Raw genomic sequence first — 56929 nt, 5'->3', positions numbered from 1 at the left:
CACGTTGTAGCCGCGCTCCTGCAGGTAGGGCACGCAGAAGCTGGTATCGAGGCCGCCGGAGAAGGCGAGGACGACGTCTTTGTTGCTCATGGGGAGGGTATGTCCTGGTAGCGCCGGGCCGTGCCCGGCGGAAATGATTGAATCGGAAAAGAATCAGCGCCCGGCAACTGCCGCCATGATCGCCTTCTGCACGTGCAGGCGGTTCTCGGCTTCGTTGATGGCAATGCACTGCGGCGAATCCATCACCGCATCGGTGGCCTTCACGTTGCGGCGCAGCGGCAGGCAGTGGCTGAATACACCGTTGTTGGTCAGCGCCATCTTCCGTTCGTCCACGATGAAGTGCTTGAACTGGTCGCGGATCGGCTTTTCCGGCTCCCAGTTGCCGAAGAACGGCAGCGCGCCCCAGCTCTTGGCGTAGACCACGTCGGCACCGGCGTAGGCGCTGTCGATGTCATGGCTGATCTTCAGCGAGCCGCCGCTCTCGGCCACGTTCTGCTCGGCCCAGCCCATGTAACGGTCGTCGAGGATGTAGTCGGCAGTGGGGCACAGCAGGGTCACGTCCATGCCCATGCGGGTGGCGATGGTCAGCGCCGAGTTGGCCACGGCGGTGTTCAGCGGCTTGGGGTGGTAGGTCCAGGTCAGCACGTACTTCTTGCCGCGCAGGTCCTGGGTGCCGAAGTGCTCCTGCAGGGCCATCACGTGCGCCAGTTCCTGGCACGGGTGGGTGATGGTTTCCATGTTGATCACCGGCACCGGCGAGTACTTGGCGAAGCTGTTGAGGACGATGTCCTGGCGGTCGTACGCCCAGTCCTGGAACTTCGGGAACGCACGCACGGCGATGATGTCGCAGTAACGGCCCAGCACCTTGGCCACTTCAGCGATGTGTTCTTCGGTATCGCCGTCCATCACCGTGCCGAGGTTGAACTCGATCGGCCACGCATCCTTGCCCGGCTGCAGCACCACCGCGTGGGCGCCGAGCTGGAATGCACCCAGTTCGAAGCTGGTGCGGGTGCGCATGGACGGATTGAAGAACACCAGTGCGATCGACTTGCCCTTGAGCTGGTCGCCGAGCTTGTTGCGCTTGAACAACGCGGCCTGGGTCAGCAGCGCGTCAAGATCGCTGCGGCTCCAGTCCTGGGTGTTCAGGAAGTGCTTGGGGGACATCATCTTTCCTTGCGTGGCAGCGCCGGGTCCGGCGCGGTGGAAGGGAAAACAGGAAACAAAGGTGGAACGAAAAGGTTGCAGTTGCAGCTTTCAGAACGCGGAAACGAAAAAACCCAGCCGGCGGGCTGGGTTTTTTTCGGACGAACAGCAAAAAGCTCCGGTTACCCAGCGAGAATGTGGGGTTCCGGTCGACGGGCACGCGAGGTCATACCCGACGCCTGTCGGGCTGCGCTGCTGTCGTGCTGGAAGTCGGTGAGCTTCATGGCCAACCATCTTTGCATGCGGCCGGGGCCGGCGCAAGAGGCGCGGGTCGCAGAATCAGGGGGTGCCGGTGGCGCCCTGCTCGGGGCCGACCCAGGGCGTGATCGAGACCCGGATCTTCAACCGGTTGCCGGGGTCTTCCGGCAGCCGCGAGCGGTACTTGGTGCCCTTGTAGACGTAATCCACGTCGTAGGCGATGGGGCGGCGGAATTCACGCCCGACCGGCACGATGCGGCAGTCACGGGTCAGCATCGGGCCATTGCTGGCCGGGGCCGGGGCCGGCGTCTCAGCCGCGGCCTCCTCGGCGACGTCCTCGTCGCTGCGCTTGAACATCGAGCGTACCGAGTCCCAGAAGCGGCTGATCCGGCCCTTGTCCTCGACCGGCTCTTCACCGGTGACGTTGACCGGGGCCAGGGTACGGGTCGAGATCGGCTCGCAATGCTCCTCCGTGCGGGTCGCGCGCAGGGTCTGGAACACCGGTTCGACGTTCAGCACCTGCGCGTAGTCGAACTTCACGTTCTCCACGATCACCACCCGGTTACGCGGCTCGGCTTCCTGCGCCTGGGCCACGGCGGCCGTCGCCGACAGGCAGGCCAGGGTCAGCAACGCGGTGGACTTCATTGGCGACGGGAGCAAGGGCACGGCAATAGTGTAGGCAGTGGCGAGCGCAAGGGGCTGAACATTACCCGTCCACGCCGCTCCTGCCCACCCCACCTTGGGCGGGTACCGCGTCCACCGGTGGCAAACGGCGCCCCCAAAGGGGGCCGACACGTTCTAAAATCACAGGCTTGTCCCCCAGCCACAGCCCCATGACCCTGCGCCTGCACAACAACCTGACTCGCCAGCTCGAACCGTTCACTCCGCTCGATCCGGCCTGTCCGACCCTGTATGTGTGCGGCCCCACGGTCTACAACTACGTGCACATCGGCAACGCCCGTGGGCCGGTGGTGTTCGGGGTGCTGGCCGACCTGCTGCGGCGGCGTTTCGGCGCACTGCGCTACGCCCGCAACATCACCGACGTGGACGACAAGATCAACATCGCCGCGCGCGAGCAGGGCGTGCCGATCAGCACCATCACCGACAAGTTCGCCGCCGCCTACCGTGAAGACATGGCCGCGCTGGGCGTGGTGCCGCCGGACATCGAGCCGGAAGTGACCGCGCACATGCCGCAGATCATCACCATGATCGAGCAGCTGATCGCCAATGGTCATGCCTACGCCGCCGAAGGCCACGTGCTGTTCGCGGTGGCCAGCTTCGACGGCTACGGCAAGCTCTCGCGCCGTGATCCGGACGAAATGCTGGCGGGCGCCCGCGTCGATGTCGCCCCCTACAAGCGCGACCCGGGTGATTTCGTGCTGTGGAAGCCGTCCAGCGACGACCTGCCCGGCTGGGAGTCGCCGTGGGGCCGTGGTCGCCCGGGCTGGCATATCGAGTGCTCGGCGATGGCCGCCGCCCATCTGGGCGAGACCATCGACATCCACGCCGGCGGCGTCGACCTGCAGTTCCCGCACCACGAGAACGAGATCGCGCAGAGCGAATGCGCCCACGGCGGCAAGATCTTCGCCCGTTTCTGGCTGCACAACGGCATGCTCAACTTCGGCGGCGCCAAGATGAGCAAGTCGCTGGGCAATATCGAACGCGTGCACGACCTGGTGCGCCAGCATCCCCCGGAAGCGCTGCGCCTGGCACTGCTGTCAGCCCATTACCGGCAGCCGCTGGACTGGTCCGATGGCCTGATCGAGCAGTCGGTGCGCACCCTGGACCGTCTGTACGGCACCCTGCGCGAGCTGGCGCCGATCGAGGCCAGCGCGGTGATCCCGGCCTCCGTCGAGGCGACCCTGGACGACGACCTGAACACCCCGCAGGCGCTGGCCGAAGTGGCCCGCATCGCCGCCGACGCGCGTCGTGCCACCGATCCGGCCGAGCAGGCGCGCCTGAAGGGCGAACTGCTTGGCGCCGGCCTGGCCCTGGGCCTGCTGCAGGCCGATCCCGCGCAGTGGTTCGGTACCGCCGCCGGCGCTGACGGTGACGATGCGCGCATCCAGGCCCTGATCGACGAGCGCGCCGCGGCCAAGAAGGCGCGCGATTTCGCCCGTTCCGATGCCATCCGCGACCAGCTGGCCACCGAAGGCATCACGCTGGATGACACCCCGCAGGGCGTGCGCTGGTCGCGCAAGCGCGGCTGACCTGCCCTGCCCCGTGGCCGGTCCGCCGGCCACGCCTCCACTGTAGAGACTGCTGTGACCGACTCCCCGTTCCCGCTTGAACCCACCGCCGCCGAGGCCCAGGCCGCCATCGCCGAGGAATTCGGCTTCTTCGGCGACTGGTCCGAACGCTACCAGTACCTGATCGACCTCGGCCGCAAGCTGCCGGCCTTCCCCGAGGAGTGGAAGACCGAGGAGCATCGCCTGCTCGGCTGCCAGTCGATGGTCTGGATCGTGCCGGAAGGCAACGCGCAGTCGCTGCGCTTCCACGCCATCAGTGACTCGGCCATCGTCTCCGGCCTGATCTTCCTGGCCCTGCGCGTGTACTCCGGGCGCTCGGCGCAGGAGATCCTGGACACCGAACCGAGCTACATCCAAGACATCGGCCTGGCCCGCCACCTCTCGCCCACCCGCAGCAACGGCGTGGCGGCGATGCTGGCCTTCATCCGCGAAACCGCGCAGGCCCAGCTGCAGCGCGAACAACCGTGAGCGAGCCTGCCACGGCCGAAGACACCGCGCTCGGCCTGCTGTCGCGGCCCGGTTTCGCCAAGCTGCTGGCGTACCGCATCTTCGCGATGCTGTCCTACCAGGTGGTCGCGGTCACGGTCGGCTGGCATATCTACGAAGTCACCCGCAATCCGTTCTCGCTGGGCCTGATCGGCCTCGCCGAGGTATTGCCGTTCTTCTGCGTTGCACCGTTCGCCGGCTATCTGGTCGACCACCTGCCGCGACGCCGGCTGGGCATGGTCGCCTGCGCCGGGCTGATCACCACGGCGCTGGTACTGACCGGCGTCGCCACGGGCTGGCTGCCGTTTGAGGGCGTGTGGCCAATCTATGCGGCCATCGCACTGACCGGCATGGTGCGCGCCTTCCTGTCGCCGATCTACAACGCGCTGTTCGCGCGCGTGCTGGCCCGTGACCAGTTCGCGCGTGGCGCCGGCCTGGGCGCAGTCGTGTTCCAGGCCGGCATGGTGGCCGGTCCGGCACTGGGTGGCGTGCTGGTCGGCTTCGGTGGCAAGGGCCTGTCCTATGCGGTGGCCACGGCCTTCGCGCTGGTGGCGATGGCCTGCCTGGCCATGCTGAAGGTCGAGGAACCGGTGCATACCGGCCCGGCCGCACCGATCTTCAAGAGCATCGCCGAGGGTGCGCGCTTCGTGGTCGGCAACCGGATCATGGTCGGCGCGATGGCGCTGGACATGTTCTCGGTGCTGCTGGGCGGCGTGGTGGCGATGCTGCCCGCGTTCCTGCACGAAATCCTGCACCACGGCCCGGAGGGCCTGGGCATCCTGCGTGCGATGCCGGCACTGGGCTCGGTCTGCGTGGGCCTGTGGCTGGCCCGCCATCCGCTGCACCGCAATGCCGGCCGCGTACTGCTGTTTGCGGTGGCCGGTTTCGGCCTGTGCGTAATCAGCTTCGGGTTGTCGCAGCACTTCTGGCTGTCGGCGCTGATCCTGCTGTTCTACGGGGCGTTCGACGGCGTGTCGGTGGTGATCCGCTCGACCATCCTGCAGCTGGCCACGCCAGAGGAAATGCGCGGGCGGGTGTCATCGATCAACGGCATCTTCATCAGTTCGTCGAACGAGCTGGGCGCGTTCTATGCCGGCACGATGGCCCGGTTGCTGGGCCTGGTGCCGGCGGTGGTGCTCGGTGGGTTCGCGGTGCTGAGCGTGGCCGGGATCACGGCGTGGAATAACCCGACGCTGCGGAAGTTGAATCTTCGCGACCTGCAGTGAACCTGTAGCCAAGCCGATGCTCGGCTGCGCATTTCCGTGCGCCCACGCACCGGTAGCGCCGGGCCGCGCCCGGCGGACTCTTTCCGCGACCGCGGAGGGGTGTAACTTTCTTTGCTCGTGCAAAGAAAGTCACCAAAGAAACACGCCGCCATCCGCGAGCCGGCGCTGCGCGCCGGTGCCCTGTGCTCCTCGGTGAATCAGGGGACGGCGCCGAACTCGCTGCGCTCAAACAGCGGCGCCTCTTCGCCCCTGATTCCCCTGCGGTGCTCGGCTCGCTACAAGGCGGACCCAAGTCAACGGCCACAGCCGCCCGTCCCTGCCACAGTCGCGTACCAACAATCACCAAAGAAAAAACCCGGCCGAGGCCGGGTTTTCTGCATGACCAGACAACGATCAGGAATCAGTCGCCCTGCTGCTTCTGCAGGTGCTCCCAACGCTCCTGGGCGTCGATGGTGCGCTCGGCGGTCAGGCGCGCCTCCAGGCGCTCCAGGCCGATCTCTTCACCGGTGTCGACGCAGTAGCCGTAGTCGCCGGCTTCCAGGCGCTTCAGGGTGCTGTCGATCTTGCCGATCAGCTTGCGATAACGGTCGCGGGTACGCAGTTCCAGCGAGTTCTCGGTTTCGCGGGTCGCACGCTCGGCTTCGTCGCCGATGTCACGCACTTCCTCGCGCAGGTTCTCGATGGTCTGCTTGGACTCTTCCACCAGGTCCGCACGCCAGTTCTGCAGGCGCTGGCGGAAATACTCCTGCTGCAGCGAGCTCATGTATTCCTCTTCCGAGGACGGCTTGTAGCCAGCCGGCAGGATCGGGCGGCCAGTGGCCTCGTCGGTCTTGTATTCGACCACCTTGTACTTGCTGCGCGGGGCCGGTGCCGCCGAGCGGGCGGCGACGGCGACGGCGACCTTGCCGACAGGGCGCGACACGGTCTTCGGGGCGGAATCGGATTTCACGGCGGTTTTGGCAGGCGATTTCGAAACGGGCACGGGATTCTTGGATTGCGGGGCCTTCGATGCAACAGGAGCGGCGGCACGGGCCGGCTGGGAGGCCGGTTGGGCTGCTGCCACTGCCGCGGTCTTGGCCGGGACAGGCTTGGCCGGAACCGGCTTGGCAGCAGGCTTCGGTGCGGACTTCACTACGGGGGCCGGTGTCGGCTTGGCGGCCGGCACGGCGACATTCTTGGCGACGTTCTTTACAGCGGCAGGTTTGGCGGCAGGTTTAGCCGCGGCCACCTTCTTGGCCGCCGGCTTGGCGACCGGCTTGGCTGCAGCCTTCTTGACCACCGCCTTCGGCGCCGGCTTGGCTGCGGCCTTGTTCACCACCGGCTTGGCGGCGGTCTTCTTCACCGGCGCGGCCTTGCTGGTGGCCTTTTTCACCACCGGCGCCTTCTTGCCGGCAGCGGCTGGCTTGGCCTTGGCAGGCGCAGCGGCCTTTTTCGCCACCGGCTTGGTTGCCTTCACCGGCGCTTTCTTTGCGGTGGCCGTCCTGGCCGCCGGTTGCGAGGACGCTGCCTTGGTTGCCGGCTTGCTGGCCGGCTTCTTGGCAACGGGCTTTGCCGCCAACTTCTTCACAACAGGCTTGGCGGTTTTCTTGGCGGCCGTTACGGCCTTTTTTGCAGTTTTTTTAGCAGCCACGAAACGCTCTTCCTTGGATTCCCCGGGGCCCGGGAAAGCGGGCCTTTATAGCCTACCCGATCCGCAGCAGCAACCTCGGCAGCCCCGCTCCATTCAGTCCTGGAGTCAAGGCACCCAAGCGGCAGTCCGACGAACACGGACCGCCTTGCGCGGTACGGAACCTGGCCAGCACCCGAGAGTGCTGGTACCGGCCGCAGGCCATCGGCGACATGCGACCAACGGCCCATCCTGCACAAATGCGGCCTTCATGCCAACTGGCATAAGATGACTGGGTGATCTCGCGCCTGCTCATTGCCCTGCTGCGCTTCTACAAGCGCTTCATCAGCCCCCTGCTGGGGCCGCGCTGCCGTTTCGTGCCGAGCTGTTCTGAATACGCGATGGACGCCATCTCCCGGCACGGCCCGCTGCGCGGCAGCTGGCTGGCCGCGCGCCGGCTGGGCCGCTGCCATCCGTTCCACCCCGGCGGCTTCGACCCGGTGCCCGAATCCACCCACGCCCCCTCTTGCCGTTGCACAGGAAAACACTGACATGCCCTCCACCCTCATCACCAACGCCCGGATGGTCAACGAAGGCCGCACCTTCGACGGCGACCTGCGCATCGAGAACGGCCGCATCGCGCAGATCGGCAGCGGGTTGACGCCGCGCGACGGCGAGCAGGTGGTGGACGCGGCCGGGCGCTGGCTGCTGCCCGGCATGATCGACGACCAGGTGCACTTCCGCGAGCCGGGCCTGACCCACAAGGGCGACATCGCCAGTGAATCAGCTGCCGCCGTGGCCGGTGGCCTGACCAGCTTCATGGACATGCCCAACACCAACCCGCCGACCCTGGATTCGACCATCCTGGAAGCCAAGTACGAACTGGCGCGCGGCCGCGCCTGGGCCAACTACGGCTTCTACCACGGCGCCAGCAATGACAACCTGGAAGCGATCCGTGCGCTGGACCCGAAGAAGGCACCCGGCGTGAAGGTGTTCATGGGTGCTTCGACCGGCAACATGCTGGTGGACAACCCGGAAACGCTGGATGCGATCTTCCGTGAATGCCCGACCCCGATCATCACGCACTGCGAAGACACGCCGATGATCGATGCCAACCTCAAGGCCTTCCAGGAAAAGTACGGCGACGCACTGACCCCGGACATGCACCCGGATATCCGCTCGCGCGAAGCCTGCATCAAGTCGACCCGGCTGGCGATGTCGCTGGCTCGCAAGCACGGCACCCGCCTGCACGTGCTGCACATCTCCACCGCCGATGAGCTGGCGCTGTTCGAGAAGGGCCCGCTGATCCGCGCCGATGGCAGCCGCAAGCAGATCACCGCCGAAACCTGCGTGCATTTCCTGCACTTCGCACGTCCGGATTACGCGACCAAGGGCAACCTGATCAAGTGCAACCCGGCCATCAAGGAAGTGTCCGACCGCGAGGCGATCACCGCCGCGCTGGCCGATGACGTGCTGGACGTGCTGGCCACCGACCACGCCCCGCATACCTGGGAAGAGAAGCAGAAGCCCTATGCGCAGGCGCCGTCGGGCCTTCCGCTGGTGCAGTACGCGCTGGTGGCCGCGCTGGAGCGCGTGCACGAAGGCAAGCTGACCCGCGAGCAGGTGGTGCAGAAGTTCGCCCACGCCCCGGCGCAGCTGTTCGACGTGGAAGAACGCGGCTTCCTGCGCGAAGGCTACTTCGCCGACCTGGTGCTGGTGGAGGACGTGCCGTTCACCGTCAAGCGCGAGGACGTGCTGTCCAAGTGCGGCTGGTCGCCGTTTGAAGGCACCACCTTCCGTTCGCGCATCGCCTCGACCTGGGTCAACGGCCAGCAGGTGTGGGACGGCAGCAAGCTGGTGGGCGAGCCCGCCGGCCAGCGCATGACCTACGACCGCTGATGCGTCCGGCACTGATGATCGGGGCGCTGCTGCTGGCCGCGCCCCTGTTTTCCGCACCCTCGGCGCAGGCACAGGATGCCATCGGCAGCCTGATCGACAGCCGCGTGGTGTTTCCGGCCAGCGCGTCGCAGGGCGCGCTGGTGATCGGCAAGGTGCCCACTGGCAGCCGCGTGCAGTACGCCGGCCGCCAGCTGCGGGTGAGCGGCTATGGCAGCGTGGTGTTCGGCATCGGCCGCGACGAGAAGGGCCCGTTGCGGGTGCAGGTGCAGCGCCCCGATGGCGGCAGCGAGACCGCGACCATCGCGGTGACACCCCGCGACTGGCCGACCGAACGGGTCAACGGCGTGCCACCGAAGACGGTCAACCCACCGCCGGCGATTGCCGAGCGGATCAAGCGCGAACAGGCGCAGGTCACTGCCGCGCGTGCCCGCGATGACGACCGCACCGATTTCACCCAGACCTTCATCTGGCCGGTGCAGGGCCGCATCAGTGGGCGCTTCGGCAATGCGCGCGTGTACAACGGGCAGCCCGGCGCGGGCCATTCCGGCATGGACATCGCGGTACCGACCGGCACGCCGGTGAAAGCACCGGCCGCCGGCATCGTCACCTTCGCCGGTCCGGACCTGTACCTGACCGGTGGCACGCTGCTGCTCGACCACGGCTTCGGGGTCAGCTCCAACTTCCTGCACCTGTCGCGCATCGACGTGAAGGTCGGTGACCGTGTCGAACAGGGCCAGGTGATCGCCGCGGTTGGTGCCACCGGCCGTGCCACCGGCCCGCACCTGCACTGGGGCATGAACTGGTTCGATACCCGCATCGACCCGCTGCTGGTGCTGGAACGGAAATAACGCGCGCAATGCGCCTTGGTGGGTGCCGACCTTGGTCGGCACAATCTCGCAGAAAGTGCGGGCCAAGGTCCGCACCCACCCGAATCAATCAACCGCGCGCGGCCCACCACACACGCAGCAGCGTGCGCACCGGGGTGGCCTCGATCGGCTTGCCCGCAGCCTGTGCGGCCACGCGGGCGCGCGCCAGGCTCGACCAGACGCGGCGCGGGCGAGGGCCCGGCACGCGGCCGCCCCAGCCCTTCAGCAGATACTGGGCCCAACGCTGCGCGGCGGTGCTGGCATCTTCGTCGAGCAGGCTGCGGGGTACACCGGCCACACCGGCATCCTGCAGCCGCTGGGCCAGGGTCTGCAGCTGCACCGCACGTCCGGCACCGGTACGCAGCTTGTCGTTGAACAGCGCCGCTTCGACCGCCGCCACCGCGTTGGAATAGTTGGACAGTGCGCGTTCGGCGCCGGCCGCATCCAGCGCGACCGTGCGCGCTTCAACCAGGTCCGGCAGCGCCTCGGCCAGCTGCGCCCACGGCGCACGTGCCGGCTCCAGCAGGCGGCCCAGCGGATGGCGTGAACGATGCGCAGCCCAGCTGCGAAGTTCCTCGCCCCACCACGCCAGCTTGGCATCGGCCGGCAACGGATCGCCGCTGGTGTTGAGCATGTCGTCGAATTCCTGCAGCAGCGCGAACCACGCCACGGCAAGCTCGCGTTGCGATTCGGCCACGAACGGGGCGGCCACCGACCATTCCGGCCAGCGGCTGCGCCACTTGTCGAGGAAACTGTCCAGCGCGGTACTGCTCACTACGTCATTCCTTACGGCTGGGCCGGGGCTGCCGGCCGGATCGGCCAGAGGCTGGCCAGTTGCAGAAGTTCGGCGTTCTCGACCAGCACGTCGGCCTGCCAGGCCAATGGATCGTCACTATGCAGGCGGTAGCCCCACAGCGCCGCCACCGACGGCATCGCCGCGGCACGTGCAGCAAGGATGTCGCGCTCATCGTCGCCCACGTACACGCAGTCTTCGGCGGCAACGCCGATGGCCTGTGCGGCGTGCAGCAGTGGCAGCGGATGCGGTTTGCGTTCGGCCAGCGTGTCACCGCCGACCAGCACCGCGCAACGCTGCTGCCAGCCGTGCTGCGGCAGGATCAGGCGCGCCAGGTATTCGGGCTTGTTGGTGACGATGCCCCATACGGTCCCTGCTCCGTCCAATGCCGCCAGCATGCCGGCCACGCCATCGAACAGCACCGCATGCTGCCCGATCAGCGCTTCGTAGCGCTGCAGGAATTCCGGGACCAGCGCATCGCGCGCCGCCGCGTCCAGTTCCGGGAAAGCCGCCGACACCATCGCCCGCGAACCCTTGGACACCACCGGGCGCAACAACGCCGGATCGATCGGCGCACGGCCCCGCTCGGCCAGCATCGCGTCGCAGGTGGCAACGAAGTCCGGCGCACTGTCCAGCAGGGTGCCGTCCAGGTCGAACAGCACCGCGCGCGGGAAGCGCTGCAGGGTCATGCCGGCTTGGCCGCGTAGGCCAGGTAGTTGATATCGGTACGGCTGCTCAGGCGGGCGCGGTTGCGCCACGGCTCGTAGGCCATGCCGCTGACATCCACCAGCTGCATGTCGGCCTCGCGCAGCCAGCGCGCCAGCTCGGCCGGCTTGATGAATTCCTGGTAGTGGTGGGTGCCCTTGGGCAGCAGCCGCGCCACGTATTCGGCGCCGACGATCGCCACCGCGAAGGCCGCAGCGGTGCGGTTGATGGTGGACAGGAACAGATGGCCACCCGGCTTCAGCAGGCGCTTGCAGGCCTCGATGATCGCGCCCGGATCGGGCACGTGCTCGAGCATTTCCATGCAGGTGACCACATCGAAACTGCCCGGCTGCTCGGCAGCCAGGTCCTCGGCAGCCTGCACGCGGTAATCGACCTTGGCGCCGCTTTCCAGCGCATGCAGGCGCGCGACCTTGACCAGTTCCGGGGCCAGGTCGATGGCGGTGACGTCGGCACCGGCCTGGGCCAGTGCCTCGCTCAGCAGGCCACCACCGCAACCGATGTCGAGCACGCGCGCACCGCGCAGCGGCACGCGATCGGCCACGTACTGCAGGCGCACCGGGTTCAGCGCATGCAACGGCTTCTGCGGGCCATCAGCATCCCACCAGCGGTTGGCCAGCGCGGCGAACTTGTCCAGCTCGGCCTGATCGAAATTGGAGGAAGCATGGGGGGCAGTCATGGGAGAGTCCTTGCGGCGCCAGGGTTCAGGCGCGGATGTGACGGATGCGCTCGCGCCACTGGCGCGCGTTGGCGATGATGCCCGGCAGGTCCATGCCAACCAGCTCGCGCTGCACCAGCTTGGGCTTGCCGGCGATCCAGACATCGCTGACCTGCTGGCGGCCGGTGGCGTACACCAGCTGCGACAGCACGTTGTGCAGCGGCTGGGTTTCCAGCGCGGACAGATCCACGCAGGCCAGATCGGCCTGCTTGCCGACTTCGATCGAGCCGATGCGGTCACCGAAGCCCAGCGCGCGCGCGCCGCCCAGGGTGGACGCACGCAGCGTGGTCGCCGCGTCCAGCGCAGTCGCATCGTCGGCGACCGCCTTGGCCAGGATCGCCGCGGTGCGGTTCTCGCTGAACATGTCCAGGTCGTTGTTGCTGGCGCAGCCATCGGTGCCGATCGCCAGGTTCACGCCGGCGCGCTGCAGGGCACAGGCCGGGCAGAAACCGGAGGCCAGCTTCAGGTTCGATTCCGGGCAGTGCACCACGCTGACGCCACGCTCGGCGCACAGGTGGATTTCCGCGTCGGTCAGCTGGGTCATGTGCACCGCGATCAAGCGGTCGTTGACCAGGCCGAGCCGGTCCAGCCGCGCCAGCGGGCGCTGGCCGTGCAGCTTGATCGAATCGGTGATCTCCTGCGCGGTCTCGTGGGTATGCAGGTGCACCTGCATGTCGAGCTGGTCGGACAGCATCCGCACCCGCTCGAAATTGGCGTCGTTGACGGTGTACGGCGCATGCGGCGCGAACGCGGTGCCGATCAGCGGATCGGTGCGCCACTGGTCGTGCAGCTCACCGGCCTTGGCGAAGTACTCGTCGTCGGTCTTGGCCCAGGCGGTGGGGAAATCGATGATCACCGCACCGACCAGCGCGCGGAAACCGTGCTTCTTGTAGACCGCAGCCTGCACGTCGCCGAAGAAGTAGTTCTCGTTGGCGCAGGTGGTGCCGCCACGCAGCATCTCGGCGATGGCCAGGGTGGTGCCATCGGCAACGAATTCGGGGCCGATCACCGCTGCTTCAACCGGCCAGATGTGCTGCTGCAGCCAGGTCATCAGCGGCAGGTCGTCGGCGACGCCGCGCAGCAGGGTCATCGGGTTGTGGGTGTGCGCGTTGACCAGGCCCGGCATCAGCGCCGCTTCGGGACGGCTGACCACCTGGGCGGCACGGAATCGCGCGCGCGCCTCGGCACGCGGCAGGATGGCGACGATCTCGCTGCCACGCACGGCAACGGCATGGTCTTCCAGCACCACCGCATGCGGCTCGATCGGAACGACATAACCGGCTTCGATGAGCAGGTCGCAGGCTTCGGGGAGGTGCGGGCTATCGCTCATGCGAACTCACTTGCTGGGGGCTGCGAGATACTTCTGGGGGACACGCCCCTGAGTCAGGGGCTGCCGCGAAGCGGCGGGGTCTGGAGACCCGATGAAGCGGGGCCCATGATCTGCCGAAGCAGATCATGGGAGCGCCAGCGCGAATGCGATGGCGCGTACCCGGTCAGCGGCCGGCACTACCGTAATCCGGCTGCGCCGGATTACTTCACGCGTGCGGAGTATTCGCCCGAACGGGTGTCGACCTTGACGATCTCATCCTGGTTGACGAACAGCGGCACGCGGACCACGGCACCGGTTTCCAGTGTCGCCGGCTTGCCGCCGCCGCCCGAGGTATCGCCACGGACGCCCGGGTCGGTCTCGGTGATCTTCAGTTCAACGAAGTTCGGCGGCTGCACGAAGATCGGCGAACCGTTGAACAGGGTGACGATGCAGGACTCTTCGCCCTTCAGCCACTTCTCGGCACCGCCCATGCCAGCCTTGTCGGCCTGCACCTGCTCGAAGGTTTCCGGGTCCATGAAATGCCAGTACTCGCCATCGCTGTACATGTAGTTCATGTTGGTGTCGACCACGTCGGCCACTTCCACGTCATCGGTCGCCTTCATGGTCATTTCCACGGTGCGGCCGGACTTGATGAAGCGATAGCGCACGCGCGTGAACGCCTGGCCCTTGCCCGGCTTGATGAACTCGGTCTCGGAGATGACGGCCGGTTCATTGTTGACCAGGATCTTCATCCCGTTCTTGACATCGTTCATGCCCGCAGTGGCCATGCTCAAGCTCCTCAAATGGCGAATCCGCCGCGCGTGCGGCGAGCCGGATAGAATGGAAAGCCCACCGAAGGCCGGTGGGCGACAGTTTTTCTGCCCCCATGATAACCGCAGGCCCCCTCTCCATGCAGCTTTCCGCCTTCCCCCGGCCCCAGTCGCCAGGCGCGCCCGCGCGCTGGCAGCAGCTCTGGCGCCAGGCACTGCGCGACCCGCACGCCCTGCTGGCCCGGCTGCAGCTGGACCCGGCCGCGCTGGGGGTCTCGGAGGCGGCCATGGCCCAGTTCGCGCTGCGCGTGCCGGAGGGCTTCGTCGCCCGCATGCGCACGGGCGACGCCGCCGACCCGCTGCTGCGCCAGGTGCTGCCGATCGACGAGGAAATGCGCCCGGCACCCGGATTCAGCTTCGATGCGGTGGGGGATGGCGCGGCCAAAAAGGCCACCGGGGTCATCCAGAAATACCGCGGCCGCGCCCTGCTGGTCGCCACCGGCAGCTGCGCGATCAATTGCCGCTACTGCTTCCGGCGCCATTTCGACTATGGCGCGGAGAATGCGGCCAAGGGCGGCTGGCAGGAGGCCGTGGCGGCGATTGCGGCCGATCCGGACATCGACGAGGTGATCCTGTCCGGCGGCGACCCGTTGTCGCTGGCCACGCACAAGCTGGTCGAACTGACCGACGCACTGCGCGCGATCCCGCACATCCGCCGGCTGCGCATCCACAGCCGCCTGCCGATCGTGCTGCCCGAACGCGTGGACGAGGAACTGCTGGCCTGGCTGGGCGGCCTGCCGTGGCCGCTGGCGATCGTGGTGCACGCCAACCATGCCAATGAATTCGATGCCAGCGTGGACGCGGCGATGGCACGCCTGCGCGGTACCGGCGCGCAGCTGCTGAACCAGGCGGTGCTGCTGCGCGGGGTCAACGACAGCGTGCAGGCCCTGCAGGACCTGAGCGAGCGCAGCTTCGCCGCCGGCGTGCTGCCCTACTACCTGCACCAGCTGGACCGGGTCGAGGGCGTGGCCCACTTCGAGGTGGACGACACCCAGGCCAAGGCGCTGATTGCCGGCCTGACTGCACGCTTGTCCGGCTATCTGATCCCGAAGCTGGTGCGCGAACTGCCGGGCGACCCGAGCAAGCGCCCGGTGTAGCCGTAGATCCACGCCATGCGTGGATGCCTTGGCCAGGAAAGCTCATCCACGCATGGCGTGGATCTACTGGGACGGCCCATCCACGCATGGCGTGGATCTACTGCAGGCAGCCGCGGGTCAGAGACCTGATTCGATCATCCGCACCACTTCGGTGGCGGTTACCGGGTGGCTCAGCCAGTAGCCTTGGCCGAGGTCGCAGCCACGCTGGGCCAGCAGCTCGAACTGCGCCTGCTGCTCGATGCCCTCGGCCACCACGGTGATGCCCAGCGCGTGGGCCATCGCGATGATCGCCGTGGTCAGTGCCAGGTCGTCGGGATCACGCTGCATGTCGGCCACGAAACTCTTGTCGATCTTCACCCCGTCCACCGGCACCTGGCGCAGGTGGCTCAGCCCGGAGAAGCCGGTGCCGAAATCATCCAGCCACACCTTCACGCCGGTGCGGTGCAGCTTGTCCAGCAGCTGCGCGGCGACCATCTCATCGCCGATCACCGCGGTCTCGGTCAGCTCCAGGTGCAGGCGCGAGGCCGGCAGCCCGGATTCGTGCAGGCACTGCGCGACCAGCGCCGGCAACTCACCACCGCGCAACTGCCGCGGCGACACATTGACCGACACGAACAGGTCATCGACGGCCGTTCCGCGCGGCCACTGCGCGGCTTCCATGCAGGCGGCGCGCAACACCTTCGGGCCGATGATCTCGATCAGCCCGCTCTGCTCGGCCACCTCGATGAACACCGACGGCGGAATCGTGCCCAGGGTCGGATGCTGCCAGCGCAGCAGCACTTCGACGCCGACCATGCGGCGGTCGCGCATGCGGAAGATCGGCTGGTAAGCCAGGCGCAGCTCACCGCGCTCCCAGGCCCCGCGCAACTCCTGCTCCATGTGCACGCGACGCTCAACGGCATGGTCCATCGCCCGGCTGTAGTAGCGATAGCAGTTCTTGCCGGCCATCTTCGCCTGGTACATGGCGATATCGCCGTTCTTCAACAGTGTGGTCGCATCAGCCGCATCGTCCGGGAACAGGGTCACGCCGATCGAGGTCCCCAGGAACAACTCCCGGCCCTGCACCACCAGCGGCTTGCCCAGTTCACGCACCAGCACCTCGGCCAGCAGCCGCGCGTTGGCGGCGACGTCACCGTCGCCGACCAGGATCACGAATTCGTCGCCGCCGAAGCGCGCCAGCAACGCCTCATCGCCACCGGCCTCGGTCACCGCGCGGCCGATACGCTGTGCGAACTGCAGGAATGCTTCGTCGCCGGCTTCATGACCGAGCGTGTCGTTGACCCGCTTGAAATCATCGATATCTGCAAACAGCAGGCCCAGCCGGTGATTGGAGGCGCGCGCGGCCATCAGCCGATGGTCCAGCGCCTCGCGGAACGCGAGGCGGTTGGTCAGCCCGGTCAACGCATCGGTATAGGCCATGTGGCGCACTTCGCGGTCGTGACGGGCAATCGCATCGCGCATGCGGGCGAAGCCACGCACCAGTTCGCCCACTTCGTCATCGCGGGTGTTCTCCGCCAACGGCGTCTGGTAGTCACCGGCCTCGATGCGGCGAGCGGCCACGGCCAGGTCGCGGATAGGCGCGACCAGGGTCCGCTGCACGTACAGGATCACCACCACGCCGATCACCACCAGCAGGCCCAGCATCAGCAGCAGCCAGCCCAGGTGGCGGCTGCCGGCCTGCTGCAGGCGTTCGCCCAGGGTGGCATTGGCAGCCTGTTCGCGCTGCTGCACTTCGTCCAGCGCCATGCCGACGCGGACCCCGCCGATGCGCTGGTTGCCGATCATGATCGGCATCGTGTTGTCGAGCACCCTGGGCGATTCCTGCACCACCAGTGCCTGCGCGGCAGCGGCCTTGGGCGCCAGCGGGTCGGCCATCTGCTGGCCGAAGGCGGCCACTTCGATCGAGCCGTCATGCACCAACCGCCCGCGTTCGTCGAACACCAGGACATAGCGCACCACCGGCTGCCGCGCGGTACCGCGCACCAGTGCGCCGACCTGGTCGAGGTCGCGGTAGTACAGCGGGTTGGCCAGCGAGTCGGACAACTCGCGCGCCATCGCCTCGCCGCGACTGCGCACGCTGCGGTCGAACAGTTCGTGGATGACGCCGCCGCTGAGGCTGCGCACCTCGCTCTGCATCGCGGTCTGGCGCCCCAGCAGCACCGCCAGGATCGCGATCACCACGAGCATCGCGCCGCCCATCGCCAGCAGGAAGCGGGCCTGCATTCCCGAACCGAGCCACTTCATTCCACTTCCATCCGCACGCGCGTCAATCCTTGTTTCAATTCATCCAACCGCTGCTGCGCATGCGCATCGACACGGTGGAAACCGGAAGTGCCAAAAAACCGATGCAATGCCCCCTGTGCCCGCGGGTCGCTGGCCGCCTGCAGCAGCACCTCCTGCAGGCGATCGCGCACGCGCGGATCGAGGTCAGCGCGGACCATTTCCACCGCACGCGGGTACGGTTCGGTACGCAGCAACTCGCGGAAGTCGCGCCGGAACGCGGCCGGCACCCGCCGCTCATCGTTCCAGTCCACGCTGCTCACCGCACCTGCGTCGACCACCCCCTTGTGCACGAACGTGGCGATGTTCAACTCGCTGCGCGCGAACACATAGCCCACGCTGTCCGGCCCCGGCAAGTCCGGCACCCCGGCCAGGATCTGCGGTGACAGGCCGTGATCCAGCAGGGTCATCACCGGCACCAGGTAGGCACTGGTGGAGGCGGTATTCTGCAGGGCCAGGCGATGGCCGCGCAGATCCTGCAGGCGCATGATCGGGCTGTCACGACGCACGAAGAACACCGTCTGGTATTCCCGCACGCCGTTGCGTTCGGTCATCAGCAGCGGCCGCGCGCCGCTGCGCTGGCCCAACGCCACCGCGGTACCGGTTGTTTCTGTGACCCAGTCGACCCGACCCCGCCGCAGATAGCTGGCCATCTGCTGCGGATCGCGTGCCATCAGGATCTTCCCTTCATGGATGCCGACGTCGTGCATGCGCGCGACGACGTAGTCCAGCAATGGCTGCAGTTGTTCGTAGTGGGCCTGGGGATCATCGCTGATCCGGCCCAGCACCAGCACCGGATCCGGTGCTGCACGCACTGTTCCGGCCAGCAGGACCATGGCCAGGCTCAGCAGCCCCCCCTGCATTGCCTTTCGCAGACCCGACACAGACGTCATTCCCCCTGGGTATCCAGACAGACTACCCGAAAAAATGAGAACGTCGTCAGCTGCCCTTGCCGCCCGCCTGGGCCAGCCGCGCCATGCGCTGGGTGTCGGCGAGGATGCCACGCAGCAGGCGCACTTCCTGCTCGCTCGGCTCGCTGCGCAGGAACAGGCGGCGCAGCTTGCGCATCGCCGATTCCGGGGCGCGCCCCTTGTGGAAATCGATCTCGTCCAACGTGTCGCCGAGCTGGGCGAAGAAGCTCTCCATCTGCTCGTGGCTGGCCGCCTGCTCGCGAAGCCCCGCTTCGGCGTCGGTGGCCGGCTGCGCGCCCAGCAACTGCATCCGCGTTTCATAGGCCAGCACCTGTACGGCCGCGGCGAGGTTGAGCGAGCTGAACTCCGGATCGGACGGGATGTGCACGGCGGCGTGGCACAGCTGCAGCTCTTCGTTGGTCAGGCCGGTGCGCTCGCGGCCAAACACCAGGGCCACCTCGGCGCCTTCGCCCGCCTTGGCCACTGCACGGGCAGCGGCATCGGCCGGCAGGTACTCCTCCAGCTGGACGCGGCGGGCCCGGGCGGTGCAGCCCAGCACCAGGCGGCAGTCCGCCACGGCCTCGGCCAGGGTGGCCACCACCGGGGCGTCGCCCAGCACGTCTTCGGCGCCGGCCGAGCGGCGGAAGGCCTCTTCGTCCAGCGGTTTTTCGGGGGCGACCAGCACCAGGCGGGCCAGGCCCATGGTCTTCAGGGCGCGGGCGGCGGCCCCCATGTTGCCGGGGTGCTGGGTACCGACCAGGACGAATCGGAGGCGGGTGGCGGCAGGAAACTGGGACATGAACAGGGAAAAGGTCGAGCTGGACGATGACCAATGGTAAACTGTGCGGCCGGCCAACGCGCCGGACCCGCTCTTTTCCCCCGCCAGTCCATCTCTTCTGCCTTTCCGGGAGCCCACGCCATGCAGAAACCCGCCGTCACCGTCATGGTCAAGGCCGCCCGCCTCGCCGGCAACGTCCTGTTGCGCAACATCAACAAGCTCGAGGCACTGAACGTCGTGCAGAAGGGCCGGATGGACTACGCCAGCGAAGTCGATGCGGACGCGGAAAAGGTCATCGTCAAGGAACTCAAGCGCGCCTATCCCGAATACGGTGTATTCGGCGAGGAAGGTGGCGTGCAGGGCGAGCGGCGCCACATGTGGGTCATCGACCCGCTGGACGGCACCAGCAACTACCTGCGCGGCGTGCCGCACTACTGCGTGTCGATCGCCCTGGTCGAGAACGGCGAGCCGACCGACGCGGTCATCTTCGACCCGCTGCGCAATGAACTGTTCACCGCCAGCCGTGGCGCCGGCGCCGTGCTCAACGACCGCCGCATCCGCGTGGCCGAGCGCAAGGACCTGGAAGGCACCATGATCCACACCGGTTTCGCGCCGCGTGAGCGCAACCGCGCCAGCGCCCAGCTGAAGGCGGTCGACGCCCTGCTGGTGCACGGCGAGGACATCCGCCGTACCGGTTCGGCCGCGCTCGACCTGGCCTACGTGGCCTGTGGCCGTGCCGACGCCTACTTCGAGGCCGGCGTGAAGGCATGGGACATCGCCGCCGGCCTGCTGCTGGTCCGCGAGGCCGGTGGCAAGGTCTGCGACTTCAAGGGCGCGACCCTCGGCCGCATGGACAACCGTGGCCCGGAGACCCACCAGATCGTGGCCGGCAACCTGAAGGTGGCCGAGTCGCTGCAGAAGGTGCTGGTGAACACCGGCTACGCCGCCGAGTTCGACGCGAAGTTCTGATCTGCGCATAGTCGCGGTTCATGGAGACGGCACCTGCGAAGGTGCCGTTTTCGTTTGTGCGCACGGAGATTCGTTTCCGCGCCCGCGGAGGGGTGTCACCTTCTTTGCGCGCAAAGAAAGTAACCAAAGAAACGCTCCGCCGGCCGCGAGCCGTCGCTACGCGCCGGTACCCTGCGCTTCTCGGTGAATCAGGGGACGGCGCCGAACTCGCTGCGCTCAAACACCGGCGCCTCTTCGCCCCTGATTCCCCTGCGATGCTCGGCTCGCTCAAGGCGGACCCAAGGTCAAATGCCACAGCTGCACCCAGTAGGTCCACGCCATGCGTGGATGCCGTTGCCGTTGCCGTTGCCGTTGCCGTTGCCGTTGCCGTTGATCTTGACCTTCCAGTCCGCCTTCAAGCGAGCCGAGCACCGCAGGTCCGGCGAGGGCGAAGAGGTGCGGGTGTCTGAGCGCAGCGAGTTCCCGCACCGTCCCTCGACGGACCGAGGAGCGGAGGGTACCGATGCGCAGCATCGGCTCGCGCCCCGGCGGCGTGTTTCTTTGGTTACTTTCTTTGCACGAGCAAAGAAAGTGACACCCCTCCGCGGTCGCGGAAATGACTCTCACCGGGTCGTGCCCAGCGCCACCCATGCGTCGACGCGCAAACAAAAACGCCCGGCGCGAGGCCAGGCGTTCCTGCACTACCGTGGAAGCGGAGGCTTACGCCACCGTCGACGCCCGCAGCGCGGCGATGCGCTCTTCCAGCGGCGGATGGCTCATGAACAGCTTCTTCGCGGTCGAGCCGGCAATACCGAACGCGGCAATCTGGGTCGGCAGTGTGCTCTGGCCATGGTTGAGCTGCAGGCGCTCCAGCGCAGCGATCATCTTCTGGCGTCCGGCCAGCGAGGCACCGCCCGCGTCGGCACGGAACTCGCGGTGGCGCGAGAACCACATCGAGATCATCGTGGCGAACAGGCCGAACACCATCTCCAGCACGAACACGATGATGAAGTAGGCGAAGCCGCGGCCACCACCTTCGCGGTTGCCCGACAGCGCGCTGTCGATGATGCCGCCGACCACGCGGGCCAGCACGATCACGAAGGTGTTCAGCACACCCTGCAACAGGGCCATGGTGATCATGTCACCGTTGGCCACGTGGGCGATCTCGTGGCCCAGCACCGCCTCGGCCTCGTCTTCGCTCATGTTGTGCAGCAGGCCGGTGGACACCGCCACCAGCGCGTTGTTGCGGTTGGCGCCGGTGGCGAAGGCGTTGATCTCCGGGCCCTCATACACCGCCACTTCCGGCATGCCGATGCCGGCCGCCTTGGCCTGGCGCTCGACAGTGGCCAGCAGCCAGCGCTCGGTCGGGTTGCGCGGCTCGGTGATCACCACCGCACCAGTGGAACGCTTGGCCATCCACTTGGACAGCAGCAGCGAAATGAAGGAACCACCAAAGCCGAAGATACCGGCCATGACCAGCAGGCCGCTCATCGAGCGGGAGTCCACGCCCAGGATGGACATCACGATGCCGGCGAGGATCAGCACCGCAAGGTTGGTGGCCAGGAACAGGGCAATGCGGGTAAACATGGGAGAATCCGGCTCTAAAAGGGTCGATATCGCTCAATTTGCGGTGCAGTCAGCTTGAATTCAAGCGCCAACCTGACCGACGATTCAGCCAGCATGACCTCACCCACTCCCTGCGGCCGCTTCGCACCCTCGCCGACCGGCCTGCTCCACCCCGGTTCCCTGCTCGCCGCGTTCGGCAGCTGGCTGCTTGCCCGCCATCACGGCGGACTGTGGCGGCTGCGTATCGAGGACGTCGACCCACCCCGTACCGTGCCCGGCGCCGCGCAGTCACAGTTGCAGGCGCTGGCCGCGTTCGGGCTGGTCCACGATGGCCCGATTCTCTGGCAGAGCGCGCGTGGCGAGGCCTACCAGGCGGCGCTGGACGTGCTGCTGGCCGGCGGCCTCGCCTTCGTCTGCCATTGCAGCCGTAGCGAACTGGCCGCCAGTGGCGGCATCCACCATCGTTGCGTCGCGCGCCAGCCGCGACCGGACCCGGCCGTCCGCTTCCGTGTGCCGGCCGGCAGCGTGGTCCAGTTCGACGACGGACTGCGTGGCCCGCAGCGGCAGGATGTGCATGCCGAGGTCGGTGACTTCGTGCTGCGCCGTGCCGATGGCTGCTGGGCCTATCAGCTTGCGGTGGTGGTCGATGATGCCGCGCAGGGCGTGACCGAAGTGGTGCGCGGCGCCGACCTGCTCGATTCCACCGCGCGGCAGATCCTGCTGCAGCAGGCCTTGGGGCTGGCGGTGCCGCGCTACTGGCATCTGCCGCTGCTGCTGGATGCGCCGGGCCACAAGCTGTCCAAGTCGCTGGCGGCACTGCCCGTGGACAGCACCCGGCCGCTGCCGGTGCTGCGCGAGCTCTGGCGCCTGCTCGGCCAGGCATCCGGGGCGCTGGATCAGGCACACGATCTGGATGCCCTGCTGGCCTCCGCACAACGGGCCTTCGACCCGGCGCGGCTGCCGCGTGCCGACATCCTGATTGGAGCGGGCCTGCTGCCACCCGGCGCACTTTCCGCGCCGATGTTGCAGAATCCCTGTTCCCCCACCTGATACCCGGACAGCACTCCATGACATCTCGCGTCGCACTGGTCACCGGCGGAACCGGCGGCATCGGTACCGCCATCTGCCAACGCCTGGCCGACCAGGGCCACCGGGTCGCCACCAATTACCGCGACGAAGCCAAGGCCCGCGCCTGGCAGCAGGCAATGACCGAGCGCGGCTACAGCATGTCGATCTTTCCCGGGGATGTCTCCGACCCGGACAGCGCCGAAGCCCTGGTGCGGGCGGTGGAAGCAGAGCTGGGGCCGGTCGAGATCCTGGTCAACAACGCCGGTATTACCCGTGACACCACCTTCCACCGCATGCGCGTGGACCAGTGGCACGATGTGATCAACACCAATCTCAATTCGGTGTTCAACGTCACCCGCCCCGTCATCGAGGGCATGCGCCGCCGCGGCTGGGGCCGGGTCATCCAGATCAGCTCGATCAATGGCCTGAAAGGCCAGTATGGCCAGGCCAACTACGCGGCGGCCAAGGCCGGCATGCACGGCTTCACCATCTCGCTCGCCCGCGAGAACGCTGGCTTCGGCATCACCGTCAATACCATTTCGCCCGGCTACGTCGCCACCGACATGGTGATGGCGGTGCCGGAAGACGTGCGCGCCAAGATCGTCGCCGACATCCCCACCGGCCGCCTCGGCAAGCCGGAGGAAATCGCCTACGGCGTGTCGTTCCTGGTCGCCGAGGAAGCCTCATGGATCACCGGCAGCAACCTGGACATCAACGGCGGCCACCACATGGGCTGGTAAGCGGCGCGGGCCAAAGCCCCCTGCCGATGGTCATGCTGCGCAACACGCAAACCCTTGCTGCGCAACATGATCGGCCGTGAAACCCAAGCCTGGCGGGGGCTGGGGCGGTTGCCAAGGCTTGTGCACTGCGCCATGCTGCACACCTACTGTGACGAGTGACCGCTTCAATGGCTGCGACCCGCATCATCAAGAAGTATCCGAACCGCCGTCTCTACGACACCGAGATCTCCAGCTACATCACCATCGAGGACGTGCGCCAGCTGATCCTGGACGGTGAAGACTTCGAAGTCCGCGATGCCAAGAGCGGCGACGACCTCACCCGTTCGGTCCTGCTGCAGATCATCGCCGACCAGGAACAGGACGGCGAACCGATGCTGTCCACCCAGCTGCTGAGCCAGCTGATCCGCTTCTACGGCGATTCCCTGCAGGGCTTCATGGGCAATTACCTGGAGCGCAGCATGCAGGTCTTCCTCGACCAGCAGCAGCAGTTCCGCCAGCAGATGGGCAACCTGCTGGGCCAGACCCCGTGGGCGATGATGAACCAGCTGACCGAGCGCAACCTGGAGCTGTGGCAGGAATTCCAGCGCAGCATGGGCACTGGCTTCGGTGGCCCGCGCCCGGGCGGAACCGGAACGGGCACCGGCACCAAGCCGAACGAACCCGGCACAGGTACCGGCAGCGGCGGCAAGACCCGCCGCTGAACCACTATACCGGCTGACACGAAAACGGCGCGCCCCTGGCGCGCCGTTTTGTCATGCCTCGCACCCGCGATGCGTCAACGCTTCGCCTTGCACCCCGTGCACACGCGCTCGACCTTGTAGCCCTTGGCCTTCAGCTTCTCGACCACGCCATCGTTGCCGAGCAGATGCAGGGTGCCGACCACGACCAGCGTACCTCCCTGTCCGGCCTGCAGGTACGGCAGCAGCTTCGGCACCCAGGCATCATTGCGGCCGGTATTGATGCGCTGGTACAGCTGCGGATACTGCTGGCGCATTTCCGCCGCCATCTTGGTCCACAACAGGCGCTCGTCACCGCGGCGCCAGGCATCGTGCAGCAGGCGCGCCTGCTCATCGGCCTTGCCGGCCTGGTCCAGCGCTTCGGCCAGCATCTGCCGCTGTTCCTGCACCGTCATCCCGTCAAGCATGCCGATCTGGGTATCGATGTCCTCCAGGCCAGCGGTCCTGCGGCCGGTCTTCTGCGCGCGCTCCATGAAGTGGCGGTCCAGGCCCAGCGCCGGGTCCAGGCCCAGCTTCTGCATCTGCCCAACCGAAATGCTCAGCCCGACGAACCAGGCCTTCATGCCCTGCATCTGCGCCAGCGGCAGCGCGTTCTGCGCCGCGAACGCCTGCAGCTTCTGCCAGGTGGCCGCATCCAGATCGCGCTTGAGTTCGCTGCCATCGGTGCGGGTTGCCGCCTGCACCATGCGGCTGGCCAGCTGCGGCGACTGCATGTCTTCCGGCGACAACTCGAACACGATCCGTTGCGACGCGTCGAAGGCCTGCTCAACATCGGGCGACAGCGGGTAGTCCTGCGGCTTCAACAGGTGGAACGAACCCAGCAGGTACACCCGCGAATCGCCCGGGCCAGTGACTTTCCACAACAGCGGCACCGGCGGCTTGGCCGCCGCAGCCGCCGCGTTGTCGGCAGCAGGCACTGCGGTACGCGCGGGCGCCAACGGCGCGGCCAGCAGTGCCGCCAACAGCAGCGTGGCACGGAACAGCGGTTTGATCGGCATTTCAGCCCTCTCCTTCAGGCAGGTGGTAAGCCTTCTCGCCCGCTTCCACGCGCAGGTCCAGCCGGTTTTCCGGCGGTGCCAATGGGCAGGTGGCGTACGCGGTGAACGCGCAGGGCGGGTTGTAGGCATGGTTGAAATCGATGCGCACCGTGCCGTCGGCAGCGGGTGCATCGGTGTCCAGGTAGCGGCCGGCCGGATAGCTGCCGCGGCCACTGGTGCGGTCGGCGAAGATCAGGAACAGCGGCTGCCCAGGGGCACCGATCGCTTCCAGACGCCAATGGCGGCCATCGCGCTGGAACTCGACCGCGCCCGCATTGGGCATCTCGGTGGTCAGGCCGGTGATATCGACGATTGGCAGCGTCTTGCCCGGCGGGTGCGCGATGAAGCGTGCCTGCACCTGCCAGCCGGGGCCACCCGGCCAGTACTCCAGGCCAGCGAAATCGCGGCGTGCCGGCGCATCGGCGTGCTTGACCCGCAGTGCATCGCGCGGCCCGCGGCGGATGATGCTGAGCTGGCCCTTGCCGCCATCGAAGGCCAGCAGCGTCGGCTGCGGGTCCTTGTCGGTGTCGATGCGGACGCGGCCACGCACCGGCTGGCCATCCAGGCTGACATCGACGCCCGCTTCCGGCGTGAACCACCACTGGGCGCCCTCGCGACGCAGCAGGCCCAGCTTGCCCGGACCGACCGCCAGGCGGATGCCATTGGTGCCACCACTGCCAACGAAGTGCGATTTGTTCTGCAGCCAGTGCAGGCCGACCAGCGCCGTCCAGCCGTCGGGCCGGGTCAGGTCCTGGTAGCGCGCCACGCGCCATTGCTGCTGCGCGGCGGCGAACGCCGGATCTTCAGCGACCGTCGGCGCCGGCGGTGTCGCCGGGCTGCACGCGGCCAGCACCACGGCGGCCAACAGGCCGCCCATTCCCCGATAACGCATCGATGCTCCCCTCAACGTCCGCGCAGGAACCAGCGGTCGATCTCCGCCAGCGAAAAACGGGCCCAGGTCGGCCGGCCATGGTTGCACTGGCCGGACCGCTCGGTGATCTCCATGTCGCGCAACAGCGCGTTCATCTCCGGAACGGTCAGGCGCCGATTGGCGCGCACTGCGCCATGGCACGCCATGGTCGACAGCAGTTCGTCGCGCGCACTCGCAACGCGGCGGCTCTGGCCGTGTTCGCGCAGGTCGGTGATCACGTCGCGCAGCAGCCCTTCCGGTTCGGCATGTGCCAACAATGCCGGAATGCTGCGGACATGCAGCGAACCGGGGCCGGCACGGGTCACCTCGAAACCGAGCGCGGCCAACGTTTCGGCTTCGCTTTCGGCGGTGTCGGCCTCGCGCTCGCCCACGGCAAGGGTGATCGGCACCAGCAGCGGCTGGGACTGCAGGCCGATGCCATCGTGCGCATTCTTCAGGCGCTCGTAGCCGATGCGTTCGTGCGCGGCATGCATGTCGACCACGATCAAGCCTTCAGCATTCTCGGCCAGGATGTAGATGCCATGCAGCTGCGCGATCGCATAGCCCAACGGCGGCACGCCCGCGTCGGCGCTGGTCACCGGCAGCCCGTTCTCGGTCGGCATCGGCGGCATTGCCGCCCCGCGTTCGGCACCGGCCGGCGCGGAATACAGCGCAGCGTAGGCGGCCGGCGCATCGGCCACCTGCAGGCCCAGTGGCTGCTGCGGTCGCCAACCGGAGAATCCACCACCGCCGCCGCCTCCCGAGCCGGAGCCGGGCGCGGGACCGCGTACCAATCCAAAGCCCGATGCGCCGGCAGTGGACACCATCGGCGCTGCGGCCGCATCCGCCGGATGCACAGGACCAGCACCGATCTCCTGCGCCGACATGCCGGCCCGGGTATCTGCCAGCGCATCCTTCAGCGTGCGATAGACGAAGTCATGGACCAGCCGCGAATCACGGAAACGCACCTCGTGCTTGGCCGGATGCACGTTGACGTCGACGCGGGTCGGGTCCAGTTCGAGGAACAGCACGTAGGCCGGCTGGCGGCCGTGGTACAGCACATCGCCATAGGCCATCTTCACTGCGTGCGCGACACTGCGGTCACGCACCGAACGGCCGTTGACGTACAGGTACTGCTGGTCGGCGCTGGCCCGCGAATAATGGGGCTGCGCGATCCAGCCGTGCAGGCGCAGGCCGGCACCACTGTGGTCCACGCGCACGGCCTGGTTGGCGAAATCCTCGCCCAGCGTTTCGGCCAATCGCGCATCGGAATAGAGGTCGCCCGGCTTGTAGCGGCGCGAGGCCTTGCCATTGTGCGACACGCGCAGTTCGACATCGGGCCGGGCCAGCGCCAGCGAACGCAGCCACTCTTCGATATGACCCAGTTCGGTGCGCTCGGCACGCAGGAACTTGCGCCTCGCCGGTACGTTGTAGAACAGTTCGCGGACTTCCACGGTGGTACCCGGTGCATGCGCGCGCGGAGTGACTTCGCCGATCTTGCCGCCTTCGATCTGCAGCGCGGAACCATGCTCGTCGTGCGCGCGGCGCGAGGCCAGGGTAAAGCGGCTGACCGAGGCGATCGACGGCAGCGCTTCACCACGGAACCCGAGCGTGGCCACCGATTCGAGGTCGTCGAGATCGGCGATCTTGCTGGTGGCATGGCGCGATACCGCCAGTGGCAACTGCTCCGGCGCGATGCCGCTGCCGTTGTCACGGATGCGGATCAGGCGCACGCCGCCTTCTTCAAGATCGATGTCGACGCGGCTGGCGCCGGCATCGATCGCGTTCTCGACCAGTTCCTTGACCACGGACGCAGGACGTTCAACCACTTCGCCAGCGGCGATCTGGTTGATCAGGATGTCCGGCAATGGCCGGATCGGGCGCGGATGGGCAGCAGACGTCATGCAGGGATGATAGCGGAGGCGCCGCAGGTAGAGTCGACTGTCAGTCGACTGCTCCTGGCCGGGCACCGAAAAACCCCGCGCTGCGCGCGTAGTCGACTAACAGTCGACTCTACAGAAAGCAGACACCCGCCTTCGGCGGGTTACTTGCTGCCGCCGGCCATGGTGCCCGCAGCGTCGATCTCGGCCTGGGCGCGCGCCGCGTACAGCGTTCCCGGTGGCGGCTGCCGGCTGAAGAAGGTATGCACGCCATCCAGTACGGCACCGGCAACCTTGCGCTGGTAGGCCGGGTCGATCAGGCGGCGCTCTTCATCCGGGTTGGAGATGAACGCGGTTTCCACCAGCATGGCCGGCATGTCCGAAGTGCGCAGCACCGCGAAGTTGGCGCGTTCGATGTTCGGCTTGTGGTTGTTTCCGATCCGCTTCAGGCCACCCAGCACGTGGCCGGCCGCGTCTTCGGACGCTTTCATGTAGCCGCTCTGCGCCAGATCCAGCAGCACGTTGGCCAAGGTGCCTTCGGTCTGCTGCAGGCGCACGCCACCGACCAGGTCGGCCGCGTTTTCCTTGTCCGCCAACCAGCGCGCGCGCTGCGAAGAAGCGCCCTTGGTCGACAGCACGTACACCGACGAGCCTGTCGCCGAGCGGTTCTCGGCCGCGTCGGCATGGATCGAAATGAAGATGTCCGCCTTGTTCGCGCGCGCCTTCTGCGCACGCATCGGCAGCGGGATGAATACGTCACTGTCGCGGGTCAGGTAGGCCTTCAGGCCCGGCGTGGCATTGACCTGGCGCGCCAATTCACGGGCCACCGCCAGGGTGACATCCTTCTCGCGCTTGCCGGTCGGGCCGATCGCACCCGGGTCCTGGCCACCGTGGCCGGGATCGATCGCCACCACCAGGTGGCGCATGCCCGGCTGCATGCGGATGCGCGAGGCATCGCTGGGCATGGCCGGACGCGGCGGCTCGACCTGCGCCGGTGCGGGCGCGGGCACCGTTGCCGGCGGCGTGGTCACCACCGCCGCGGTGCGCTGACCGGCGAGGATCGCGGCCGGCGAGGAAGCGGTGGTGCTGCTGGCCGTGGTGCCGGCCGCGGCGACCTGGACCGGCGCGCTGGACGGTGCCGGCGTCGGCGCGGCGGGCACCGCTGCGGTCGCGCTGGCCTGCTGCTGCACCTGTGCGGTCAGCAACGCCGTGGCACGCGCAGCGTCGGTGGGTGACTGTGCACTCTCGGCCGGGGTCGGCGTCGGTGCGGTTGCCGGCGGCGTCGGGGCCGGACGGCTGGTCGCCACGGCCGGGCCATCGCCCGGCCACTCGATCACCAGCTTGGATTCATTGCCCTCGCGCTGCATCTGCGGGCGGAACGGTGCCACCGATTCGGCGAGATCGAAGACGACACGGAAGGTGCCCGCCACCGGCTGACCGGTGCGCACCGCCGTCACCACGCCCTGCGGGGCCGGCATCTTCAGGTTGCGTATGGCGCTGGAGTCCGGGAAATCGACCACCAGCCGGTTCGGACCGGCCAATGACAAGGTCTTGTAGCCCCCACTGCCGACCAGCGAGATCTCGGCGCGGGTGCCGGTGGCGCCCGTATTCAGCAGGACCTGACGGACTTCACCGGCCCACGCACTGACGCTCGCCAGACCCAGTCCGACGGCAGCACAGATGGCGATGAGACGGTTCCCCGGGCGCATGGCTCAGGATTCAATCACCGCGCTGAACGGAATGCAACACCTTTTTCCTTAATAATCCGTAACCTGCCGGTGTTTGTTCTCGTCAGCCGGCAGAAATGGCCCGCAAGTCGCCCCCTTGCGGAAGCCGTTGCAGCCATTCACGACCTGCGTCGCTACCCGCACTGAGACGCACGCGACGCCCCTGCCCCTCGATTTCCAGCGCCACCACCAGGTCGGTGGACGGCAGCGCACCGGCACCGCGTTCGGGCCATTCGACCAGCCACAGCACCGCGCTGCCCTCATCCAGACCGAGGAAATCCAGCTCGCCGGCCTGGCCGATGCGATACAGGTCCAGGTGCCACGCCTCGCCGCCGGTCGCCAGCGGATAGCGCTCGACCAGGGTATAGGTCGGGCTGCGGATCGCGCCCTGCACGCCCAGCGCGCGCAGCAAGGCGCGGGCGGTGGTGGATTTGCCGGCGCCGAGGTCGCCGCGCAGCTCGACCAGCGCCTGCGGCGGCCGGGTGGCTGCCAGCCACTGCCCGAGTCGTTCGGTGGCGTCGCTGTCGGCAAGGAAAAAATCGGTCATGGGGAACGTTCCGGGTTGGCCAGCCGCCGCAGTGGCGCCAGCAGATCAGTGGGAAGCAGGCCGCGCGCGCCGTCGGCGGCGGCAACGTCGCCGGCCAGCGCGTGCAGCAGCGCGCCGGCAGCGGCGGCGTCGAAAGCGGCCAGGCCCTGCCCGCGCAGGCTGGCGATGATGCCGGTGAGCAGGTCGCCCATGCCCCCCACCGCCATGCCGGGATTGCCCGCTGCAATCAGGCGCGGCAACTGCCCGGGTGCCGCCACGATGCTGCCAGCCCCCTTCAGCACCACCACGGCGTGGAAACGTTCGGCAAGCGCCTGCGCGCTGGCATAGCGATCGGCCTGGATTTCAGCCGTGCTGCAAGCGAGCAGGCGCGCGGCCTCGCCCGGGTGCGGGGTGAGGATGGCATCGGGCAACGCGCGCGGATCCTGCGCCAGCAGATTCAGTGCATCGGCATCGAGTACCAGCGGCCTGCCACAGGCCAGCGCCCGCGCAAACAGCGCGCGCGCCCATTCGTCCTGGCCCAGCCCGGGGCCGATCGCTACCGCCTTTGCCTTGTCCAGCAGCGGCGGCAGCGCATCACCATCTTCCAGCGCATGGGTCATCGCCTCCGGCAAGCGCGCCAGCATCGGGCCAACATGCTCGCGGCGGGTGCCCAGGCTCAGCAGCCCGGCGCCTGCTCGCAGCGCCGCTTCGGCCGCCAGCGCGATCGCACCGCCGCTGCCGTGGTTGCCGCCGATGCACAGCACATGGCCGGATTCCCCTTTGTGGGTATTGACCCGCCGCGGCGGCAGCAGCGCCGGCAGACGCTCACCCGTCCAGCGCTGCGCGCTGGCGTCGATGCCGTCCCAGGCGGGGTCCGGCAGTTCCAGCGGCGCCAACCGGCGTTGGCCGACATGTTCCAGTGCGTCGCCGGTATACAGCCCGCGATGGCAGCTGATGAACTGCAATGTCACATCGGCGCGCACCGCCGCGCCAGGCACGCGTCCGCTGTCGGCATCGACGCCACTGGGCACGTCCAGCGCCAGCACCGGCGCGGACGCCTGGTTGAGGGCCTCGATCAGGATCTGGGCCATCCCGGCGGGCGCCCGGTCCAGGCCAAGTCCAAACAGCGCGTCCACGTACACGTCGGCGGCCGGCAGCCGTCCCTCGAATTCCACGATGCGGCCGCCCGCCTCGGCAAACTGCGCAGCGGCCTGCCCGGCCAGCGCGGTGCCGGCCGGCTTGCCGGGCAACGTGAGCAGCTGCACCTGGCGGCCCGAACGCAGGGCATGGCAGGCCAGCACGTAACCGTCGCCGCCATTGTTGCCGGCGCCGGCCAGCACGCACAGCTGGCGGGCCTCCGGCCATTGCTGCAGCAGGCACTGCCAGGCAGCCAGGCCGGCCTGTGCCATCAGGCTCCAGCCGCCGTCGCCGGCCAGCGCCGAGGCGCGCGCATCGAGGCTGCGCGCCGCGGCGGTATCGAACAGAGAGGAGAGATCGGGCATGCCGGGATTTTATACTGGTGCACATGTCCCCCGTCCCCGCCCCTGTCGATCCGGCCCAGGCCGTGCAGCGCATCCGTGAACTGGCCCGTGCGCATGGCTTCCAGCGCTGCGGCATCGCCGGCATCGAGCTGGGCGAGGATGAGGCGCACCTGGCCGACTGGCTGGGCCAGGGGCTGTACGGCACGATGGACTGGATGGCGCGCCACGGCACCCTGCGCGCACGACCGGCCGAACTGCTGCCCGGCACCGTGCGGGTGATCTCGGTGGGCATGGATTACAGCCACAAGGACGACACCGAGGCCTGGGCAACCCTGGCCGATCCCGGCCGCGCCTATGTCGCGCGCTACGCACTGGGCCGCGACTACCACAAGCTGATGCGCAACCGCCTGCAGAAGCTGGCCACGCAGATCAACGATGAAGTGGCGCCGCTGGGTTACCGCGTGTTCGTTGATTCGGCACCGGTGCTGGAACGTGCACTGGCGCGCAACGCCGGGCTCGGCTGGATCGGCAAGCACACCTGCCTGATCGATCGCCATGGCGGCTCGTGGTTCTTCATCGGTGAGATCTACATCGATATCCCGCTGCCGATCGATACCCCGGCCAGCGCCCACTGCGGCACCTGCACGCGCTGCATCGACGTCTGCCCCACCCAGGCCATCACCGGCCCGCAGCGGCTGGATGCGCGGCGCTGCATCTCCTACCTGACCATCGAGCACGACGGCGCCATTCCCGAGGACATGCGGCCGTTGATCGGCAACCGCATCTACGGCTGCGACGACTGCCAGCTGGTCTGCCCCTGGAACAAGTTCGCCAAGCGCACCGACGAAGCCGATTTCCGCGCACGCAACCATCTGGATACCGCGCGCCTGGACCAGCTGTTCGCCTGGGACGAAGCCGAGTTCCTGCGCCGCACCGAGGGCAGCCCGATCCGCCGCAGCGGGCATGAGCGCTGGCTGCGCAACATCGCGGTGGCGTTGGGCAATGCGCCTGCGTCCACCGAGGCATTGGCTGCCCTGCACACCCGCATCGATGATCCCTCGCCGCTGGTGCGTGAGCATGTGCAGTGGGCGCTGGGGCAGCACGCACCGCGCTGACGTGCGATCCTGAGACCCCGTTCCGCCCGCCCCACGCCGTTCCCATGCAGCCACGCAGCAACGACATCTTCACCCCCAGCCAGCTCAACACGCTGGCCCGCGACCTGCTGGAAGGCAGCTTCCCGGCGATCTGGGTCGAGGCCGAGCTGGGCAGCGTGGCGCGCCCTGCTTCCGGGCACCTGTACTTCACCCTGAAGGACGCGCGCGCGCAGCTGCGTGCGGCGATGTTCCGGATGAAGGCGCAATACCTGAAATTCGTTCCGCGCGAAGGCATGCGCGTGCTGGTGCGCGGCAAGGTGACCCTCTACGACGCCCGTGGCGAGTACCAGATGGTGCTGGACCACATGGAGGAAGCCGGCGAAGGCGCACTGCGCCGCGCATTCGAAGAGCTGAAGGCACGCCTGGAGGCCGAGGGCCTGTTTGACCCGGCACGCAAGCGGCCGATGCCGGCGCATGTGCAGCGCCTGGCAGTAATCACCTCGCCCACCGGCGCCGCCGTGCGCGACGTGCTGAGCGTGCTGGGCCGCCGCTTTCCGCTGCTGGAGGTGGACCTTCTTCCAACCCTGGTGCAGGGCAGCAGCGCCGCCGCGCAGATCACCCGCCTGCTGCAGGCCGCCGATGCCAGCGGCCGCTACGACGTGATCCTGCTGACCCGCGGTGGCGGTTCGCTGGAAGATCTATGGGCGTTCAACGATGAAGCGTTGGCCCGCGCGATTGCCGCCAGCCGCACCCCGGTGGTTTCTGCGGTGGGCCACGAAACCGACTTCAGCCTCAGCGACTTCGCCGCCGACCTGCGCGCGCCGACGCCGTCGGTGGCCGCCGAACTGCTGGTGCCGGACCAGCGCGAACTGGCGCTGCGCCTGCGCCGCACGGCCGCGCGCATGGTGCAGCTGCAACGGCACGCGATGCAGCAGGCCATGCAGCGCGCCGACCGTGCCCTGCTGCGCCTGAACGCACAGAGCCCGCAGGCGCGGCTGGAGTTGCTGCGCCGCCGCCAGCTGGACTTGGGCCGGCGCCTGCAAGCGGCGTTCAACCAGCAGCACGAGCGCCGTGCCGCGCGCCTGCGCCATGCCGCAGCGGTGCTGCGCGGGCACCATCCACAACGACAGCTTGACGCGATGCAGCGTCGCCTGGCCGCCCTGCGCGGGCGTCCGCAGAGCGCAATGCAGCGCCTGCTGGAACGCGATGCGCTGCGCCTGCGCGGACTGGCGCGTTCGCTGGAAGCGGTCAGCCCACTGGCGACGGTGGCCCGTGGCTACAGCATCCTCACCCGCAGCGATGATGGCGCACTGGTGCGGCACGTCGGGCAGGTGCAGCCGGGTGACGCGTTGCAGGCCCGCGTCGGCGACGGCGTGATCGACGTGCAGGTCAAGTAGAAGGTTGTTCGGCAGGGCTGCGCCCTGCACCTGCCGAGGCTTCAAGCCAAGGCAACGTCAACGTCAAAAGCGAGCATTCCGTGGGATGGCGGGGCGGTGTCGGAGTGCGGGGACGCCGTGAACCCATCCATGGGGGCTTGGCAGCCGCATCCATGCGGCTGACACCCCGCACTCCGACACCGCCCCACCTCTGACAGATTTCCGCGATCTGATGGATCCACGCCATGCATGGGTGAATCTTCATCGGAATCGAATATTTCGATATCGGAACGAATTGAGCCGAGCGTGGCTCGGCTCCACAGAAGAGCGAAGAGATCGCAGAAATCTGTCGAAGGCGGGGTGGGTCCGGTTGCGGGAGTGTCCGCGGCATGGATGCCGGGGCCAAGCCCCCAGGGATGGGTTTACGGCGTCTCCCGCAACCGGACCCACCCCGCCATCCCCCGGAATGCCTGCTGTTGCTGTTGCTGTTGCTCTGGCTTCGGCAGGTGCAGGGCGCAGCCCTGCCGAACGGCACCCTACTTCGCCTGCTCGCAGAATTTCTGCCGGTACTCGAGCGCCTTCGGCATCAGTGCCTGCAGGTTCTGGATGCGCGTACCCGGGTTCGGATGGGTGGAGGCGAACTCCGGTGGTGCCTGGCCACCGCTGGCCTGGCCCATCCGCTGCCACAGCGGCACCGCCTCGCGTGGATCAAAGCATGCCGCTGCGGCCAGCATCAGCCCCACTTCGTCGGCCTGCGTCTCGTGGCTGCGTGCGTACGGCAGCAGGTAGCCGTATCCCATCGCCGACATCACCATCTGTTGCTGCTGCGCATCCATGCCGCTGGCAGCGCCCGCCATCTGCCCGATCTGGGTCAGCTTCTGCTGAGCCATGCGCTGCGCACCATGCCGCAGCAGCGCATGGGCGATCTCATGGCCCATCACCACCGCCATCGCATCACGGGTACGCGCCACCGGCACCAGCCCGGTGTAGACCGCCATCTTGCCGCCCGGCAGGCAGAACGCATTGGCCTGCTCGGAAGGAATCACGTTCACTTCCCACTGGAAATTCCGTGCGAAATGCGCCGGCTGCACCCCATGCTCCTGCGCCAGCGCGGTCTCCACCACATCCACCTTGGCAATCAGCCGCTGCGCGATATCGCGCACATCGCGCGCGATCGGTGCGTTCGGATCCATCGGTGGTTCCTGCGACAGGATCTGCTGATAGGCCTGCAGGCCGAGCGCGGTTTCCTGCCGCGCATCGAGGCTGCTGTCGATCATCACCTTCTCGCCGGTGTAGGGATCTACCGTGCGGTTGGAGAACCAGTAGAACAGCGCATAGCCGGCAGCCAGCAGCAGCACCCACCAGCGGATGTTGCCGAACAGGCCACGTCGCTGCGGGCCTTGGGGCGAGCGGGAAAAGGGATCGTTGCGCATCGGGTGGTCTTCCAGCAGGCCCCGCCGGCCGGCGGGCACGGCGCAATCTTAGAGCGCCGGCGCCTGCAACGGGTGAAGCCGGCGTCCGCTCAGATGCCGCGCACCAGGCGGAAGCCGATGCGCGCGTTGGTCGTGTCCGAATCCTGCGATTGGCGCCACGCCGCTCGGGTCTGCTCCGGTGCGTTGGCCCAGTTGCCGCCGCGGATCACCCGCGAACGGCACCCCGGGTTGAACCAGGCGACGCCATCGGACGGTGCGCGGCGATAGCTGGCATGCCAGCAGTCGGCCACCCATTCGCTGAGGTTGCCGCCCATGTCGTGCAGGCCGAAGGCATTGGCCTGGAAGCTGGCCACCGGCGCCGGTCCCCACCAGCCATCGCCATAGCCGATGAAGGCGTTGTGCCAATGCCGTCCAGACGGCGACACGTCCTTGCTGCCGGTGAAATTACCGCTGCCAGGCGGCGGCGTGCCGGCATCCCCCCACGGATAGCGGCCACTGCTGCCGGCGCGCAGCGCATACTCGAATTCGGCTTCGCTGGGCAGGCGGTAGCTGCGGCCGGTCTGCTCGGACAACCACGTCGCGTAGTTCTCGGCGTCACGCACGCTCACATGCATGACCGGCGCGTTGCCCAGCGCGCGCGCCCCGTCGTAGCCCGATCGCCAGTCCACGCCGCTGCGGCGGATGAAGTTGCCGCTGCGCTCGTCATAGACCACCGAATGACCTCGCCGGGTTGCGCGCGGCCGCGCGTTGGTCGCCTTCACGTAGCGCTCGAAATCACCAACGGTGACCTCGGTGATCGCCATCGCAAAGCCCCGATCGAAGCGCACATAGTGCGAAGGACGCTCGGCATCAGTGGAACCCGGTTCGGCATCACCTGCGCCCATCTGGAAACCACCGTGCGGGACCACCACCATCTGTGGGCCTCGCCCCCCATCGCGCAGGGCGTCACTGAACACCTGGCCCGGCCGGAAGCTGCCGTAGTGGGTCGCCAGGTCGATGCGTTCGCGCAGCTGGGCCACCACCGTGTCGCCCGGCAAGGCAATGCGCAGGGCTTCGGCCAGCTTCTCACGCGCAGGCTTCAAGCCCTGCGGCGTGGCCAGGTCACGCAGGCCCTCATCACGCAACTGCAGCAGCGTGGCCGCGCGGATCTGCTCGATGCGCTCGAAGGCGTCGGCGATGGTCGGCGATGAATCGCGCACCTTGCTTGCCTCGGCCAGCCAGGTGCCCGCGCTGGCGAAGTCACGCGCGCGCGCGGCATCCTCGGCGCGGCGGATCAATCCGCTTTCGGCCGCCGCCAGGCCCTGCCTCGCGCGACGGTTGTGTTCATCCAGTGCCAATGCCTCGCGGAAGTTGCCGATGGCGCCGTCACCGTCCTCACCGATCCGGTCCGAGCGCAGGTCCTCTTCACCGGCGCGGTTGTAGGCCACGACGCGCTGCGCCAGTTCCACCCGGCCCTGCAGCGCACGCACCTGTTCGTCCTTCGGCGCCAGGCTCAGCAACACCAGCGCCTGACGACCCGCCTCTGCCAACGCCTCGCGCTGCTTCTCCGGTCGCACCAGCAGGGCATCGGCCTGCTGCTGCAGGCGCTGGCGCGCACGCTGCAGGCCCAGCCGGGCCTGGCGGTCATCCGGCGCCTCTTCCTGTACCGCCAGCCACAGCGGGATGGCAGCATCGGCGTCCTCATACAGCCGCCCCGCCGCGAACGCCTGGTCGGCGGCCCGGCGCAGCTGGGCCAGGCTGCGGCCCTGGCGGTCGACCCGCGGCGGCGTCCACTGCTGCACATCTTCCACCGCATCTTCGCCGGCGATGGTGACACTGCCCTGCCCTGCCAGCGGACCGGCTTCGGCAGCGCGGTTCTCGGCCGGCCGCGCATCGCCGCCGGTCACCCGTTCCGTGCTCGCAGGCGGCGACGGCGTGCACCCGGCCAGCGCCATGACCAGGGCGATGCACAGCACGGACGACAACGGAAAACGCAAGCAGAGCCTCCTTCGGCACGGACGCGGACCGACGTTAGGCTATTCTCCCCTCCCTGAGCAAACCCGAGTAGTAGGCCCTGACCCGTGGCAACCTGGATCACCACCCCCGCCGAGCTGGACGCATACTTCCAGCAGCGCCCGGCCCGCATCGGCCTGGACACCGAATTCATCCGTGAGCGCACCTTCTGGCCGCAGCTGGCGCTGGTGCAGATGGCGGTCGGTCAGGACATCCTGCTGATCGACCCGCTGATTCCCGGCATGACCGAGGCACTGGCGCCGTGGCTGGCCGACCAATCGATCACCAAGGTGATGCACAGCGCCAGCGAAGACCTGGTCGCCTTCAAGTGGGCCTGTGGCGTGCTGCCGCGACCGCTGTTCGACACCCAGATCGGCGCATCGCTGGCCGGTATCGGCGGCGGCATGGGCTATCAGAAGCTGGTGGCGGAGATCACCGGCGTGGCCCTGGCCAAGGGCGAGACCCGCTCTGACTGGATGCGCCGCCCGCTGTCCGAGTCTCAGCTGCAGTACGCCGCCGACGACGTCGAGCATCTGTTTGCCCTGCATGACGCCATCGATGCCAAGCTGCAGGCGATGGGTCGCCAGCAGTGGCTGCACGATGATGGCGAGCGGCTGCTGGCCAGCGTTGCCAACGACGAGGACCGCTGGCCGCACCTGGCGATGCGCTCGGCACAGTTCCTCGATGCCGCCGCGCAGCACCGTCTGCTGCGCCTGCTGCGCTGGCGCGACGTGCAGGCACGCAGCAGCGATCGTCCGCGCAGCTGGATCCTGGACAACGAGCTGGCCGCCACCCTCGCACGCACGCCACCAGCCGACGCCGACGCGCTGGGCACGCTGTTCGAGCAGTTCCCGAAGGCACCGCGCAAGCTGGCCGGCGCCGTGTGGCAGGCCCTGCAGACGCCGCTGGCCGATGAAGCCGAAGCGCCACTGGCACTTCCGGCCAACGACAGCAACAAGCAGGCACTGAAGAAGCTGCAGGATGCGGTGGCCGAGCGCAGCCGCGAACTGGGCCTGCCGGATGGGGTCCTGGCGTCGCGCAAGCACCTGGAGAGCTACCTGGAACGTCGCCAATGGCCCGCTGCATTGGCCGGCTGGCGCCAGCAGGAACTGGAATCGCGACTGCAGGCCCTGCTGCCCGCACGCTGACGTTGCCGGGCGTCGGGATTGCCGCGGCGCCTGCACGGTGAATCGAGCATCTGCCACGCTTGCCGACGCGGGCGTGGGCCTGTCCAATAGCGTCCCCGCTATCGTTGGACTGCAGCAAGATGACAGATGGAATTGCGAAGGACGGCCTTTCCGCCGAAGACCTGGCCTGGCGCGCAGCAGCGCGCGCCGCAATGCAGGAGCGGCGCTACGCCGAACTGGATGCGCTGCTGGCACCGCACGAGCAGGCCTGGCTGGACGGTGAAAGGCTGCTGCCGGGCATCCGCTGGCGCCTGCGCAACCTGCATGACAAGGCACTGACCCTGGATGAGCGCCTGCAGCAGGCGCAGCAATGGGTCGCTGCCGCCCCGCACAGCTACTACGCGCACCTGCGCCTCGGCGCCTGCTGGGAATCCGCCGCCGGCGAACTGCGCAGCGCCGACGTCGCCGCACTGGTCGAAGACAGCCAGTGGCTGGCCGCACAGCAGGCGCGCGACCATGCCGTGCATGCCTACCTGCAGGCAATCCCGCTGTCGGCGCGCCCGGCATTGGCGCTGGATGGCATCAAGCGCATCACCAGCTACCTGCGCGAGCCGGACTGGCTGCGTGCGCTACAGGCCGGCCAGGTACCGGAGTCCGACGAGGCCGCGCTGGCCGAACACTATCCGCAGGCGTGGCCGCAGGCCTTGCAGCTGCTGTCACGTTTCGCTGCTCCGCTGCGCACGCTGCCCGGCAGCCTGCCGCCCGTGCTGCGCGAGCGCAGCCAGGATGATTTCGATGCACCGTTGGCCTACTGGATGCGCCTGGTGCTGGAACAGCGCGCCGACGACCTGAGCACGCTCGAAGACACCCTCTACTACCTGTACCCGCGCTGGGGCGGCAGCCATGAAGCCATGGAGTACTTCATTGAAGGAGGCTGGTGCCGTGGCCTGGAGCTTGCGCAGAGCAACGCGTTGCGATGGAGAAAGGAACAGGATTGGATGGCCGACCTGCCACACCGCGAAGATGCCGACGCGGTAGGCGTGCACGAGCGTGCGTATGCACAGATCCTGGACTGGCACCTGGACCGCAACCTGCGCGCCGAGGTTCTGGCCCAGCGTGCCGGGCTGCGCTACCGGCTCGGCCGGATCGAAGGCAGCGAAGACCAGGTGCAATGGGACGCCCGGCAGATGCAGGCGGTGTTCGAGGATCTGCAGCAGGCGTGGGCGCTGGACCGCGACATGGTGCTGCACGAAGGCTTCAGCAACCTCGAAGCCTGCACTTGGTTCGCCCGCGTCGAAGGCGCCGAGGCCCTGTTCGCGCAGGTCGTTGATTACGCCGCACGGGAAGGCGACTCCGCGATCGGCCTGCTCTGGGCCGCCACCGCCGTCGAGCATGGACTGCTCGGCCAGACCGCCGACTCCGTGCGCGCCGATGCCCTGCTGCAGCGCGCCCTGAAGTTGGCCCCGCAGGACAACACCTCGGCGATCACCTTCGCCTCCAACCTGTTCTGCGATGTCTCACAGTCCGCCGGCCTCTCGCTGCTGCAGCGCATGGCCGAAGCCGGTGACGCCGGCGCGATGTCGGCACTGTGCGACCTTTACAAGGGTCGCCTCGGCGGCCGCGACCAGCCGCAGTTCGTCGATGCGGAAAAGGCCGCCTACTGGCAGGAGCGTGCGGTGGAAGGCGGCGACCTGATCGCCACCTACAACCTGGGCGTGCGCCTGGTGGCGGCCGGCGGTGAGCACAACCAAGCGCGTGCACGTGAACTGTACCTGCGCTGCCTGGACGGGTCCGAGGCCGGCGAGCGCGTCTGGGGCCCGACCTGCCGCAACCTGGCCTGCCTGGCGATGGATGGCCGGAACGACGCACACAAGCGCGAAGCGGTGGAACGTGCGCTGATCCCGTTGTGGTGGCGCGGTGACGACGACGACAAGCTGTGGGCCGCTGGCTACCTGGCCGACATCTACCACTTCGGCAACGGCGTGCCGGCCAACGCGTTCCTGGCCCTGACCTGGCTGCAGCGCGCCAGCGAGATCGATCCGGAGTACGTGGACGTGGTGCGCATGGCGCCGCTGATCAACGGCGAAGGGCGCTGGTTCGGCGCCAGCCGCGCACGCAAGCAGCAGGCGCAGGACCGGCAGCAGGTGGACAGCGCGACCTGGGCCCTGACCTTCGGCCAGCGCACCCAGGACAGCGGGCACACTGCGGTCTGACGCAACGAAAAGGGCGGCCCCGATCAGCGAGCCGCCCTTTGTGTTCAAGCCACACGATGGCGGGATGACCCGCCACCGTTACGGCCCATTACCAGTTCATGTTCAGCGAGACACCGACCGTGCGCGGTTCGTTGTAGACCGCTGCCATGTAGTTCTCGATCACACCCTTGAGGTTCTTCTCGTTGGTGATGTTGCGCGCGAACAGCGCCACTTCGTAGGCACCGTAGTTGCCCGAGTAGCCGATCTTCAGGCCACCCTCGAAATCACCCTTGGAATTGAATTCCTTGGTGTCATACAGCACGAAGCTGGTGTAGCCCTGCTTGTTCCAGTCGGTGGACACGAACATGGTGCCGGCATCGCTGACCGGGAAGTCGTAGCGGGCGGCCAGGTTGACGTTGTACTTCGGCGCGTTCGGCAGCGGGTTGCCATCGATCTGCGCGAAGGTGTTGGCACCGACCTTGATGGTCGGGTCACCGACGGTGCAGACCACCTGGCCATTGAGGCCGCAGACCTGCGCATAGACGCGCTTGTCCTTGATCTCGCTGTGCAGCAGGCTCAGGCCGGCGCTCAGGGTCAGGTTCGGGATCGGGCGCAGCTCCATGTCCGCTTCGAAGCCGTAGGCCTTGGCCTTGTCGGCGTTGAACAGCACGCCGTTGCCGTCCGAATCGTTGCCGTTGAGCTGGATGTCGTTGACCGTGTAGGTGAACGCAGTGGCATTCAGGCGCAGGCGGTTGTCCCACAGGCTGCTCTTCACGCCCGCTTCCCAGGACAGGATGGTCTCGGAATCGGCGGTGGTGAAGTCGGCATTGAACACGGCCGAGCGGCCCTGGATGGTCGGGCCGCGGAAGCCGCGGGCAACCTTGGCGTAGACGCTCACGTCCGGGGTGATCTGGTACATCGCGCTCAGATCCCAGCTCGGGGTGGTGTCGGACATCTTGACGTCGGTGCGGCCCTTGTAGGTGACCACGCCGGCAGCGGTGTCAGCGGTCTTCAGCAGGCGGGTGTGCTTCTCGTCCTTGGTCTGGCGCAGGCCGGCGGTGACGGTGAACTTGTCGGTGAAGGCGTAGCTCAGCTGGCCGAAGCCGGCCCACGAGGTGTTCTTGTTGCGCAGGCGCACCCAGTTGTTCGGGTTGCGGGCCGCACCCTGCAGGAACCACGCACGTTGGTAGAAGTCGGTGGTGTCGCTGCCGTTGAAGTAGAAGGCACCGGCCTGCCACTGCAGGGCGTTGTCGTCATGGCTGGCCAGGCGGAACTCCTGGGTCCACTGGTCGAGGTCGCGGATGCGGCCCATCGACTGGCCATAGCCGTTCGGCACGCCATTGACCGGGAAGTTCACTGCAGCGCCGCCGTCGGTGTCGCCACGGCTGTAGCCGGAGGTGGTCTCGTAAGCGGTGATCGAGGTGAAGTCGATCGCACCGAAGTCATAGCGTGCCTTCACCGAGCCGCCGTAGGTCTTGTAGGCCTGCGGGTTGTTGTCGGCTTCGTCGTAGGCCACCTTGTCGCGCGGCACGTCGGTCTTGTTCGAGCCCTTGGTCAGCGCACCTCGCAGGAACAGGGTCGAGGTGCCTTCGTAATCGCGAGCGTGGGCCGAGGCCAGGATCGAGAACTGATCGCTCGGGGTCAGCAGCAGCTGTGCGCGCACGTTGCGGTCATCGAAGCCGCCCATCGCGTTCTTCTTCGGGCTGACGGTGCCGTCAGCGCTCGGGCCCTTGTAGGTGTTGTCGACGTAGTCATCGCGGTGCTGGTACAGGGCCGACACGCGGAACGACGCGATGTCGTTGATCGGGCCACCGAAGCCGCCATCGATCGACACGCTGTTGTAGGTCGCGTAGCTGGCGCTGACGCGGCCGGTGTAGTCCTGGGTCGGCTTGAGGGTGTCGAACTTGACGATGCCGGCGGTGGTGTTGCGGCCGAACAGCGAACCCTGCGGGCCGCGCAGCACTTCCACCTGGTCCACGTCATAGACCGGGTTGGACTTCAGCACCACGTGTTCCAGCACCACGTCGTCCTGGATGATCGACACAGGCTGCGAGGCACCCAGGTAGAAGTCGATGTTGCCCAGGCCGCGGATGTAGAAGCGCGGGAAGATGCGGCCGGTGGTGGTTTCCGCATACAGGCTCGGCACGCGGCCGGACAGTGCCAGCAGGGTGTCGTCACCGCCAGCGGTGAAGTCGCGCATGCGCTCGCCCTGCACCACGCCGACCGAGACCGGCACTTCCTGCAGGTTCTGCTCGCGGTGCTCGGCGGTCACGGTGATGGTGTCCAGCCCGGTCGGGGTCGGCGCACTGTCCTGCGCGGCGGCGCCGAAGCTGCCGACCAAGGCCAGGCCGGCACAGGCCAGGGCCAGCGGGTGGCGGCGGAAGGAAACAAGGGAAGACGACAGACCCGACAGGCGACGGGAATCGGTATGGGAGGGCATGCAATGCTCTGAGGAGGCGTCCGTGCGGCGTGCGCGAGCCGGGCGGTAAAGGGGAGGAAAACTGCGCAAGCCGTCATTATCCCCCAAATTGTTACGATTTCGTTGCGCAAGCTCCAAACCGGGTGAAACAAGCGGTTTCGGCACAGTCACTCGGCATCCGGCACGCCTTTCGGGCTTGACTCAGGGAAGCGGGCTCAGCGCCACATCGACCATCGCCAGCAGCCGCTCGCTGCGCCGGGCGCTGTCCTGAACCGGCCGGGGACGGCCGTAGGCGCAGCGTCATGGCCGTCCCGGCCGTCCGCTTGGCAAGCCTGGCGGGCAGCGCTACACTGAAGCCCTGCCGTGGGGCCATAGCTCAGCTGGGAGAGCGCGTCGTTCGCAATGACGAGGTCAGGAGTTCGATCCTCCTTGGCTCCACCACTATTCAGAAGAACCCGTAGATCCTGCGATCTACGGGTTTTTTCTTTTCAGCGGCCCACTCAGGCGGGATCCTGCCCGCCGTCCTTGCGCTTGGGATCGCGCGAATGTGCATCGCGCACCTGCTGGTCGCGCTGCCCCGGCCGCTGCTTGGCGACATCGTCCTGCTTCTTGTCCTGGCGGCTCTCCTGAATGCCCTGCTTCGGGTCGCCCTGGTCTTTTTCGCGCTCACTCATCCATCGCTCCTTCGCCGGCGGGACGCCGACGCTACCGCCACCCTAGCGATCACCGGGTAAGCGGCAGGTCAGCCCTGCGCCAACAGCGCGTGCAGCCGGCAAAGCCCCCGCTCAGGTGCGGGTGATCGACACACCGCCTTCAACACGCATCGCGGTACCGGTCACGAAGCTGCTTTCATCACTGGCCAGGAACAGCGCCGCGTTGGCGATCTCCTCCGGCTCGGCCAAGCGCTTGAGCGCGTGCAGCGAGCGCACGAAATCACGCGCGTCGCCACTGGGCGCGGCCTGCCGGCCCATCTCGGTATCGGTGCCACCGGGCAGCAGCACGTTGCTGCGCACGCCACGCGCTCCATACTCAGCAGCAATCACCTGGCTCAGGCCGATCAGCCCGGCCTTGCTCGACGCATAGGCCGCCATGCCCGGGAAGCCCACGGTATGGCCGACGAAGGTGCCGACGAACACCAGCGAGCCACCGCCGCGTGCCAGCAATGCCGGCAGCTGTGCGCGGGCAGCATGGAAGGCGGCATCCAGGTTGGTCGCCATCACCTCGCGCCAGGCATCCACCGGGAATTCCGCGGCCGGCACGCTGGGGCCGAGCATGCCGGCGTTGTTGAGGGCGATGTCCAGGCCGCCGAATGAGTGCTGGGCCAGATCGACCAGCGCCTGCGCCGTGCCCGGATCGGCCACGTCGCCGGCACGCACCACGGCTTCGCCGCCAGTGGCGCGGATCTGTTCAGCCAACGCCTGCAGTGTCTCCAGCCGCCGCGCGTTGAGCACGAGCTTTGCGCCCTCGGCGGCGAACCGCAGTGCGCTGGCGCGGCCAATGCCAGCGCTGGCACCGGTGATGAGGGCGATCTTGTTGTTCAGGCGCATGGCCGAGGTCCCTGCTGTGAAGTGAGCGCCACGATGCCGCGCTGCGCCCCCGCCGACACTCCGTTTCCGGGCCTGGCTGACGGGTGCAGGAATCGGAGTTTCCGCGGAACCGGCACATGCCAGAATCCAGCCATGGACAGCACCGTCACCACCGCCCTCGATGCCCGCGTTGAACGGGTCTGCCGCCACCTGCAGGCCAGCCTCGACGAACCCTCGCTGCAGGAACTGGCCGACATTGCCGGCTGCAGCCCGACGCGCCTGCACCGCCTGTTCAAGCAGGCCACCGGGCTGACCCCGAAGCAGTACGCCGCCGCGCTGCGTGCCGACCGCCTGCGCACCGGGTTGGAGCAACAGGAGCGCATCACCGATGCCTTTCACGATGCCGGTTTCGGCTCCAGCGGGCGTTTCTACGAAAACGCCCCGCGGTTGCTGGGCATGACGCCCAAGCAGTGGCGTGCCGGCGGACGGGGTGAGGTCATCCACTTCGCCATCGCCGAAAGTTCGCTCGGCAGTGTATTGGTGGCCAACAGCGCAACCGGCGTGGTCGCGATCCTGCTCGGCGATGACCCCGAAGTGCTGCTGCAGTCGCTGCAGCAGCGCTTCCGCAAGGCCGAGCTGGTCGGCGCCGACATCAGCTATGAACACCTGGTGGCGCAGGTGGTGGGCCTGGTCGAGGATCCCACCCGTGGCGCGACACTGCCGCTGGACATCCGCGGCACCGCCTTCCAGCAGCGGGTGTGGCAGGCCCTGCAGCAGATTCCGCGCGGACAGACCGCTTCGTATGCCGATATCGCCGCGCGCATCGGCGCCCCCCGTTCAAGCCGCGCGGTCGCACGCGCCTGCGCCAGCAATCCGTTGGCGGTGGCGGTGCCCTGCCATCGCGTGGTGCGCCGCGATGGCGACCTGTCCGGCTACGCCTGGGGCGTGGCGCGCAAGCGCGAACTGCTGCGCCGGGAAAAGGCCTCGACTGCCTGACGTGGGTGCCGACCTCGATCGGCACGCCCCGTGGCGACGCCGGGACATGCCCGGCGAACACTCAATCCAGCTTCACCACCAGCTTGCCGAAGTTGTGCCCCTTCAGCAGCCCGAAAAACGCCTCCGGCGCGTTCTCCAGCCCTTCCACCACATCCTCGCGGTACTGGATACGGCCCTCGCGCAGCCACTGCGGCATCTCGCGTTCGAAGTCCGGCCACAGGTGATTGAAGTCGTGCACGATGAAACCGCGCACGGTCAGGCGCTGGCGCAGGATCTGGCTGAAAAATGCCGGCAGCCGGTCCGGCCCGGGGTGTTCGACACCGCGCGCGTTGTAGGTGGCGATGGTGCCGCACACCGGGATGCGGGCGAAATCGTTCAGCAGCGGCAGCACCGCATCCAGCACGTGCCCTCCCACATTCTCGAAGTACACATCGATGCCGGCAGGCACTGCTGCACGCAGCTGCGCGGCAAAATCAACAGCACGATGATCCAGCGCCACGTCCACGCCCAGCGCCTGCAGGTAGGCGCGCTTGGCTTCGCCGCCGGCGATGGCGACCACCCGCGCGCCCTGCAGCTTCGCCAGCTGTGCGACGGTTGCACCGACCGGACCGGTCGCCGCGGCCACCACCAGTGTCTCACCCGGTTTCAGGCGGGCGATTTCATGCAGGCTGGAATACGCCGTGAACCCCGGCATGCCATACACGCCCAGCGCCGTGCTCAACGGCAACCCGGCCGGATCAAGGCGACGCCCGAGCGCCTTGGCCGGCAGCACCGCATGGGTCTGCCAGCCTCCAGGGGCCAGCACCAGCTCACCCGCCGACACACCATCGGCCTTCGACTGCAGCACCTCCGCCACGGTCTGGCCTTCCATCACCGCACCCACGGCCACCGGCGCCGCATACGACGGACCGTCGTCCATGCGACCGCGCATGTACGGGTCCAAGGACAGATAGCGGTTGCGCAGCAGGACCTCGCCGCTTGCCAGTTCCGGCAGCGCGGCCTGTTCCAGGCGGAAGTTGGCTGCGCTTGGCGCACCCTGCGGACGCGAGGCCAGCACGATACGGGAGGTAACGGGGGAATCGGACATGGCGACCGGCTCTGCTGTTGCCAGCATCAGGAAAGGAACGCCGACACTACGCCGCCACACTCGATCGCGGTGGCCACGAAAACAGCGTTCCATCGCAGGTGCCGGCAGGCCCGGCGTGCAGGCCTTGCCAGTGCGGCATTGGCGATCACGGCGGCCTGCTGATTTCCACCATAGAGGGCGATCAGGATCGCGCTGAGGCGTTCGGATCGACGTCCGCCCCTTCCCCCTGCCCCCCCAGAACGGAGGATCAAGCACTTGCGCGCGCGCAGACGGCAATGTGAAGAATTCTTGGCAAAACCCTTGCCGAAGACAACCGACCTCCGTAATATACGCCTCCTTGGCAGCGACCTCGCTGCAACGAAACATGTGGCCGAGTAGCTCAGTTGGTAGAGCAGGGGATTGAAAATCCCCGTGTCGGCGGTTCGATTCCGTCTTCGGCCACCATCTTCAAAGACCTGCAGAAATGCGGGTCTTTTTTTTTCGCCTGCGGTTTGCCATCCGCGCATGGCCTGGGGCCCTGCCCCCATTTGACGAAACATTTACACGCGGCGCGCGTCGCCGCACCTACGCTGCGGAGTCCTGCCTGGAGCTTGTCGATGCACCTGCGCCCCGCCCTGCTCGCCGGCCTTCTGCTGGCCACTTCCCCCCTGTTCGCCGCCGAACCGGTGCGCGCAGTCGACAGCCTGGAGATCGACCGTTACGCCGGCCAGTGGCACGAGATCGCACACCTGCCCGTATCGTTCCAGAAGCGCTGCGTGGGCGAGATCACCGCCCATTACGCACTGCGCCGCGATGGCCGCATCACGGTCAGCAATGCCTGCCGCGCCGATGATGGTGAACGCCTGGTGGCCGAGGGCGTGGCACGCGCGGTCGCCGGCCACCCCGGCCAACTGCAGGTGCGCTTCGTACCCGACTGGCTGAGCTGGGTTCCGTTGGTCTGGGCCGACTACTGGGTGCTGGCGCTGGACCCGGACTACCAATGGGCGCTGGTCGGCGAGCCCGGCCGCAAGTACCTGTGGATCCTCTCGCGCGAGCCGGAAATGGATCGCGCCCGCTTCGAGCAACTGAAGGACAAGGCCGAAGCGATGGGCTATGACCTCGGCCCGCTGCGGGTGATGGCGCCACTGCGCGACGCGCCTGCGGATTGAACCGCCTCCGATCCGCGCACGGCACGCGCCCCATCCGGCACCGCGCATGCCCGGCCGCCATCTTCACGCGCTACCCTCTGCGACGGCTCGCCACCGGCGATCCAAATCACCATACGCCGTAGTATGCTTAATCCAACGCACCGCCTTCAGAGGACCTGCGCCCATGCTCCACCGCTTCCGTATCGCCTTGATCGTCCTGAGCACCCTTGCCCTTGCCGCCTGTGGCAATGGCATCGTCAAGCGTGTTTCGGAACCGGCGGCCAGCCTGCAGCAACTGACCGTGCGTGCCGATGGCAACTGGACCGTGGCCCTGCGCCTGCAGAACTTCAGCTCCATGCCGATGACCTTCGATGATGTCTCGCTGGCGCTGACCGTCGGCGACAGCGAAGCCGGTACGCTGCAGGCCAAGCCTGGCATCTCCATCGGCGGCACCTCCGCCGATGTCATCAATGTCGAGCTCGTGCCCAGCTCGGCCGCACGCCTGGTGGTGGCCGACGCACTCGCCGGCAACCGCACCCTCGCCTACGGCCTGAAGGGCTCAGTGGCCGCCACGCCGCAGGAAAAGAAGCAGCGCAGCTTCGACATCAGCAGCCGCAGCACCCTCAACCAGGCCCCCGGCCTGCCCGGCGTGCTGCGCTGAGTTCCGCTTTCCGCCGCGGTGCCCGCCGCCGCTCCCCCTGTCACTGATCCAATCGAGACGTTCCGATGAGCAGCTACACCGCCCCGCTTTCTGATCTCCGTTTCGCCCTGCACGACGTGCTCAAGGTCGAACCCCTGTTCGCCCGCCTGGGCTTCACCGACGCCACCGCCGACGTGGTCGATGCCGTGCTGGAAGAAGCCGGGCGCTTCAGCGCCACCGTGCTGGCCCCGCTCAACAGCGTCGGTGACGAGATCGGCTGCGTGCTCGACCAGGCCACCGGCGAGGTGACCACCCCGCCCGGCTTCAAGCAGGCCTACGACCAGTTCGTCGATGGCGGCTGGACCGGCCTGACCGCTTCGCCGGAACTGGGCGGCCAGGGCCTGCCGCACACCCTGGGCGTGCCGCTCAACGAAATGATCAATGCCGCCAATTTGGCATGGGGCAACTTCCCGCTGCTCTCGCACGGCGCCATCGAAGCACTGAAACAGCACGGCGAAGCGTGGCAGCACGAGGCCTTCCTCAAGCCGCTGATCGAAGGCCGCTGGACCGGCACCATGTGCCTGACCGAACCGCATTGCGGCACCGACCTGGGCCTGCTCAAGACCAAGGCCGAGCCGAACGCCGACGGCAGCTACTCCATCACCGGCACCAAGATCTTCATCACCGCCGGCGAGCACGACCTGACCGGCAACATCGTGCACCTGGTGCTGGCCAAGCTGCCCGACGCCCCTCCCGGCGCCAAGGGCATCTCGCTGTTCGTCACCCCCAAGTTCAAGGTCGACCGCGACGGCAACGTCGGCGAGCGCAACGCGCTGCGCTGTGGCTCGATCGAGCACAAGATGGGCATCAAGGGTTCGGTCACCTGCGTGATGAATTTCGATGGTGCGCAGGGCTATCTGGTCGGCCAGCCGCACAAGGGCCTGCAGGCGATGTTCACCATGATGAACACCGCACGCCTGGGCGTCGGCCTGCAGGGCATCGGCCTGTCCGAGCGCGCCTACCAGAACGCGCTGAAGTACAGCCGTGAGCGCCTGCAGTCGCGTGCACTCAGTGGCGCCAAGTTCCCGGACAAGCCGGCCGACCCGATCCTGGTCCACCCGGATGTGCGCCGCATGTTGCTGACGGTGAAGTCGCTGGTCGAAGGCAGCCGCCTGCTGGCCCTGCACGCGGCCACCCTGATCGACGTGGCCCACCACGCCGAGGACGCCGCCGAGCGCGAGCGCGCCGACACCCTGGTCAGCTTCCTCACGCCCATTTCGAAGGCCTGCCAGACCGAATGGGGCATCGAGAACACCTACAACGCCCTGCAGTGCTTCGGTGGCCACGGCTACATCCGCGAGCACGGCATGGAACAGTTGGCCCGCGATGCGCGCATCACCACCCTGTATGAAGGCACCACCGGCATCCAGGCACTGGACCTGATCGGGCGCAAGACCGCATCCAGCCAGGGCGCCGGCCTGAAGCTGATGCTGGCCGAGATCGAAGCCTTCGCCAAGGAACATGAAGGCAACGAAGCGCTGGCCGAGTTCATCGGCCCGCTGCGCGCCAAGGCCGCCGAGTGGGGCACGCTGACGATGGACGTGCTGAAGCGCGCGGCCGCCAACCCGGACGAACTGGGTGCGGCCAGCTACGACTATCTGTTCTATTCGGGTTACGTGGTGCTGGCCTACTGGTGGGCCCGCAGCGTGGCTGCCGCCGACGCCAGCGCGCACGGCGCCGCCTTCGCCCAGGGCAAGCGCGAGACCGCACGGTTCTATTTCGCCCGCGTGCTGCCGCGCACCCTCAGCCACGCCGCCGCGATCCAGGCCGGCGCCGCCCCGCTGATGGCGATGGACGACGAGCGCTTCGGCGCCTGAGCCGGGCTGCCGCCCGGCACCCGCGGTAGTGCCGGCCGCTGGCCGGCAACCTCAATAGCAACAGCTGCATCCCGGTGGATGGCGTGGCGGTGTGGGCTGGCAGGACACGCCGTAAACCCATCCATGGGGGCTCGATGGCGCCATCCATGGCGCCAACGGTCCTGCCAACCCACACCGCCACGCCCCTGACAGTTCCCCGCGATCTGCGGTAGATCCACGCCATGCGTGGATGGAACCCCCTGAAATCCATCTGGAGAAGAGCCCCCTTTTGTTAAAGGGGGCGCGCCAACGGTGCGGGGAATGGGAGGTTTGCGCGGACCTGAATGTTGACGATTTGCGTATCGCCGACGGGCGATACACAAATCGTCAACATTCAGGTATAAGCTGTTCTCCCGATGGAGACAGACACTACACGCTTGGGTCTGATCGAAGCCGGAGCTCCGATTTCTGCTCCGGGCGCCGAAGCATCGCCCAACGCCACCACGCTGCATCGCCCCGGCTCGGTCCGGCTGCTCTCGCTGGATGCCCACGGACGCGTACTGGACTGGATCACCTGGCAGGATGCGGCCTGCCTCTACGCCCGTGAAGCCGTGGCCTGGACGCTCGGCGATCCCTGCCTGCACATCCACGGCGGCACCAACCGCTTCAGCGGCCTGCAGAGCGGCATGGACCTGCACCCGATCATCGCCGCCCGCGGCCACGCCCGCTCCCGCGCAATCGACCCGACGCCGAACCTGACCAACCCGGCCCTGTTCGCCCGCGATGCCCATCTGTGCATGTACTGCGGCCAGCAGTTCAACCGCCCTACCCTCACCCGCGACCACGTCATGCCCTTGTCCAAGGGTGGCCTGGACTGCTGGGAAAACGTGGTCACCGCCTGCTTCCACTGCAACTCGCGCAAGAGCGACCGCACCCCGCAGCAGGCGGGAATGCCCCTGCTGGCCGTGCCTTACCGGCCCAGCTGGATCGAGCATCTGATCCTGTCCAACCGCAACATCCTGGCCGACCAGATGGCCTTCCTGAAGGCACAGTTGCCGAAGCGTTCGAAGCTGAGCACCTGAACGGCGAAAAATGCAACCCTCACCGTCCTGTCACGGACGGCGGCGTTTGCTTGCCCCACCCCCGTTTGAGGGCGAAAATGGGCGTTCAGAAAAAGTGCGAACATGATGATCGACTCTGCCCGCTATCCCCGCCTCGCGCGCATCCAGACACCGGATGACCTGCGCACGTTCGACGAATCCGAATTGAGGGCGGTCGCCGACGAACTGCGCGCCTACCTGATCGAATCGGTGGGCAAGAGCGGTGGCCATTTCGCTGCCGGCCTGGGCGTGATCGAACTCACCGTGGCCCTGCACTACCTCTACCAGACGCCGCACGACCAGCTGGTCTGGGACGTCGGTCACCAGACCTACCCGCACAAGATCCTCACCGGGCGCCGCGACGAGATCCACACCGTGAAGCAGAAGGACGGCGTCGCGCCGTTCCCGAAGCGCGAAGAGAGCGAGTACGACACCTTCGGCGTCGGCCACTCCTCGACCTCGATCTCGGCCGCGCTCGGCATGGCCATCGCCCGCCAGTCCGAAGGCGACGACCGCAAGGTCGTGGCGGTGATCGGTGACGGCGCGATGACCGCCGGCATGGCCTTCGAGGCGCTGATGCACGCCGGCGGCATGGAGCCGGAGCCGAACCTGCTGGTGATCCTCAACGACAACAACATGTCGATCTCCGAGGCGGTCGGTGGCCTGACCAAGATGCTCGGCCGCGCCACCGGCAGCCGCACGCTCAATGCCCTGCGCGAAGGCGGCAAGAAGATCCTTGGCGACAAGAAGAACAACCCGGCCCGCTTCGTGAAGCGCTGGGAAGAACACTGGAAGGGCATGTTCGTGCCGTCCACGATGTTCGAGGAAATGGGCTTCCACTACACCGGCCCGATCGACGGCCATGACATGCCGGCGCTGCTGTCCACGCTGAAGACGCTGCGTGCCTCCAAGGGCCCGAAGCTGCTGCACGTGATGACCACCAAGGGCAAGGGCTACGAGCCGGCCGAAGGCGACCAGATCGGTTACCACGCCGTGGGCCCGTTCGATCCGGACAAGGGCCTGGTCGCCAAGGCCGGGGCCAAGAAGCCGACCTACACCGATGTGTTCAGTGACTGGCTGTGCGATGCCGCCGCCGCCGAGCCGCGCCTGTACGGCATCACCCCGGCGATGCGCGAAGGCTCCGGCCTGGTGCGCTTCAGCAAGGAATACCCGCAGCGCTACTTCGACGTGGCGATCGCCGAGCAGCACGCGGTCACCCTCGCCGCCGGCATGGCTACCCAGGGTGGCAAGCCGGTGGTGGCGATCTACTCCACCTTCCTGCAGCGCGCGTATGACCAGCTGGTGCATGACGTGGCGATCCAGGACCTGGACGTGCTGTTCGCGATCGACCGCGCCGGCGTGGTCGGCCCGGATGGCGCGACCCATGCCGGCAACCTCGACCTGAGCTTCCTGCGCTGCGTGCCGAACCTGCTGGTGATGGCGCCGTCCAACGAAGCCGAATGCCGGCAGATGCTCAGCACTGGCCTGCAGCATCCGGGCCCGGCCGCGGTGCGTTATCCGCGCGGCACCGGCACCGGCGTTGCCGCCGGTACCGACCTGTCCACGCTGCCGATCGGCAAGGGTGAACTGCGCCTGCAGGGCAGCCGTATCGCCCTGCTCGCCTTCGGCAGCACCGTGGCCGCCGCCGAACAGGTCGGGCGCGAGCTGGGCCTGAGCGTGGTCAACATGCGCTTCATCAAGCCGCTGGACCGCGAACTGGTACTGGCCATGGCCGCCCAGCACGAGGGCCTGGTGACGATCGAAGACAACGTGGTGGCCGGTGGCGCCGGCTCTGGCGTGGGCGAACTGCTCAATGCCGAAGGCGTGCTGCGCCCGATCCTGCATCTGGGCCTGCCCGACAGCTACCAGCACCACGCCAGCCGCGAGGACCTGCTGGCCGAAGCCGGCATCGACGCGTCGGGCATCCGTGCGGCGGTGCTGAAGCGCTGGCCGCAGCTGGCCTCAGGCACACCGCCGCTCAGCGCGGCAAGCTGAGACCGTCGCAGGCCCGGGTGCATCCACGCATGGAGTGGATCTACCGAGGGCAGGCATCGATTCCCCGGACGGGTGCATCCACGCATGGCGTGGATCTACCGAGGACAGGCATCGATTCCCCGGACGGGTGCATCCACGCATGGCGTGGATCTACCGGGACAGGCATCGACTCTCCGGACGGGTGCATCCACGCATGGCGTGGATCTACCGGGGACAGGCATCGGTTCTCCAGACGGGTGGATCCGCGCATGGAGGCATCGATTCCCCGGACGGGTGCATCCACGCATGGCGTGGATCTACCGGGGCAGGCATCGATTCCCCGGACGGGTGGATCCACGCATGGCGTGGATCTACCGGGGACAGGCATGGATTCTCCGGACGGGTGGATCCACGCATGGCGTGGATCTACCGAGGACAGGCATCGATTCCCCGGACGGGTAGATCCACGCCATGCGTGGATGGCGGCCCCCGCAAAAATGATCCTGCGGCCCCGCCCTCAGCCGTAACTGATCGCTTCCACGAACGCACCACTGGCTTCCACGCGCACTGCGGCACGCTGCCCGGTATCGACGAAGTGCAACCGCGCCAGGGTCTCGGCGAAATCGTAAGCCCGCGCACCGTCGCGGAAATCGATCGGCTCCGGCCGGTCCGGATGCAGCACGCGCCATTGGCGCTGTTCGCATTGCAGGCGGATCAACATGCGGCTCACTCCTTGAGACAGCGTATCGACGGGGACGGGACAGGCATGCCGATTGCGGCACACCTTGTCGCGACGAATCAGGAACACGCAGAGGTGCCCCTGATCGCAGACGATACGACGTTCAAACTGTGAGCTGTATCAGATTATTCTGATTTTCGACAGGAACGCTCAATTCACCTGGAACTGGGCACGGCAGCCATCGCTGACCCAGATGCCACGGCGATTCCAGCCCCAGGTCTGGCCTTCGATGCAGGCGCTACGCGAATCCTGGCGGACCAGGCGCACGCCGCGGCGGATGCGCGCGTCGCAGTATTCCTGCCGGTGCCCATTGGAATGGCAGGTAACCACCTCACCGCCGCCCCAGCCGCTGCCATTGCCGTTGCCCCAGCCATTGCCGTTGCCCCAGCCTCCGCCGTTGCCCCAGCCTCCGCCGTTGCCCCAGCCGCCCCCTCGGCGGTACTCGCCGACGAACTCGGCGCGGCAGCCCTGCGTCACCCAGACGCCATAGCGCGACTGGCCCCAGGTCTCGCCTTCCACGCAGGGCGAGCCGGACAACTGGCGGATCATCCGCGCCCGGCCTTCCAGGCGGCACTCGTTGCTGCGGTTCTTGACCGATTCGCAGCGCACGATGCCGCTGCCTTCGCGGCCGCCATAGCGGTCATCGTCATAGCCGTAGCCATAGCTCTGCGCCTGTGCGCCGCCCGCGGCCGCCAGCATTGGCAGCAGGGTGCAGGCCAGGGTGCGCCAGCTGAGTGCCTTGCCCATCGAGATCTCCAGATGAATACGATGGCGCAAGCATCCGGGATTCGTGGCGCGGCGCACAGAGGGCAACGCAACGGCAGTTTTTCCCCATTCAAACAACCCAACCGGACCTGACTGGACCGGCCTGGCCTCACGGGCTGCCGTTGTCTGCCCCGCTGGCCATGCCACCGCCATTGCCCAGCCGCTCCTCGAACGCGTAGGCGAACAGCTCGGCGTCATTGCTGATGCCCAGTTTCCTCATTGCCGAAATGCGCTGCCGGCTGATGGTGCTGACGGTGCGGCGCAACTGCGCGGCGATCTCGCTGATCGAAGGACCCGACACATACAGCCGCAATACTTCCAGTTCCTTCGGTGACAACACCGAAAGCGATCGCTCGCGCCCAGCATCCTGCAGGCAGTGCGCCAATCCGGGGTCCAGGTAGATGCCCCCGCTCAATACCGTATCGACCGCCTTGCGGATGCCATCCACGCCACTGCCCTTGCACACCAACCCGCGCACGCCGGTGCGCATGGCCATGTTCAAGGTGGTGGCATTGGTGATCATCGTGGCCAGGATCACCGGCAGCTTGGGGTAATTGCGACGCAACGCCTGCAGCATGGACTGGCCATCCGAACGGCCGCCATCGGGCATCGAGAAATCAGTCACCACCAGATCCACCGGCTGTTCGGCCAGGACCGCCAGCAGGCTTTCCGCACATCGCGCCTCTGCCACCACGCGATGGCGCCCGCCGGCCTCGATCACGATGCGCGTGCCAAGCAGGACCAGTGGATGATCATCCGCAATGGCGATTCGAGTGAGCATGCTGATTACCCGTCAATAGTCACGCCGCAGTGCGCAGCGAAGACGCTAGTAATCATTCCAGGCGGCGTCAACTTAACAATCACGCACTGCAATTGATGTCATCGCAGCAGAATCATCCGGCCATTTCCATTAGTTGCAGCGCGCTTGCCAAACACACGTTGCAGCGCAACTTTCCCAATAGTTTCATTCCAGAAATCCAGCAGCGCGGCTTACATAGTCACCTCCGATCACTCGCTGCACTGGACACCCCATGGTCCGTTTCCGTCGCCGATCCTTCGAGGATCTGCAAGCGCCCTTTGAAGCAGAACCGCTGGCGCCGGCAGCATTGCCCACCGCCGCATTGCCGTTCGTGCAGCAGTTGCGCCTGCACCTGGCAAGCGATGGCGCGCAGCAACGACGGCCGGCACATGCCGCGATCCTCCATGACGGCGCCACCGTGTGCTGGCTGGATGCCAGGAACGATCGGATGATGACCACGGCACCCGCGCCGATCACGCTGACGCTGCTGCAGAAGCTGCTGGGCGATGCGGACCCTGCGCTCAGCCTGGTGCCGGTGACGCAGGATGTGTTTGTGCAACGTGCGACGGTGTCCAGCAACATTCCACTGCGCCCGACACTGTGGAACATCGCCCTGGCCATCGCCGATCACGGCATGCCGATGCAGCCCCTGCACGACGGAACAACGTTGCGCCTTCGACGCTGGCCGGACTTTCGCATCCTGGCCCATCGTCCCGATCACTTCCGGCTGTGTGCGCTGCTGATCAAGCAGGGCGCATCCGTGCAGGCATGCTCCGCCATCCTCGACCTGCCACGCCAGAGCGTGCAGTCGTTCTTCAACGCAGCCTTCCTTACCGCCTACGCCTTTCCCGTGGTGGGGGCGGGCGCGCCCCGGGGGCCCACCCCCCCCCACCGC

The 56929-nt window shown here is 67.5% G+C and carries 50 protein-coding genes and 2 tRNA genes (1 of these 52 only partly in view); 24 read left to right on the top strand and 28 right to left on the bottom strand.

The window, feature by feature from the left end; translation table 11 throughout:
- The 3 genes from ACMZPQ_RS00835 to ACMZPQ_RS00825 all read right to left on the bottom strand — a co-directional run.
- A protein-coding gene (locus ACMZPQ_RS00835; protein ID WP_197582836.1) for an argininosuccinate synthase crosses the window boundary here: on the bottom strand, positions 1 to 90 show its 5' end (the start). It extends 1107 nt beyond the left edge of the window; only the first 90 of its 1197 coding nucleotides appear in the window; the start codon lies at positions 88 to 90; its stop codon lies beyond the left edge, outside the window.
- 63 nt (positions 91 to 153) lie between these two features.
- Complete coding sequence (locus ACMZPQ_RS00830; protein WP_312647098.1) at positions 154 to 1164, bottom strand: N-acetylornithine carbamoyltransferase; 1011 nt, start codon at positions 1162 to 1164, stop codon at positions 154 to 156.
- A 318-nt stretch (positions 1165 to 1482) separates the two neighbouring features.
- The gene (locus tag ACMZPQ_RS00825) at positions 1483 to 2046 is read right to left on the bottom strand and encodes a glycine zipper 2TM domain-containing protein (protein WP_197582838.1); all 564 of its coding nucleotides are present in this window, start codon (positions 2044 to 2046) and stop codon (positions 1483 to 1485) included.
- Positions 2047 to 2234: 188 nt separating this feature from the next.
- Between ACMZPQ_RS00825 and cysS the strand changes: the two genes are divergently transcribed.
- The 3 genes from cysS to ACMZPQ_RS00810 are packed head-to-tail and all read left to right on the top strand — an operon-like array spanning position 2235 to position 5362.
- Complete coding sequence (cysS, locus tag ACMZPQ_RS00820) at positions 2235 to 3611, top strand: cysteine--tRNA ligase (protein WP_197582839.1); 1377 nt, start codon at positions 2235 to 2237, stop codon at positions 3609 to 3611.
- A 54-nt stretch (positions 3612 to 3665) separates the two neighbouring features.
- Complete coding sequence (locus ACMZPQ_RS00815; protein ID WP_197582403.1) at positions 3666 to 4118, top strand: SufE family protein; 453 nt, start codon at positions 3666 to 3668, stop codon at positions 4116 to 4118.
- Positions 4115 to 5362, top strand: coding sequence for an MFS transporter (locus ACMZPQ_RS00810; protein ID WP_197582404.1), 1248 nt, complete (start codon positions 4115 to 4117; stop codon positions 5360 to 5362). The genes ACMZPQ_RS00815 and ACMZPQ_RS00810 overlap by 4 nt, the downstream gene beginning before the upstream one ends.
- A gap of 400 nt (positions 5363 to 5762) precedes the next feature.
- Here the strand turns inward: ACMZPQ_RS00810 and dksA are convergent, their stop codons facing one another.
- On the bottom strand, positions 5763 to 6992 hold the full coding sequence (dksA, locus tag ACMZPQ_RS00805; RefSeq protein WP_197582405.1) for an RNA polymerase-binding protein DksA: 1230 nt from the start codon (positions 6990 to 6992) through the stop codon (positions 5763 to 5765).
- A 272-nt stretch (positions 6993 to 7264) separates the two neighbouring features.
- Here dksA and yidD point away from each other — a divergent pair, with 272 nt between their 5' ends.
- From yidD to ACMZPQ_RS00790, 3 genes are read left to right on the top strand one after another with little or no spacing between them, the layout of a single operon-like run.
- Positions 7265 to 7519 carry a membrane protein insertion efficiency factor YidD gene (yidD, locus tag ACMZPQ_RS00800; protein ID WP_005417723.1) on the top strand — a complete coding sequence of 85 codons (255 nt, stop codon included), beginning with the start codon at positions 7265 to 7267 and terminating at the stop codon, positions 7517 to 7519.
- Position 7520: 1 nt separating this feature from the next.
- Positions 7521 to 8867, top strand: coding sequence for a dihydroorotase (locus ACMZPQ_RS00795; protein ID WP_197582406.1), 1347 nt, complete (start codon positions 7521 to 7523; stop codon positions 8865 to 8867).
- On the top strand, positions 8867 to 9715 hold the full coding sequence (locus ACMZPQ_RS00790; RefSeq protein ID WP_197582407.1) for a peptidoglycan DD-metalloendopeptidase family protein: 849 nt from the start codon (positions 8867 to 8869) through the stop codon (positions 9713 to 9715). The genes ACMZPQ_RS00795 and ACMZPQ_RS00790 overlap by 1 nt, the downstream gene beginning before the upstream one ends.
- 88 nt (positions 9716 to 9803) lie before the next feature.
- On the opposite strand, the gene ACMZPQ_RS00785 is transcribed toward ACMZPQ_RS00790, so the two are convergent.
- From ACMZPQ_RS00785 to efp, 5 genes are all read right to left on the bottom strand, one after another.
- Positions 9804 to 10508 carry a squalene/phytoene synthase family protein gene (locus ACMZPQ_RS00785; protein ID WP_197582408.1) on the bottom strand — a complete coding sequence of 235 codons (705 nt, stop codon included), beginning with the start codon at positions 10506 to 10508 and terminating at the stop codon, positions 9804 to 9806.
- 11 nt (positions 10509 to 10519) lie between these two features.
- Positions 10520 to 11215 (bottom strand): phosphoglycolate phosphatase, encoded by a 696-nt coding sequence (locus ACMZPQ_RS00780; protein WP_197582409.1) that lies wholly within the window; start codon positions 11213 to 11215, stop codon positions 10520 to 10522.
- Positions 11212 to 11928 carry a bifunctional 2-polyprenyl-6-hydroxyphenol methylase/3-demethylubiquinol 3-O-methyltransferase UbiG gene (gene ubiG / locus ACMZPQ_RS00775; RefSeq protein WP_197582410.1) on the bottom strand — a complete coding sequence of 239 codons (717 nt, stop codon included), beginning with the start codon at positions 11926 to 11928 and terminating at the stop codon, positions 11212 to 11214. Before ubiG ends, ACMZPQ_RS00780 begins: the two co-directional genes overlap by 4 nt.
- A 25-nt stretch (positions 11929 to 11953) precedes the next feature.
- The gene (locus tag ACMZPQ_RS00770; protein ID WP_197582411.1) at positions 11954 to 13297 is read right to left on the bottom strand and encodes a TRZ/ATZ family hydrolase; all 1344 of its coding nucleotides are present in this window, start codon (positions 13295 to 13297) and stop codon (positions 11954 to 11956) included.
- A gap of 200 nt (positions 13298 to 13497) precedes the next feature.
- On the bottom strand, positions 13498 to 14064 hold the full coding sequence (gene efp, locus ACMZPQ_RS00765) for an elongation factor P (protein WP_107230998.1): 567 nt from the start codon (positions 14062 to 14064) through the stop codon (positions 13498 to 13500).
- Positions 14065 to 14162: 98 nt separating this feature from the next.
- Here efp and epmB point away from each other — a divergent pair, with 98 nt between their 5' ends.
- Positions 14163 to 15203, top strand: a complete 1041-nt coding sequence (epmB, locus tag ACMZPQ_RS00760; protein ID WP_197582412.1) for an EF-P beta-lysylation protein EpmB — start codon at positions 14163 to 14165, stop codon at positions 15201 to 15203.
- A gap of 117 nt (positions 15204 to 15320) precedes the next feature.
- Here the strand turns inward: epmB and ACMZPQ_RS00755 are convergent, their stop codons facing one another.
- From ACMZPQ_RS00755 to ACMZPQ_RS00745, 3 genes are all read right to left on the bottom strand, one after another.
- Positions 15321 to 17447, bottom strand: coding sequence for a putative bifunctional diguanylate cyclase/phosphodiesterase (locus tag ACMZPQ_RS00755; RefSeq protein ID WP_414486143.1), 2127 nt, complete (start codon positions 17445 to 17447; stop codon positions 15321 to 15323).
- Positions 17444 to 18346, bottom strand: coding sequence for a phosphate/phosphite/phosphonate ABC transporter substrate-binding protein (locus tag ACMZPQ_RS00750; protein WP_414486144.1), 903 nt, complete (start codon positions 18344 to 18346; stop codon positions 17444 to 17446). Before ACMZPQ_RS00750 ends, ACMZPQ_RS00755 begins: the two co-directional genes overlap by 4 nt.
- Before the next feature lie 76 nt (positions 18347 to 18422).
- Positions 18423 to 19193, bottom strand: coding sequence for an RNA methyltransferase (locus tag ACMZPQ_RS00745; protein WP_197582416.1), 771 nt, complete (start codon positions 19191 to 19193; stop codon positions 18423 to 18425).
- Positions 19194 to 19313: 120 nt separating this feature from the next.
- Here ACMZPQ_RS00745 and ACMZPQ_RS00740 point away from each other — a divergent pair, with 120 nt between their 5' ends.
- Complete coding sequence (locus ACMZPQ_RS00740; RefSeq protein ID WP_049401244.1) at positions 19314 to 20141, top strand: inositol monophosphatase family protein; 828 nt, start codon at positions 19314 to 19316, stop codon at positions 20139 to 20141.
- A 699-nt stretch (positions 20142 to 20840) separates the two neighbouring features.
- On the opposite strand, the gene htpX is transcribed toward ACMZPQ_RS00740, so the two are convergent.
- Complete coding sequence (htpX, locus tag ACMZPQ_RS00735) at positions 20841 to 21707, bottom strand: protease HtpX (RefSeq protein WP_197582417.1); 867 nt, start codon at positions 21705 to 21707, stop codon at positions 20841 to 20843.
- Between the two features lie 93 nt (positions 21708 to 21800).
- Between htpX and gluQRS the strand changes: the two genes are divergently transcribed.
- The 3 genes from gluQRS (at position 21801) to phaR (ending at position 24195) form a co-directional block, all read left to right on the top strand.
- Positions 21801 to 22736, top strand: a complete 936-nt coding sequence (gene gluQRS, locus ACMZPQ_RS00730; RefSeq protein WP_197582418.1) for a tRNA glutamyl-Q(34) synthetase GluQRS — start codon at positions 21801 to 21803, stop codon at positions 22734 to 22736.
- 17 nt (positions 22737 to 22753) lie between these two features.
- Positions 22754 to 23494 (top strand): acetoacetyl-CoA reductase, encoded by a 741-nt coding sequence (gene phbB, locus ACMZPQ_RS00725; protein ID WP_197582419.1) that lies wholly within the window; start codon positions 22754 to 22756, stop codon positions 23492 to 23494.
- 167 nt (positions 23495 to 23661) lie between these two features.
- Positions 23662 to 24195: a polyhydroxyalkanoate synthesis repressor PhaR gene (phaR, locus tag ACMZPQ_RS00720; protein WP_197582420.1), complete on the top strand. Its 534-nt coding sequence runs from the start codon at positions 23662 to 23664 to the stop codon at positions 24193 to 24195.
- Positions 24196 to 24269: 74 nt separating this feature from the next.
- Here the strand turns inward: phaR and ACMZPQ_RS00715 are convergent, their stop codons facing one another.
- The 6 genes from ACMZPQ_RS00715 to ACMZPQ_RS00690 all read right to left on the bottom strand — a co-directional run bounded on the left by ACMZPQ_RS00715 (position 24270) and on the right by ACMZPQ_RS00690 (position 31813).
- Positions 24270 to 25229: a TraB/GumN family protein gene (locus ACMZPQ_RS00715; protein ID WP_197582421.1), complete on the bottom strand. Its 960-nt coding sequence runs from the start codon at positions 25227 to 25229 to the stop codon at positions 24270 to 24272.
- 1 nt (position 25230) lies between these two features.
- Positions 25231 to 26160: a DUF1684 domain-containing protein gene (locus ACMZPQ_RS00710; RefSeq protein WP_197582422.1), complete on the bottom strand. Its 930-nt coding sequence runs from the start codon at positions 26158 to 26160 to the stop codon at positions 25231 to 25233.
- A gap of 11 nt (positions 26161 to 26171) precedes the next feature.
- Positions 26172 to 28082, bottom strand: coding sequence for a DNA mismatch repair endonuclease MutL (gene mutL, locus ACMZPQ_RS00705; RefSeq protein WP_197582423.1), 1911 nt, complete (start codon positions 28080 to 28082; stop codon positions 26172 to 26174).
- Between the two features lie 140 nt (positions 28083 to 28222).
- On the bottom strand, positions 28223 to 29767 hold the full coding sequence (locus ACMZPQ_RS00700) for an N-acetylmuramoyl-L-alanine amidase (RefSeq protein WP_197582424.1): 1545 nt from the start codon (positions 29765 to 29767) through the stop codon (positions 28223 to 28225).
- 82 nt (positions 29768 to 29849) lie between these two features.
- A complete protein-coding gene (gene tsaE, locus ACMZPQ_RS00695) occupies positions 29850 to 30332 on the bottom strand; it encodes a tRNA (adenosine(37)-N6)-threonylcarbamoyltransferase complex ATPase subunit type 1 TsaE (RefSeq protein WP_197582426.1) in 483 nt (160 codons plus the stop codon).
- Positions 30329 to 31813: an NAD(P)H-hydrate dehydratase gene (locus ACMZPQ_RS00690; protein ID WP_197582427.1), complete on the bottom strand. Its 1485-nt coding sequence runs from the start codon at positions 31811 to 31813 to the stop codon at positions 30329 to 30331. The genes tsaE and ACMZPQ_RS00690 overlap by 4 nt, the downstream gene beginning before the upstream one ends.
- Before the next feature lie 23 nt (positions 31814 to 31836).
- On the opposite strand from ACMZPQ_RS00690, the gene queG reads away from it, so the two are divergent.
- Together queG and xseA are read left to right on the top strand one after the other, a co-directional pair.
- The gene (gene queG / locus ACMZPQ_RS00685; protein WP_197582428.1) at positions 31837 to 32907 is read left to right on the top strand and encodes a tRNA epoxyqueuosine(34) reductase QueG; all 1071 of its coding nucleotides are present in this window, start codon (positions 31837 to 31839) and stop codon (positions 32905 to 32907) included.
- Positions 32908 to 32951: 44 nt separating this feature from the next.
- Complete coding sequence (xseA, locus tag ACMZPQ_RS00680) at positions 32952 to 34283, top strand: exodeoxyribonuclease VII large subunit (protein ID WP_197582429.1); 1332 nt, start codon at positions 32952 to 32954, stop codon at positions 34281 to 34283.
- 515 nt (positions 34284 to 34798) lie between these two features.
- Here the strand turns inward: xseA and ACMZPQ_RS00675 are convergent.
- On the bottom strand, positions 34799 to 35695 hold the full coding sequence (locus ACMZPQ_RS00675; RefSeq protein WP_197583322.1) for a M48 family metalloprotease: 897 nt from the start codon (positions 35693 to 35695) through the stop codon (positions 34799 to 34801).
- 89 nt (positions 35696 to 35784) lie between these two features.
- Positions 35785 to 37671, bottom strand: coding sequence for a formylglycine-generating enzyme family protein (locus ACMZPQ_RS00670; RefSeq protein WP_197583321.1), 1887 nt, complete (start codon positions 37669 to 37671; stop codon positions 35785 to 35787).
- A gap of 84 nt (positions 37672 to 37755) precedes the next feature.
- Between ACMZPQ_RS00670 and rnd the strand changes: the two genes are divergently transcribed.
- Both rnd and ACMZPQ_RS00660 read left to right on the top strand, forming a co-directional pair.
- Positions 37756 to 38835, top strand: coding sequence for a ribonuclease D (rnd, locus tag ACMZPQ_RS00665; RefSeq protein ID WP_197583320.1), 1080 nt, complete (start codon positions 37756 to 37758; stop codon positions 38833 to 38835).
- Between the two features lie 119 nt (positions 38836 to 38954).
- The gene (locus ACMZPQ_RS00660) at positions 38955 to 41027 is read left to right on the top strand and encodes a DUF4034 domain-containing protein (RefSeq protein WP_197583319.1); all 2073 of its coding nucleotides are present in this window, start codon (positions 38955 to 38957) and stop codon (positions 41025 to 41027) included.
- A gap of 88 nt (positions 41028 to 41115) precedes the next feature.
- On the opposite strand, the gene ACMZPQ_RS00655 is transcribed toward ACMZPQ_RS00660, so the two are convergent.
- On the bottom strand, positions 41116 to 43446 hold the full coding sequence (locus ACMZPQ_RS00655) for a TonB-dependent receptor (RefSeq protein WP_133935178.1): 2331 nt from the start codon (positions 43444 to 43446) through the stop codon (positions 41116 to 41118).
- A gap of 344 nt (positions 43447 to 43790) precedes the next feature.
- Between ACMZPQ_RS00655 and ACMZPQ_RS00650 the strand changes: the two genes are divergently transcribed.
- Positions 43791 to 43866 (top strand) — tRNA-Ala (locus ACMZPQ_RS00650).
- A 59-nt stretch (positions 43867 to 43925) separates the two neighbouring features.
- Here ACMZPQ_RS00650 and ACMZPQ_RS00645 read toward each other — a convergent pair.
- Both ACMZPQ_RS00645 and ACMZPQ_RS00640 read right to left on the bottom strand, forming a co-directional pair.
- Positions 43926 to 44099 (bottom strand): hypothetical protein, encoded by a 174-nt coding sequence (locus tag ACMZPQ_RS00645; RefSeq protein WP_197583318.1) that lies wholly within the window; start codon positions 44097 to 44099, stop codon positions 43926 to 43928.
- 111 nt (positions 44100 to 44210) lie between these two features.
- Positions 44211 to 44972, bottom strand: a complete 762-nt coding sequence (locus ACMZPQ_RS00640) for an SDR family oxidoreductase (RefSeq protein WP_197583316.1) — start codon at positions 44970 to 44972, stop codon at positions 44211 to 44213.
- Positions 44973 to 45104: 132 nt separating this feature from the next.
- Here ACMZPQ_RS00640 and ACMZPQ_RS00635 point away from each other — a divergent pair, with 132 nt between their 5' ends.
- Complete coding sequence (locus tag ACMZPQ_RS00635; RefSeq protein ID WP_197583315.1) at positions 45105 to 45947, top strand: bifunctional transcriptional activator/DNA repair enzyme AdaA; 843 nt, start codon at positions 45105 to 45107, stop codon at positions 45945 to 45947.
- 61 nt (positions 45948 to 46008) lie between these two features.
- Here the strand turns inward: ACMZPQ_RS00635 and curA are convergent, their stop codons facing one another.
- Positions 46009 to 47034, bottom strand: a complete 1026-nt coding sequence (gene curA / locus ACMZPQ_RS00630; RefSeq protein WP_197583314.1) for an NADPH-dependent curcumin/dihydrocurcumin reductase — start codon at positions 47032 to 47034, stop codon at positions 46009 to 46011.
- A 368-nt stretch (positions 47035 to 47402) separates the two neighbouring features.
- Here curA and ACMZPQ_RS00625 point away from each other — a divergent pair.
- The 6 genes from ACMZPQ_RS00625 (at position 47403) to dxs (ending at position 53752) form a co-directional block, all read left to right on the top strand.
- Positions 47403 to 47478 (top strand) — tRNA-Phe (locus ACMZPQ_RS00625).
- A 152-nt stretch (positions 47479 to 47630) separates the two neighbouring features.
- Positions 47631 to 48182: a lipocalin family protein gene (locus ACMZPQ_RS00620; RefSeq protein WP_197583312.1), complete on the top strand. Its 552-nt coding sequence runs from the start codon at positions 47631 to 47633 to the stop codon at positions 48180 to 48182.
- Positions 48183 to 48345: 163 nt separating this feature from the next.
- On the top strand, positions 48346 to 48822 hold the full coding sequence (locus ACMZPQ_RS00615) for an LEA/WHy family protein (protein ID WP_197583311.1): 477 nt from the start codon (positions 48346 to 48348) through the stop codon (positions 48820 to 48822).
- Positions 48823 to 48887: 65 nt separating this feature from the next.
- On the top strand, positions 48888 to 50678 hold the full coding sequence (locus ACMZPQ_RS00610; protein ID WP_197583310.1) for an acyl-CoA dehydrogenase C-terminal domain-containing protein: 1791 nt from the start codon (positions 48888 to 48890) through the stop codon (positions 50676 to 50678).
- Between the two features lie 395 nt (positions 50679 to 51073).
- Complete coding sequence (locus ACMZPQ_RS00605) at positions 51074 to 51739, top strand: HNH endonuclease (RefSeq protein ID WP_125894316.1); 666 nt, start codon at positions 51074 to 51076, stop codon at positions 51737 to 51739.
- A 105-nt stretch (positions 51740 to 51844) separates the two neighbouring features.
- A complete protein-coding gene (gene dxs, locus ACMZPQ_RS00600) occupies positions 51845 to 53752 on the top strand; it encodes a 1-deoxy-D-xylulose-5-phosphate synthase (protein WP_197580474.1) in 1908 nt (635 codons plus the stop codon).
- A gap of 496 nt (positions 53753 to 54248) precedes the next feature.
- On the opposite strand, the gene ACMZPQ_RS00595 is transcribed toward dxs, so the two are convergent.
- From ACMZPQ_RS00595 to ACMZPQ_RS00585, 3 genes are all read right to left on the bottom strand, one after another.
- On the bottom strand, positions 54249 to 54452 hold the full coding sequence (locus ACMZPQ_RS00595; protein WP_197580471.1) for a hypothetical protein: 204 nt from the start codon (positions 54450 to 54452) through the stop codon (positions 54249 to 54251).
- Between the two features lie 168 nt (positions 54453 to 54620).
- Positions 54621 to 55217 carry a DUF3011 domain-containing protein gene (locus tag ACMZPQ_RS00590; RefSeq protein WP_197580470.1) on the bottom strand — a complete coding sequence of 199 codons (597 nt, stop codon included), beginning with the start codon at positions 55215 to 55217 and terminating at the stop codon, positions 54621 to 54623.
- Positions 55218 to 55344: 127 nt separating this feature from the next.
- Positions 55345 to 56016, bottom strand: a complete 672-nt coding sequence (locus ACMZPQ_RS00585) for a response regulator (protein WP_197580469.1) — start codon at positions 56014 to 56016, stop codon at positions 55345 to 55347.
- Between the two features lie 250 nt (positions 56017 to 56266).
- Between ACMZPQ_RS00585 and ACMZPQ_RS00580 the strand changes: the two genes are divergently transcribed.
- Positions 56267 to 56929, top strand: a 663-nt coding sequence (locus tag ACMZPQ_RS00580) for a hypothetical protein (protein ID WP_495495816.1), incomplete at its 3' end; no start/stop codon positions are given.

This window comes from Stenotrophomonas maltophilia, from assembly GCF_047497515.2.
Taxonomy (GTDB): domain Bacteria; phylum Pseudomonadota; class Gammaproteobacteria; order Xanthomonadales; family Xanthomonadaceae; genus Stenotrophomonas.
The sequence above is the reverse complement of the archived record's forward strand: the minus strand, read 5'-3'. Positions and strand labels throughout refer to the sequence as shown.

Coding starts and splice junctions, on each gene's coding strand:
- ACMZPQ_RS00830 (WP_312647098.1), bottom strand. CDS start 1,164: ATGTCCCCCAAGCACTTCCTGAACACCCAGGACTGGAGCCGCAGCGAT.
- ACMZPQ_RS00825 (WP_197582838.1), bottom strand. CDS start 2,046: ATGAAGTCCACCGCGTTGCTGACCCTGGCCTGCCTGTCGGCGACGGCC.
- cysS (WP_197582839.1), top strand. CDS start 2,235: ATGACCCTGCGCCTGCACAACAACCTGACTCGCCAGCTCGAACCGTTC.
- ACMZPQ_RS00795 (WP_197582406.1), top strand. CDS start 7,521: ATGCCCTCCACCCTCATCACCAACGCCCGGATGGTCAACGAAGGCCGC.
- ACMZPQ_RS00790 (WP_197582407.1), top strand. CDS start 8,867: ATGCGTCCGGCACTGATGATCGGGGCGCTGCTGCTGGCCGCGCCCCTG.
- ACMZPQ_RS00780 (WP_197582409.1), bottom strand. CDS start 11,215: ATGACCCTGCAGCGCTTCCCGCGCGCGGTGCTGTTCGACCTGGACGGC.
- ubiG (WP_197582410.1), bottom strand. CDS start 11,928: ATGACTGCCCCCCATGCTTCCTCCAATTTCGATCAGGCCGAGCTGGAC.
- ACMZPQ_RS00770 (WP_197582411.1), bottom strand. CDS start 13,297: ATGAGCGATAGCCCGCACCTCCCCGAAGCCTGCGACCTGCTCATCGAA.
- efp (WP_107230998.1), bottom strand. CDS start 14,064: ATGGCCACTGCGGGCATGAACGATGTCAAGAACGGGATGAAGATCCTG.
- epmB (WP_197582412.1), top strand. CDS start 14,163: ATGATAACCGCAGGCCCCCTCTCCATGCAGCTTTCCGCCTTCCCCCGG.
- ACMZPQ_RS00755 (WP_414486143.1), bottom strand. CDS start 17,447: ATGAAGTGGCTCGGTTCGGGAATGCAGGCCCGCTTCCTGCTGGCGATG.
- ACMZPQ_RS00750 (WP_414486144.1), bottom strand. CDS start 18,346: ATGCAGGGGGGGCTGCTGAGCCTGGCCATGGTCCTGCTGGCCGGAACA.
- ACMZPQ_RS00745 (WP_197582416.1), bottom strand. CDS start 19,193: ATGTCCCAGTTTCCTGCCGCCACCCGCCTCCGATTCGTCCTGGTCGGT.
- ACMZPQ_RS00740 (WP_049401244.1), top strand. CDS start 19,314: ATGCAGAAACCCGCCGTCACCGTCATGGTCAAGGCCGCCCGCCTCGCC.
- htpX (WP_197582417.1), bottom strand. CDS start 21,707: ATGTTTACCCGCATTGCCCTGTTCCTGGCCACCAACCTTGCGGTGCTG.
- gluQRS (WP_197582418.1), top strand. CDS start 21,801: ATGACCTCACCCACTCCCTGCGGCCGCTTCGCACCCTCGCCGACCGGC.
- phbB (WP_197582419.1), top strand. CDS start 22,754: ATGACATCTCGCGTCGCACTGGTCACCGGCGGAACCGGCGGCATCGGT.
- phaR (WP_197582420.1), top strand. CDS start 23,662: ATGGCTGCGACCCGCATCATCAAGAAGTATCCGAACCGCCGTCTCTAC.
- ACMZPQ_RS00715 (WP_197582421.1), bottom strand. CDS start 25,229: ATGCCGATCAAACCGCTGTTCCGTGCCACGCTGCTGTTGGCGGCACTG.
- ACMZPQ_RS00710 (WP_197582422.1), bottom strand. CDS start 26,160: ATGCGTTATCGGGGAATGGGCGGCCTGTTGGCCGCCGTGGTGCTGGCC.
- mutL (WP_197582423.1), bottom strand. CDS start 28,082: ATGACGTCTGCTGCCCATCCGCGCCCGATCCGGCCATTGCCGGACATC.
- ACMZPQ_RS00700 (WP_197582424.1), bottom strand. CDS start 29,767: ATGCGCCCGGGGAACCGTCTCATCGCCATCTGTGCTGCCGTCGGACTG.
- tsaE (WP_197582426.1), bottom strand. CDS start 30,332: ATGACCGATTTTTTCCTTGCCGACAGCGACGCCACCGAACGACTCGGG.
- ACMZPQ_RS00690 (WP_197582427.1), bottom strand. CDS start 31,813: ATGCCCGATCTCTCCTCTCTGTTCGATACCGCCGCGGCGCGCAGCCTC.
- queG (WP_197582428.1), top strand. CDS start 31,837: ATGTCCCCCGTCCCCGCCCCTGTCGATCCGGCCCAGGCCGTGCAGCGC.
- xseA (WP_197582429.1), top strand. CDS start 32,952: ATGCAGCCACGCAGCAACGACATCTTCACCCCCAGCCAGCTCAACACG.
- ACMZPQ_RS00675 (WP_197583322.1), bottom strand. CDS start 35,695: ATGCGCAACGATCCCTTTTCCCGCTCGCCCCAAGGCCCGCAGCGACGT.
- ACMZPQ_RS00660 (WP_197583319.1), top strand. CDS start 38,955: ATGACAGATGGAATTGCGAAGGACGGCCTTTCCGCCGAAGACCTGGCC.
- ACMZPQ_RS00655 (WP_133935178.1), bottom strand. CDS start 43,446: ATGCCCTCCCATACCGATTCCCGTCGCCTGTCGGGTCTGTCGTCTTCC.
- ACMZPQ_RS00645 (WP_197583318.1), bottom strand. CDS start 44,099: ATGAGTGAGCGCGAAAAAGACCAGGGCGACCCGAAGCAGGGCATTCAG.
- ACMZPQ_RS00640 (WP_197583316.1), bottom strand. CDS start 44,972: ATGCGCCTGAACAACAAGATCGCCCTCATCACCGGTGCCAGCGCTGGC.
- ACMZPQ_RS00635 (WP_197583315.1), top strand. CDS start 45,105: ATGGACAGCACCGTCACCACCGCCCTCGATGCCCGCGTTGAACGGGTC.
- curA (WP_197583314.1), bottom strand. CDS start 47,034: ATGTCCGATTCCCCCGTTACCTCCCGTATCGTGCTGGCCTCGCGTCCG.
- ACMZPQ_RS00620 (WP_197583312.1), top strand. CDS start 47,631: ATGCACCTGCGCCCCGCCCTGCTCGCCGGCCTTCTGCTGGCCACTTCC.
- ACMZPQ_RS00615 (WP_197583311.1), top strand. CDS start 48,346: ATGCTCCACCGCTTCCGTATCGCCTTGATCGTCCTGAGCACCCTTGCC.
- ACMZPQ_RS00610 (WP_197583310.1), top strand. CDS start 48,888: ATGAGCAGCTACACCGCCCCGCTTTCTGATCTCCGTTTCGCCCTGCAC.
- ACMZPQ_RS00605 (WP_125894316.1), top strand. CDS start 51,074: ATGGAGACAGACACTACACGCTTGGGTCTGATCGAAGCCGGAGCTCCG.
- dxs (WP_197580474.1), top strand. CDS start 51,845: ATGATCGACTCTGCCCGCTATCCCCGCCTCGCGCGCATCCAGACACCG.
- ACMZPQ_RS00595 (WP_197580471.1), bottom strand. CDS start 54,452: ATGTTGATCCGCCTGCAATGCGAACAGCGCCAATGGCGCGTGCTGCAT.
- ACMZPQ_RS00590 (WP_197580470.1), bottom strand. CDS start 55,217: ATGGGCAAGGCACTCAGCTGGCGCACCCTGGCCTGCACCCTGCTGCCA.
- ACMZPQ_RS00585 (WP_197580469.1), bottom strand. CDS start 56,016: ATGCTCACTCGAATCGCCATTGCGGATGATCATCCACTGGTCCTGCTT.